Source organism: Nocardioides sp. GCM10030259 (assembly GCF_042666375.1).
In the GTDB taxonomy this organism is placed as follows: domain Bacteria; phylum Actinomycetota; class Actinomycetes; order Propionibacteriales; family Nocardioidaceae; genus Nocardioides.
Map to the genome: position 1 here is coordinate 112,122 of NZ_JBHTDF010000006.1, position 57,129 is coordinate 169,250.

The following is a 57,129-nucleotide window of genomic DNA, read 5'->3' on the forward strand; positions in this document are numbered from 1 at the left end:
GGGTCAGGTGCTCCCCGGCGACCACGCCGCCGACCAGGACGAGCACCGGGATCACGACGGCGAGCAGGAGCTGCTCGCCGTTGCGGAGCAGCAGCTTGGCCTCCATCCGCGCCTGCGCGAGCACCTGGCGGTGCAGTGGCGCGGCCCCGGGCATCGGGGTGAACGCGCCGCTCACGAGGGCATCTCCCGTCCGGTGAGCTCGAGGAACACGTCCTCGAGCGTGCGGGAGCCGAAGCTGATCGACCGGACGCCGACCTCGTGGGCGGCGCCCCAGTCGGCGACCGACCGGCGCAGCGCCGCCTCGGCAGCCGCACCGAGCTCCTTGTCGACGACCAGCCGCACCGTGGCCGACGACCCCCGGGTGAGCTCCTCGGGCGTGCCGGACGCGATCAGCCGGCCGCGGTCGATGATGTGGACCCGGTCGGCCAGCTCCTCGGCCTCCTCGAGGTAGTGCGTGGTCAGCACGATGGTCACGCCGTCCGCACGCAGCTCGCGCAGCAGCTCCCACGTCGTCCGGCGCGCCTGCGGGTCCATGCCGGCCGTGGGCTCGTCGACGAACACGATCTCGGGGCGACCGACCAGCGCCATCGCCAGCCCGAGGCGCTGCTGCTGGCCGCCGGACAGCCGCCGGTACGGCGTACGTCCGCAGTCGCCCAGGCCGAGGCGCTCGGCGAGCATCGAGGTGTCGAGCGGGTGGGCGTGCAGGCGCGCGACGTGGTCGAGCATCTCCATCGCCCGCACCCCGCTCCACGCGCCACCGCCCTGGAGCATCACGCCGATGCGGGGGAGCAGGTCGCGCCGGTCGCGCACCGGGTCGAGGCCCAGCACCCGCACCGAGCCGCGCTGCGGCCGCCGGTAGCCCTCGCAGGTCTCGAGCGTGGTCGTCTTGCCGGCACCGTTCGGACCGAGGACCGCGGTGATCGTCGCGCGGTCCACGGTGAGCGAGAGCCCGTCGACGGCGACCTTGTCGCCGTACCGCATCACCAGGCCGTCGACCTCGACAGCAGGAGAGGCGTCATCGGGCACCCGAGAAGTGTAGGAACCCGGGGGCGCTCACACCTCGGCGCCCTCCGTCACCGACGATCCCGCCGAGTCCGACGGAATCCCGTCGAACGCCGCAGGCGGCTCGCGCCACAGGTCCGGCAGCGTGCCCGCCCGCGCCTGCTCGACGGCCTGCCAGACCCGCTGCGGGGTGCACGGCAGGTCGAGGTGACGTACGCCGAGGTGGCTCAGCGCGTCGACGACGGCGTTCTGGACCGCGGGCGTCGCGCCGATGGTCGCGGACTCGCCGATGCCCTTGGCGCCCAGCGGGTTCAGCGGCGTCGGGGTCTCGGTGTTGGACACCTCCCAGGCGATCGCGTCGGCCGCCGTCGGGATCGCGTAGTCGACGAACGTCGAGGTGAGGGGCGTGCCCTCCTCGTCGTACTCGAAGTGCTCCCACAGCGCCTGCGAGACGCCCTGCAGCACGCCGCCGTGCTGCTGTCCCTGGACCAGCAGCGGGTTCAGCACCCGCCCGCAGTCGTCGACCGCGACGTGCCGGACCGGCCGCACGTGCCCGGTCTCGGTGTCGACCTCGACGATCGAGACGTGCGCGCCGAAGGGGTAGGTCGCCTCGTCGGCCTTGAAGTCGTCGACGTCGGCGAGCCCGCCGTGGTTGCGGTGGGCGTCGGCGGCGACGTCCGCCCAGGACACCTGCACGCCGGTGCCGCGGACCGCGAACCCGCCGTCGACGAGCTCGACGTCCGTCGGGTCGGCCTCGAGGAGCCCGGCGGCGATGCGGCGTGCCTTCTCGGCGACCTTCTCCGCTGCCCGGTCGACGGCGGAGCCGCCGAGCTGCAGCGACCGGGACCCACCGGTGCCGCCACCCGAGCGCACGAGCGCGGTGTCGGACTGCACGAAGCTGATCCGGTCGATGGGGATGCCGAGCCGGTCGGCGACGAGCATCGCGTACGCCGTCGCGTGCCCCTGGCCGTGCGCGGACGTGCCGGCCATCACGGTGGCGGAGCCGTCCTCGTGCACGTCGACCGAGCCGAACTCGCTGCCGGCGAACCCGGTGATCTCGACGTACGTCGAGATGCCGATGCCCAGCAGCCGGGTGTCGCCCGCGTCGCGGCGCCGGCGCTGCTCGGCGCGGGCGCCGTCGACGTCGGCGATCCGCAGGGCCTCGCGCAGGGGCAGGTCGAAGTCGCCGACGTCGTAGCGGGCGCCGGTCGGCGTCCGGTAGGGGAACTCGTCGGGCTGGATCAGGTTGCGGCGGCGGAGCTCCTCGGGCGCGAGGCCGACCTCGGCGGCCGCCACGTCCATCAGGCGCTCCACGAGCGCAGCCGCCTCCGGGCGCCCGGCCCCGCGGAACGCGCCCATCGGCGCGGTGTTGGTGAGCGCCGCGATCGCGGCGTAGACGAAACGGGGGACCCGGTAGACCCCGGTGGACATCAGCCGGGTGCCGCCGAGCACGAACGACCCGCCGAACCCGGCGTACGCCCCGCAGTCGCCGACCAGCCGGAGCCGCATGCCCAGGATGTGCCCGTCGGCGTCGAGCCCGAGCTCGGCGTACTGCACCTGGCCGCGGCTGTGCATCGAGAGCATCGTCTCCGAGCGGGTCTCGGCCCACTTGACGGGCCGGTCGAGCAGGCGGGCCGCCGCGACGACCGCGAGGTGCTCGGCGATGACGCCGGCCTTGCCGCCGAAGGCGCCGCCGACGTGCGGGGTCGCGACGCGCACGCGGTCGGTGTCGAGCCCGGTGAACTTCGCGATCTGGTCGCGAGCGCCGTGGGGCTGCTGGGTCCCGACGTGCACGGTGACCTCGTCGGACCCGGGCCGGACGAGGATGGCGTGCCCTTCGATCGGGGCGGTCGCGACCCGCTGGTTCTCCATGCGCACGCGGACGACGTGCGCGGCGTCCTGCCACGGCTCGCCCTGGTCGTCGTCCTTGCGGGAGGCGGCGATGTTGCTGCCCAGCTCCTCGAACTGCAGCGGGGCGTCCGGCTCGAGCGCGCGCTCCATGTCCACGACCGCGGGCAGGTCGTCGTAGTCGACCTCGACGAGCTCGACGGCGTCGACGGCCTGGGCGCGGGTCTCGGCGACGACGAGGGCGACCGGGTCGCCGACGTAGCGGACCTTGTCGGCGGCGAGCGCGCGCCGCGGGGCGGCGGGGTTCACCATGGCGAACAGCGGTACGGCGCCGTCTGGCAGGTCGGCGGCCGTGAGCACGGCGACGACGCCGGGCGCGGCGGCCGCCTCGGTGGTGTCGATGCCGGCGATGCGGGCGTGCGCGAGTGGGCTGCGGACGAACACGGCGTGCAAAACGCCCGGCGACTGGTCGTTGTCGACGAAGGTCGACGCCCCGACGATGAGGTCGGGGTCCTCGACCCGGCGCACCATGGTTCCCAGCACAGATCCCGGCATGGGGCAGACGGTAGCGGTGCAGGTGGAACCTGCCTCCGGTTGTGCCGGGGTTAGGTGGGCCTTACTTGAAGCGGCCAAATCATTAACGGCACACTGGTGTTGTGGAATTCGACGAGGCACCCCTCAGCCCTGGTGGGCCGGGGCACGACCAGCCGACGCGCCAGCGCGTCGCGCGGTCGATCCTCGTCAACGGACCGTCGACCGCCGCGGCGCTCGCCGAGCGTCTCGACCTCACCCCTGCGGCGGTCCGGCGGCACCTCGACCAGCTGCTCGAGGAGGGCTCCGTCGAGGTGCGCGAGCCGCGCCACGTCGTGCACCGCGGCCGGGGCCGCCCGGCCAAGGTCTTCGGGCTGACCGAGACCGGTCGCGACGGCTTCGACCAGCAGTACGACGACCTCGCCGTCCAGGCCCTCCGGTTCGTCGCCGAGACCGGCGGCGAGCAGGCGGTCCGGGAATTCGCGGCCCGCCGCGTGGCGTTCATCGAGGAGCGGTTCGAGGGGGCGCGTGCGGAGCACCCGGAGCTGGGATCGGCCGAGATCCTGGCGATGGTCCTCACCGAGGAGGGGTACGCCGCGGCCGTCCGCGACGTACCGATCGGGGAGCAGCTGTGCCAGCAGCACTGCCCGGTGTCGCACGTCGCCCACGAGTTCCCGCAGCTGTGCGAGGCCGAGACCGAGGCGATCAGCAAGGTCCTCGGGCGGCACGTACAGCGCCTGGCCACCATCGCCCACGGCGACGGGGTCTGCACCACCTGCATTCCGGACATCCCGCCGGCAACCACGGCAACCACGGCAACCACGAAGGAGAAGGTCAGCTCATGACCTCGATCGAAGAGCTCAACCCGGAGCTGAAGGGCATCGGTCGCTACGAGTTCGGCTGGTCCGACAAGGACGACGCCGGCGCCGCAGCGCAACGCGGGCTCAACGAGGACGTCGTCCGCGACATCTCCGGCAAGAAGAGCGAGCCGCAGTGGATGCTCGACCTGCGCCTGAAGGGCCTCAAGCTCTTCGACCGCAAGCCGATGCCGACCTGGGGCTCCGACCTCTCGTCGATCGACTTCGACAACATCAAGTACTTCGTCCGCTCCACCGAGAAGCAGGCGACCTCGTGGGAGGACCTCCCCGAGGACATCAAGAACACCTACGACAAGCTCGGCATCCCGGAGGCGGAGAAGCAGCGCCTCGTCGCGGGCGTCGCCGCGCAGTACGAGTCGGAGGTCGTCTACCACCAGATCCGCGAGGACCTGGAGGAGCAGGGCGTCATCTTCCTCGACACCGACACCGCGCTGAAGGAGCACGAGGACCTCTTCAAGGAGTACTTCGGCACCGTCATCCCGGTCGGCGACAACAAGTTCGCCGCGCTCAACACCTCGGTGTGGTCGGGTGGCTCGTTCATCTACGTGCCGAAGGGCGTGCACGTCGACATCCCGCTGCAGGCCTACTTCCGGATCAACACCGAGAACATGGGCCAGTTCGAGCGGACGCTGATCATCGTCGACGAGGACGCCTACGTGCACTACGTCGAGGGCTGCACGGCGCCGATCTACAGCTCCGACTCGCTGCACTCCGCGGTCGTCGAGATCATCGTGAAGAAGGGCGGCCGCTGCCGCTACACGACCATCCAGAACTGGTCGAACAACGTCTACAACCTCGTCACCAAGCGCGCGACCTGCGAGGCCGGCGCGACCATGGAGTGGGTCGACGGCAACATCGGCTCCAAGGTGACGATGAAGTACCCCGCCGTCTACCTGATGGGCGAGCACGCCAAGGGCGAGACGCTGTCGATCGCGTTCGCGGGCGAGGGCCAGCACCAGGACGCCGGCGCCAAGATGGTGCACGCCGCGCCGAACACCTCCTCGTCGATCCTGTCGAAGTCGGTGGCGCGTGGCGGTGGGCGTACGTCGTACCGCGGCCTGATCCAGGTCAACGAGGGCGCCCACGGCTCGAAGTCCAATGTGCTGTGCGACGCGCTGCTGGTCGACCAGATCAGCCGGTCGGACACCTACCCCTACGTCGACATCCGCGAGGACGACGTGTCCATGGGCCACGAGGCGAGCGTCTCGAAGGTCTCCGACGACCAGCTCTTCTACCTCATGTCGCGCGGCATGCAGGAGGACGAGGCGATGGCGATGATCGTCCGCGGCTTCGTCGAGCCGATCGCCAAGGAGCTGCCGATGGAGTACGCGCTCGAGCTCAACCGCCTGATCGAGCTGCAGATGGAGGGCGCCGTCGGCTGACGCCGGCCGCCCCGTCCGACCACACGTAGGAAGCAGAAGAAGTGACCCTGACTGACGCTGCACGCGAGAGCGTGGAGTCGAGCCTCGAGGTGGAGCGCGTCGAGAGCCACCTCAACCCGCCCGCGTCGTACGACCTCGCGGACCACCCGGTGCCGACCGGCCGCGAGGAGATCTGGCGCTTCACGCCGCTCAAGCGGCTGCGCAGGATCCTCGACGGCGAGGCGTCCGACGCCCACCTGACGTGGACGACGACGCTGCCGGAGGGCGTGACGCTGACCGAGATCAGCGCCGAGCAGGCGCTGGAGATCGGCGAGCTCGCGCCCAACGACCGGCCGTCCGCGCTGGCCGCGGCCCGGGCGGGCGGTGCGCTGCTCCTCGACGTCCCGGCCGAGGCCGAGGTGGCCGAGCCGATCGTGCTGCGCCTGCACGGCGAGTCGGTCGACGACCTGGTCTGGGGCCGCCTGCTGATCCGCGTCGGCCGGCACGCGCAGGCGACGGTCGCGATCGTGCACACCGGCTCCGCGCGCTACTCCGCCATCACGACCGTGCTGGTCGGCGACGGTGCGGCGGCGAACGTGCTGTCCCTGCAGGACTGGGACGACGACGCCGTCCACCTCGGGCGCGACGCGATCCGGGTCGGCCGCGACGCCTCCGTCAAGCACACCTCGATCTCCTTCGGCGGCGACGTCGTGCGGATGCACGCCAACGTCGAGTACGCCGGCCCCGGCGGCGACGCCGAGCTGCTCGGCCTCTACTTCGCCGACGAGGGACAGCACCTCGAGCACCGCCTGTTCGCCGACCACAACGCCCCGAAGACCAAGAGCCACGTGCTCTACAAGGGCGCGCTGCAGGGCGAGGGCGCCCACACGGTCTGGATCGGCAACGTGCTGATCCGCAAGGTCGCCGAGGGCATCGAGACCTACGAGGAGAACCGCAACCTGGTGCTGTCCGACGGCTGCCAGGCCGACTCGGTGCCGAACCTCGAGATCGAGACCGGCGAGATCGAGGGCGCGGGCCACGCGTCCGCCACGGCGCGCTTCGACGACGAGCAGCTGTTCTACCTGCGCTCGCGCGGCGTCTCGGAGAAGGAGGCGCACCGCCTGGTCGTGCACGGCTTCTTCAACGACCTGATCCGCAAGGTCGGCATCCCGTCGGTCGAGGAGCAGCTGCTCGAGACCGTCGAGGCGGAGCTCGCGAAGAACCTCCTCCAGGAGGCACCTGCATGAGCTTCGAGCGTGCCTGCGCGACCGGCGACGTACCCACCGACGAGGCGCTCGGCGTCACGATCGGGGAGTACGACGTCGCGATCGCCGGCCACGACGGCGAGTACTTCGCCCTCCAGGACCTCTGCTCCCACGCCGCCGTCGCGCTGAGCGAGGGCGAGGTCGAGGACTGCACGGTCGAGTGCTGGCTGCACGGCTCGCGCTTCGACCTGCGCACCGGCAAGCCCACCGGCCTCCCGGCCACCGAACCCGTCGCTACGTTCCCGATCGAGGTCCGGGGCGACGACATCTACGTAGACACCACCACCACGCTGAACGGAGTCACCCCCTCATGAGCACCCTCGAGATCAAGGACCTGCAGGTCTCCGTCGAGACCGAGGACGGTCCCAAGGAGATCCTCAAGGGCGTCACGCTGACCATCAAGGACGGCGAGACGCACGCGATCATGGGCCCCAACGGCTCCGGCAAGTCGACCCTGGCGTACTCCATCGCGGGCCACCCGAAGTACACCGTCACCGGTGGCTCGGTCACCCTCGACGGCGAGGACGTCCTGGCGATGACCGTCGACGAGCGGGCGCGGGCGGGCCTCTTCCTCGCGATGCAGTACCCCGTCGAGGTGCCGGGCGTCTCCGTCGCGAACTTCCTGCGGACCGCCAAGACCGCCATCGACGGCGAGGCCCCGAAGCTGCGCACCTGGGTCAAGGACGTCAACTCCGCCCTCGGCCACCTCAACCTCGACCCGACGTTCTCGCAGCGGTCGGTCAACGAGGGCTTCTCCGGCGGTGAGAAGAAGCGCCACGAGATCGCGCAGCTGGAGCTGCTGAACCCCAAGGTCGCGGTGCTCGACGAGACCGACTCCGGCCTCGACATCGACGCGCTCAAGATCGTCGCCGACGGCGTCAACCGGTTCCGTGCCCAGGAGGGCAAGGGCGTCCTGCTGATCACGCACTACACGCGGATCCTGCGCTACATCGAGCCCGACCACGTGCACGTCTTCGTCGACGGCAAGGTCGCCGAGTCCGGCGGTCCCGAGCTCGCCGAGGCGCTCGAGGCCAACGGCTACGAGAAGTACGCCACGGCGGCGGTCTGACATGACCACGACGCAGCTGGCCGGCCTCCTCCCCGAGCTGGAGGTGATCCGCGCCGACTTCCCGATCCTCAGCCGGTCCGTCGCGGACGGGCGGCCGCTGGTCTACCTCGACAGCGCGAACACCTCGCAGAAGCCGCAGGTGGTCATCGACACGATGGTCGACCACCTCGAGCGCCACAACGCCAACGTCGCGCGGGCCATGCACACGCTGGGCGCGGAGTCGACCGAGGCGTTCGAGGCCGCGCGCGACAAGGTGGCGGCGTTCATCAACGCGCCGTCGCGCAACGAGGTGGTGTTCACCAAGAACGCCACCGAGGGGCTGAACCTGCTGGCGCGCACCCTCGATCTCGGCCCCGGCGACAACGTCGTGATCACCGAGATGGAGCACCACTCCAACATCGTGTCGTGGCAGCTCGCGTGCGAGCGGTCGGGCGCCGAGCTGCGCTGGTTCGGGCTCACCGACGACGGCGAGCTCGACCTGTCGAACGCCGACGCGCTGATCGACGAGCGCACCAAGGTGGTGGCCTTCACCTGGGTCTCCAACATGCTCGGCACGATCAACCCCGTCACCGACCTCGTGGCCCGGGCGAAGGCCGTCGGCGCCTACTCCGTCGTCGACGCCTCCCAGGCGGCTCCGCAGCTGCCGGTCGACGTCGCCGCGACCGGCTGCGACTTCCTGGTGTTCACCGGGCACAAGGTGGTCGGCCCGACCGGCATCGGCGTCCTGTGGGGCAGGGAGGAGCTCCTCAACGAGCTCCCGCCGTTCCACGGTGGCGGCGAGATGATCGAGACGGTGACGATGGCGCGCTCGACGTACGCGCCGGCGCCGCACCGCTTCGAGGCCGGCACGCCGCCGATCGTCGAGGCCGTCGGCCTGGGTGCCGCTGTCGACTACCTGTCGCACATCGGCATGGACGCGATCCACCGCCACGAGCAGGCGATCACCGCGTACGCGCTGGAGGGGCTGCAGACCGTCCCCGGCCTGACCGTCCTCGGCCCGCTCGACGCGACCGGGCGCGGGGGAGCGGTCTCCTTCGAGCTCGACGGCGTCCACCCGCACGACGTGGCGCAGGTCCTCGACTCGCGCGGCGTCGCGATCCGAGCGGGGCACCACTGCGCGAAGCCCGCGCACGCCCGCTTCGGCGTGCAGAGCTCGACGCGGATGTCGTCGTACCTCTACACGACGCCGGCCGAGATCGACGCGCTCGTCGAGGGCCTGGAATACACCCGCTCGTACTTCAAGTTGAGTTGAGAGATGAGCCAGGAACTCGATGCGCTGTACCAGGAGATCATCCTGGACCACTACAAGAACCCCCACCACAAGGGCCTGCGGGAGCCCTTCGAGGCGGAGGTCCACCACGTCAACCCGACCTGCGGTGACGAGGTGACCCTCCGTGTCCACGTCAACGAGGGCGTGGTGCGCGACGTGTCGTACGACGCCGTCGGCTGCTCGATCTCGCAGGCGTCCGCCTCCGTGCTGACCGACCTCGTGATCGGGAAGCCCGTCGACGAGGCGATGTCGATCCACGAGACGTTCCTGACCCTGATGCAGGGCAAGGGCGCCGTGGAGCCCGACGAGGACGTGCTGGAGGACGGCATCGCCTTCGCCGGTGTCGCGAAGTTCCCTGCACGCGTGAAGTGCGCGCTGCTCTCGTGGATGGCCTGGAAGGACGCCACCGCCCGATCCCTGGAGGAATCTCATGGCTGACCACTCCGATCTCCCCGAGGTCCCGGAGGCTGCATCGGGTGCCGGCGGTGTCGGCACCTCGACCGTCAGCGTCGAGGACGTCACCGAGGCGATGAAGGACGTCGTCGACCCCGAGCTCGGCATCAACGTCGTCGACCTCGGCCTGGTCTACGGCGTGCACCTCGACGAGGACACCAACGTCGTCCTCGACATGACCCTGACCTCCGCGGCCTGCCCGCTCACCGACGTGATCCAGGACCAGACCAACAGCGCCCTCGAGGGCATGGTCAACGACGTCCTCATCAACTGGGTCTGGATGCCCCCGTGGGGCCCGGACAAGATCACCGAGGACGGCCGCGAGCAGCTGCGCGCCCTCGGCTTCAACGTCTGAGGTCGGTTGGCGAGCCTGCTCGCCGACCGAACCCGAAGAGGTCGAGGGAGCCCCGCGGGTGAGCATGCGAACCCGCGACGGGCGGCTCGAGACCTGACCGGCGTGGCCCGACCGGCGTCGGATTCCCCGGCCCACCGGGGAAACCTGACCTTCTGGGGCGAAGCTTCGCCCCGAAAGGTCAGGGATTGCCCCGACAGTCGGCGCCGAGACCCGCACGACACACCCGGATGCAGCGGGGCGTCGTGCGGGTCCTGGCCGCCGGGTCAGCGGTCGTCGTTGAGGATCGTGCCGATCCCCGGCTTGCCGGCGACCCCGTTGCTGGCGCCGGAGAGGACCACCCGGAAGGTCTCGGCCTTCTCCTTCGCCTTGTCGCCCTTGACCTCGACCTTGAAGGTGAGGGCCTTCTGGCCCGGGGCGAAGGTGAGCGTGCGCGTCGCCGCGACGTAGTCCCTGCCCGCCTTCGCGGTCTGGTCGCCGGTGGCGACCTTGACGCTGACCGGGACCGTCGACGCCCGGGACAGCATGACCGTGAAGGTCAGGGTGCGCGTGCCCTTCTTGCCCTCCTTGACCGACTCCGAGCTGACGGAGATCGTCGGCTTGACCGGCGCCGGCACGGGCGCAGGCGGGGTCGGCGCCGGCGGGGTCGGGGTGGGCACCGGGGTGGGCGCAGGACCCGGCGGCGGTACGACGACCGGCTCGTCGTCGTCGACGATGGTGAGCGTGGCCGTGGCCGCGTTCGTCGGACCGGTCGCCGTGACCTGGGCGGTCTCGTCGGCCTCGTCGGCGGCGTCCCCGAGGACGGTGACGTCGAACGTCGCGCTGAGCGCGCCCGCCGGCACCTCGACGGTCCCGGTCGTGCTCGCGTAGTCGCTGCCCGCCGTCGCGGTCCCGCCCGAGACGGTCCACGGCACGGTCACCGGCGTGGCCGAGGCGGCGTTGAGGGTCACCGTGAACCGCGCCGTCGTCGACGCGCCCGCCGCGCCCTCGACCACCGAGACCGGCGCGATGGACACCGTCGGGCCGGCCTCGGCGCCGCCCTCGAGGACCGACTCGACGTCGCCCCGCACGTTGTCGCCCTCACCGGCCGCGCCGTCGTCGGCGACGCCGTCGCGGGTGACGGTCACGGAGTCCAGCGGACGCTTCGAGTAGTCGGCCACGTCGGCGCCGCCACCCCCGGTCATGTCGTCCGCCCCGTCGGGTGCCGCGCCCTGGTCGAAGGTGTCGGCCCCGGCGCCGCCCTTGAGGGTGTCGGTGCCCGGGCCACCGACGAACGTCGTGGGCACCGAGGTCGTCGACCTGACCTCCAGGGTGTCGTTGCCGGCGCCGCCCTCGAGGAACGCGACGACGGTCCGGTCCCGGTCGGCCAGCCACAGGTTGTCGTCCGCGGCACCGCCGATGATGCGCTCGACGGTGTCGTTCACGTGGTCGCGGTACGTCGACACGGCGCTCTGGTCCTCGGCGCCACCGTCGTTGTAGTTCCCGTCCTCGCTGACGACCACGGGGGTGGTGCGGGAGGCGTAGGTGACCGTGTCGACGCCGGCGCCGCCGTCGAACATGTCCGAGTTGTCGCCGCCGTCCATGACGTCGTCGCCCTCGTAGCCGGCCACGCCGTCGTTGCCGGCGCCGCCGCGCAGCACGTCGTTGCCGGCGTCGCCGTACAGGTTGTCGTCGCCACCACCCGCGTCCACGGTGTCGTCGCCGACGCCGGCGTGGATCTGGTCCTTGCCGTCGCCGCCGAGGATGCTGTCGTTGCCGTTGCTGGCGTACGACGTGTTCGCACCGTCGCCGAGGTCGATCTCGTCGTCCCCGTCCGACGGGTAGACGAGGTCGTCGCCGTCGCCGAGCAGGAAGACGTCCTTGCCGAGTGCCCCGGTGTAGGAGTTGTGGTAGCCCGGCGCGCTGGAGTAGCCGTGCACGATGTTGGTGCTCGTGTCCGTCTCCGTCCCGCCGCCGGTGCCGGTCACGACCGACCCGCCATTGAGGCCGTTCCAGATCTCGTCGGCGCCCAGGCCGCCCCAGATCGTGGTGTTGCCCTTGACGGAGGTGCCGGCGCGCAGCTGGTCGTCGCCACCCTCGCCGCGGAGGGTGTCGTCGCCGGCCTCGCCCTCGACGAGGTCCTCGCCGTCGCCGGCGTAGACGTCGTCGTTGCCGTCGCCGAGCCAGAACGTGTCGTCGTCCCGGCCGCCGCGGGCGTCGTCGTCCCCGGCGCCGAGCTCGAAGAGGTCCTCGCCGCCGTTGCCGATGGCCTCGTCGTTGCCGTCGCCGCCGACGAAGTGGTCGACCGCCGTCCCGTCACCGTCCGGCAGGCCCCAGCGGTTGAACTCGAGGTCGAAGAGCCGGTCGTTGCCGGTGCCGCCCTCGAAGGTGTCGGAGCCACCCATGCCGGCGAGGTAGTCGTGGCCGTCGTTGCCGATGAACACCTCGTCGTTGGTCGAGCCGTGCACCTCGTCCTGGCCGTGGCCGCCGACGTACTTCTCGATGTCGGTGTGCACGTTGTCCTGCTCGGAACCGAAGCCGGCGCCGTCGTACGCGACGTCGTCGAACCGGACCCGGAGGTCGTCGGTGCGGTCGGAGTAGTCCACCCAGTCGAAGTCGGCGCCACCGTGGAGGTCGTCGCCGGCCTCGCCACCGCGGAGCCGGTCGTCGCCCGCGCCGGCATCGAGGGAGTCGCCGCCCTGCTCGCCGTCGAGGTCGTCGTTGCCGGCACCGCCGAGGATGGTGTCGGATCCGTCGCCGCCGCGCAGCACCTCGGCGCCGTCGCCGCCGTCGAGGTGGTCGCCGCCCGTGTTGCCGAACAGCCGGTCGTCGCCGACGCCGCCGTCGAGCCGGTCCGCGCCGGGGCCGCCCTCGATCACGTCGACGCCGTGGCCACCGCGGAGCTCCTCGGCGGCAGACCCACCGGTCAGCTCGTCGTCGTGGGCACTGCCGATGACGACGTCGGTGTCGATGACGTTGTCGGTGCGCTGGCCCTCCGGACCGTCGCCGGGCTCGCCGTCGATGATCACGCGGACCTTGCCGGGAGCGCCGGAGTAGTCAACCGTGTCGCGGCCCTCCATGCCGAGGAAGGTCTGCGAGCCCGGGCCGTCGACGAGGACGTCGTCGCCGCCGCTGCCGATGACCTGGACGCTGCCGGTGCCGCCGAGGAACGTGTCGTTGCCGTCGTTCCCCATGACGATGCCGGTGCTGCCGGCGCCGACGACGGTGTCGTTGCCGGTGCCGCCGTCGACCACCAGCGACCCGGTGGCCGGGAGGTTGATGGTGTCCTCGGCGCTGCCGCCGCGGACGTTCTCGACGGCCAGGGCGGTGTCCGACTCGCCGGCCGAGCCGCTCGGCCCGGGCAGCTGGATGGTCACCGGGGTGGTGTGGTCGCCGTAGTCGGTGGTGTCGTCACCGGCACCGCCCTCGATGTCGTCGTTGCCCAGGCCGCCACGCAGTACGTCGTTGTCGGCCTCGCCCTCGAGTCGGTCCGCACCGGCGCCGCCGTCGAGGCTGTCGTTGCCGGGGCCGCCGTTGAGCGTGTCGGTGCCGGAGCCGCTGATGACGGTGTCGTCGCCGGCCTGGCTGGACGGCACCGGGTTGCACCCGGCCGCCGCGTCACCGGCCAGCGTCGCGACGCCGCCGGACACCGTGATCCGGTCGTTGCCGCCGCCGCCGCACGCCTTGACGGGCAGCTGCGGCAGGTTCGGGTCGCCCGGGGGCTGGACGTCGAAGACGTCGTCACCGCCGAGCAGGTCCGCCTGGACGCGGGCCACGGGGGAGTACTCCTCCACGACCTGCTGCCCCTCGGCCTGTCCGGAGAGCGACACCGTGTTGGCGTCGACCTGCGTCATCACGACCGACTGCGGGCTCGCGTCGGCCTTCAGCACGAGCGTGCCGTCGTCGCCGAGCTCGGCCAGCAGGTTCTCGCGCTCCTCCTGCGGGGTGTTGCAGAAGTCGAACAGGTTGGGCTGGTCGTAGACCACCGCCGACGCGATCGGGTAGTCGGCCTTCCCGAAGGGGGTGTCCACGAACGCCTTGATGAAGGCCTCCACGCGCGCCGAGGCGTCGAAGAAGCACAGGGGGTTCTTGTTCACCTTCAGCTGCGCGGCGATGTGGGTGTAGCGCACCCGGCCGGTCTGGTCGGCCTTGAGGTTGAACTCAGCGGTGCCACGCACGCCGCCCTCGGCGCCGGCCTCGAGACCCGGTACGCCGACGGACGCGCCGGCGACCAGCTTCGCCTCGAACCGGATCTCCGGCACGTCCTTGCCGGACTGGTCGAAGTCGTCGAGGTAGAAGCCCTGGAGCAGGCCCTTGGTGACGTTCCAGGCGCCGTTGTTCGACGGGTCGTCGTCCGCCAGCACCTCGAACGCCTTGCGGATGCCGTAGGTGTCGAAGCCGGCGGCGAGGTGGCCGTAGACGCCGGCACTGCCGCCGATGTACAGGCGCGCGGGGCCGATCGGGTAGGAGAACTGGAAGCCGCGCTGGATGCCGAGGTCACCGGCGTCGTAGTAGACGAGCGGGACGTCCTTGCCGAGCAGCATGCCGAAGAGCGACTTCGGGTCCTCGAACGCCGGGAACGTCAGGCCGCCCTTGCTCCGGGCCGCGGCGAACTCGCCGTCCTCGGTCTTGAACCCGAGCGCGTTGATCACGTTCGGGGTCGAGACCTGGGAGCCGGTGACGAGCTTGTCGGCCTCGTTGAGCGGGACCGGCTGCTCGGCGGCCTTCGAGAGGACCGAGAACGACCCGATCCTGATCTGGCCGCCGGGGGCGGAGCCCTCGTCGATCGCCTTGACCAGGTTCACCAGCATGATGACGCGGTCGATCATCTGGAGCGCCGTGGAGTTCTCGCCGTTCGAGACCCGGTCGGCCTCCTTGAACGCGTCGTACCAGGACGGCGCCCTCTTGCCGACCATCTTCGCGGCCTCGGCGACACCGGGGATCGGCTTCTGGATCGCCTCGATCGGCTTCTCCAGCGGGCCGGTGTACTGCCGGAGCGTCTTGACGGTCGGCTTGATCACGTCGGAGACGAGGCTGCCGGCGTCCACCGTGACGTTGTTGAAGTTGATGGTGGCGCTGGTCTGGGGGCTGCCGGTGCCGTTCCAGGAGATGCCCGAGTCCAGGACGAAGTCGGTGCCGATCGTCGGCAGCATCCCGGCCGGGCCCTCCATCCGCTCGGTCTTGATGCCGAGCCTGAGCTTGGTGTTCGCACTGAGTGACGGGGTGAGCTGCGCGCGCGCCAGGTCGGCCAGCGGCAGGCGCCTGTCGGTGCGCGAGGTCTTCAGGTCCAGGCCAGCGGTGACGGCCACGTCGGCGACCTGCGGGTCACCGTTGTCCTCGATCTGGATCGGGAAGAACGCCAGGTCACCGGTGAGGTCCGCGCCGCTGGACTTCGGCAGGTTGGCCTTCGCGGTGAGCGCCAGCTCGGTGCCGTCGGTCGGGATGTAGAACCCGAGGTCGCGGTCGACGCCGAAGCCGAGGTCGAGGACGACGCCGGCCTCGCCGGTGAACTCGCCCTCGCTCGCCAGGCGCAGGCCGGGGAAGCCGATGTCGAACGTGCCGGTGCCGCCGCCATCGGTGTAGCCGAGCTTGAGGTTGACCTCGAAGCTCTGGATGCGCGAGATGGTCTCCGTGCCCGTGCAGGTGGTCGCCGGGCCCGTGCCGGACTCCGGCCGGCAGGTGAGCGTGACGGTCGGGGTGGTGCCGTTCGACAGGCCGGGAATGTCCGCCAGGACCTCCTCGGACTTGGTCTTCACGGCACCGGCGGTGCCCGCCGACGCGACGGCGTCGGAGAGGGCGTCGACCTTGCCGAGGATCGCCGCGTCGAACTCCCGGAGCACCTGCGCGCCGGCGGTGACGTCGGTGCCGATGAGCGGGATCTTCGTCCCGGTCGGCAGGCTCTCGAGCCCGTCGGCGATCTGGGTGGTGAGGGTCCGGACGCCGTCCACGAGCAGGGCGAACTGGATCGCCTCGTTCTGGAGCTGGCCCTCGACCTGGCTGCTGTCGATGCTCCACCCGCTGGGGGTGAGCAGGTCGGGGGCGGAGAAGAGCACGTTGCCGAGGTCGGTCTCGCCGGAGTAGACGGGGAGCACGGCGCAGGCGTCGACCGGACCGGTCACGCCGTCGCAGGAGGCGGCGAGCTCCTCGTCGGTCTCGTGGACCGTCACCTCGCCGGCCTTGGGCAGGAGGCCGGCGAGGAAGGTGTTGAACTCCGGCGTGCCGACGATGAGCCGCGCGCCTGTCGGGGCCTTGGCCTGGAGACGGTAGCGGGCGGCGATGGCGGCCTTGGCGTGCTCGTCGCCGTGGCCGAGGCTGACCTGCACCGGGCCGAGGCCGGCGCTGAGGGTGCCGTCGAGGCGGGCCCCGAGGCCGAGGTCGAGGAAGGCGTCGTCCTCCATGAAGAGCTTCGGCGAGCCAGTGACCTTGGGCAGGTCGCCGACCTTCGCCGGCATCGCGACGTCGGGCAGCTGGACGCCCAGGGTGAGGTCGAGGCGCGCGTCGTACGAGACGGAGAGCTCGCCCGAGGTGCCGAGCCCGGCCACGCCGCCGGCCTTGGAGCCGGTGCCGAGGTCGAGGTTGAAGGGGGCCTTGACCGGGTCGGTGGTCACCGAGCAGCCGTCGCGGCCCGCGGTGCGGTCGCTCGTGCAGGCGCCGAGGTGGAGGTCGACGACCACGGAGGCCGGCTTGTCGCCGGACTTCTTCTCGTACTCGAACTCGACGAAGTCGTCGACGGCGAGCGCGGACGTGCGGGCGGCCGCGGAGCTGCCGCCGCCGAGCGCCTCCCGGATGACCTTGGTGAGCTCGGCCTTGAGCTCGCCGAGCGTCAGCTTCTCGTTGGTCTGGATCAGCCAGTCGAGCTTGCCCTGGATCTTCACGAGCACGGGGTCGAGCTCGGCGACGCTCTTGCCGACCAGCGGCAGCGGCTTGGTCGTCGTCACGTCACCGCTGGCGATGCGGCCCCGGAGGTCGGTCACGGCCTTGTGGGTGACCTCGAGGACCTTGGAGACCAGGGCGCGCGGGTTGCTGGTGTCGAACGCGAAGGGCAGCGCGGTTGCGGTGAACTCGCCGTCGGCCTCGACGTCGAGCGTCGTGAGGTCGGCGACGTTCGGCCACGACAGCGTCACGTGGCCGGCGGCCAGCGGGAAGCCGACGGCGTCGGCGGTGGCGTCGAGCCGGGTCTCGGGCACCGTCGCGTTGACGGTCGCCTTGACCGGAAGGGCGGCGGCGGCAGACAGCTCGGTGAGCGTGACCCGGCCGTTCTTGTCCGGGTCCGTCAGGGCGACCGAGAGCATCGGCTTGGTCTCGTCCTTGCGCTGGAGCAGCGGGACGGTGCCGTCGGCGTCGGTGTCGTCGAGCTTGAGGCGCAGCGCCGAGGCGATCGCCTCGACGTGCAGGTCGGCGGTCACCGGGGCGTCGAGCGCGGCGGCGTACCCGTTCGGTCCGTTGGTCAGGAAGAAGCGGTCGGCCAGGGCGAGGCCCGGCGCGAGGTCGACGCCGACGCCGAGGTCGACCTTGTAGCTCGGGTCGATGGTGGCGGTGCCGGTGCCCGTGACCTCGGTGACGCCGAGTCCGGCCAGCGTCTCGCCGAAGTCGAGCGTCGTGCTCGCAGCGGGCTCGTCCTCGTCGGGGGTGGCGGTCACGTCGAGCAGCAGGCGGCCGTTCTCGAAGTGCAGGCCGAGCGCGTCGAGGTCGACGCCGAGCGCCTCGGCCAGCCGGGGCGCGACGTCCTGGACGGTCTTGAGCGGGGCGTCCTCGGCCGTGTCGACCGTGATCGTGGACATCGGGTCGTCCGCGTCGGTGAAGCCGTTGTCGACGAAGAAGGCGACGAGCTTCTCGTTCGCCTGGATGAGGTCGCGGAGGGGCTCCTTGATGAAGGGAATGTCGAGGTCGCCGGCGTCCTGGGCGGTCTGGAGGGCCTGGGTGACCTGGGCGAGGCCGTTGATGAAGTCACCGAGCGTGACGTGGCGGAACTGGCCGAGCTCGGCGAGCTCGACGTCGGGGGCGGCGAGGCCGTTGCAGAGGTCGGAGTCATCGAGCTTGACCGTGCCGACCTTGCCGGTGAGCCCGGCGAGGTCGGTGGTGACGGCGAAGTCGACCTTCGCGCCCTCGGAGACGCAGGCGGGCTGGAGGAGCGAGGTGGGTCCGGTGAGCTCGTCGAGGTCGAGGACGCCGTCACCGTTCGGGTCGCGGAGGCGTACGGCGACGCCTGCCTCGGCCGACACGGTGCCGGTTGCCTTGACGCCGAGGATGCCGGCGGTGAACGACAGGGCGTCGTCGCCCTCGTACTTCCCCTCGACGCCGATGCGGAGGGAGCCCAAGCCGTCGGGCGTCACCGGGATGGTGACCTTCTTCGGGCCGGTCGCGGTCGGGTTGACCCGCAGCGTGTTGGCGATGTCGAGGTGGATCAGGTCCTCGGCGTCCTTGCCGCCGATCCGCAGGCCGTCGAGCCGCATCGCCAGCGGGCTGTCGTCGGTCAGCTTCGCGTCGAGCGCGACCGTCACGTCGTACGTGCCGGCGCCGTTGGGGCTGCCGAAGTCGGCGTCGAGGTCGACGACGAGGCCCGGGACGTCGTGGAAGTCGCTGGCCGGGTCGCCGTCGCCGTCGATGTCGTCGAGCTTCGCGTCGAGTCCGGCGAGGGTGGTCGCCGGGTCCGCGGCGAGGGCCCTGATGCGCTCGACGGCGTCGTCGAGCGACGGGAAGAGGTCGGCGTACTTCTCGTCGAAGAAGGCCTTGGCGCCGAAGACCAGCTCGCCGGAGGCGGCGTCGTCCTGCTCCATCCGGCCCGCGAGCTCCAGCCAGGTCTCCAGCGCGTCGGCGGTCGCCTGCACCTGCGCCGTCTCCTCGGCACTGGCGGCGGCGGGCGCAGCGGCGTCCGCCTTGTCCTCGTCGGACCAGAGGGCGGTGGTGGCGCTGGCGGACCAGGCGACCCCGCCCAGCACGGCGACCAGGCCGAGGACGAGCAACAGGCGGCGTCGCCACACCCGGGAGGGGCGGTCGGCTCGGTGATCGGGGGTCTGGTGAGACATGGCGCAGGCTCCTTCGCCCGGGTGTCGGTGTGGCGGACGGCATCCCATCCCGCGCCACTTGAAGCCGACTGGGGAACCACTGGGAGCGTCGCTGGGACGCGCCGGCGATCCTGCTGCGCCCGGTGTCCCAGGCGCAGTGGACCTGCGTCCCGACCTGTCGGGACGGTGATGTCATACGGTCGTGCTCATGGAGGTGCTCGTCCCGGCGGCGCGCGTCACGCGGTGGGTCGAGAACTTCGCCGGACGCCACGGCGCCGCGGCTCTCGCTGTGGCGGAGGGCGCGCTGACCGGCCGGGCCGCCGACGGGTCGACGTTCTCGGCCCGGCTGCCCTTCGGGACGGCGTACGCCGGGCCGCCCGAGGCCGACGCCTTCGCGGCTGCGGTCGGCGCGCCCGAGGACTGGGGCGTCCTGCTGGTGCGCAAGGGCGGGTTCGCGATCGCCCGGCTGCGCGGCGACGAGATCGGGGAGAGCAAGGTCGGACAGCGCCACGTGCAGGGGCGGACGAAGGCCGGCGGCCAGAGCCAGCAGCGGTTCGCGCGGCGCCGCGACAACCAGGCCCGGCAGGCCTACGAGGCCGCCGCCGAGCACGCTGCCCGCATCCTGGCCGGCCTCGCCGGCCCCGTGGTCACCGGCGGTGACCGGGCGGCCGTCGAGGAGGTACTGACCGACCCTCGGCTGCGGTCCCTGTCCGTCGACGGGCCGTGGCTCGCCGTACCGGACCCGCGGCGCGGGGTGCTCGAGCAGGCCGTCGTCGACGCGTGCGCGGTGCGCTTCGAGGTCCACAACGCCTAGAGCAGGCGGGAGTACGGTCGATCCGTGACCGACGAACGCGTCATCGACATCCGCGGGCTGGTCAAGAAGTTCGGCAGCTTCCGCGCCCTCGACGGCCTGGATCTCGCCGTGGTGCCGGGGGAGGTGCACGGGTTCCTCGGGCCCAACGGCGCCGGCAAGTCCACGACCATCCGCGTGCTGCTCGGCCTCCTGCGCAAGGACGGCGGCGAGGTGCGCCTCTTCGGCGGCGACCCGTGGAGCGAGGCCGCCGAGCTCCACCGGCGGCTCGCCTACGTGCCCGGAGACGTGAACCTGTGGCCGAACCTGACCGGGGGAGAGGTCATCGACCTGCTCGGCCGGCTGCGCGGCGGGCTGGACCCGCGCCGTCGCCAGGAGCTGGTCGAGGCCTTCGAGCTCGACCCCACGAAGAAGGGGCGGACCTACTCGAAGGGCAACCGGCAGAAGGTCGCGCTGGTCGCCGCCCTCGCCTCCGACGTCGAGCTCCTCGTCATGGACGAGCCGACGTCGGGCCTGGACCCGCTGATGGAGACGGTGTTCCGCGACCAGGTCGACGCGTTCCGCAGCGAGGGGCACTCCGTGCTGCTGTCCAGCCACATCCTCGCGGAGGTCGAACGGCTCTGCGACCGGGTGACGATCATCCGCTCCGGCCGGGCCGTGGAGTCCGGGACCCTCGCCGAGCTGCGTCATCTCACCCGGACCTCGATCACCGCGGACCTCGCCTCGACGCCGGTCGGGCTCGACGCGCTGCCGGGCGTCCACGGTGTCGAGATCGACAACCACCGGGTGCACCTCGAGGTCGACACCACGGCGCTCGACCCGGTGCTCGACACGCTCCAGGCCGCCGGGGTGCGCGCCCTGACGAGCCAGCCGCCCACGCTGGAGGACCTGTTCCTGCGCCACTACGGCGACCGGATCGAGGAGACGGCCGAGGAGGAGGTGTGACCGGCACCCTCACGTTCCTGTGGGTCTTCCTCAAGCGCGACCGCTGGCTCTACGTGTGGTTCGGTCTCGGCACGGCGCTCCTCTACGTGAGCCAGGCATGGAGCGTCGACGGCCTCTACGCGACGCAGGAGGAGTTCGACCGTGCCGCCGCCGGCATGGAGAACAACGCCGCGCTGATCGCGATGACCGGCCCGGCCCGCGCGCTCAACACCACCGGCGGCCAGGTCACCTGGCAGTCCACCGCGTTCGGCGCGATCGTCGTCGGCCTGATGGCGATGTTCATCATCGGCCGCCACACCCGCGCCGAGGAGGAGTCGGGGCGCGACGAGCTGCTCCGGGCCGCCCCGGTCGGCCGCTACGCGACGACCACCGCCGCGGTGCTCGACGCCCTGCTCGCCAGCGTCGTGGCCGGCGCGCTCGTCTCGGCCAGCCTGATCGCCTATGGCCTGGCGACCCCGGACTCGCTCGGGCTCGGCGTGGGCCTGGCCCTGTGCGGGTGGTTCTTCGCCGGCACGGCACTGCTCGCCGCCCAGCTGACCAGCACCACACGCGCGGCGTACGGCCTGGCCGGCGCGGGGATCGGGCTGTCGTACGCGCTCCGGGCGATCGGCGACGTGAGCGCGCCCGTCCTCAGCTGGCTCTCGCCGATCGGCTGGTACCAGGGGATGCATGCGTTCTCGGGCCTGCGCTGGTGGCCGTGCCTGGGCCTGCTCGTGGCCGCCGCGGTCGCCGTGACGGGCGGGTACGCCGTCTACGACCGCCGCGACTACGGCTCCGGCGTGGTGGCGACGCGGCCCGGCCCGGCGTACGCGCGACCCGCGCTCGGCAGCGGTCTCGGGCTCGCCTGGCGGCTGCAGCGGCCGGCGTTCCTCGGCTGGCTGGGCGGCCTGGTGCTGATGGGCCTGGGCTTCGGGACCCTGGGCAGCGACGTCGGCGACATCGTCGGTGACTCAGAGCTGAGCCAGGACGTGATCCTGCAGGGCAGGGACAACGTCGTGGACGCCTTCTACGCCACGCTGATCGTGATGCTGGCGCTGCTCGCGTGCGGCTTCGCGATCGCGTCGGCGCTGCGGCCGCGCGGCGAGGAGGAAGGTGGCCGCGTCGAGGTGCTGCTCGCGACGGCGCTGCCGCGGTCGCGATGGCTGCTGGGGCACGTCGTCGTGACGGTCCTCGGCAGCGTCGTCGTGCTGGCCGGCGCGGGCCTCGGCCTCGGGACGGCGTACGCGCTCGTCACCGGTGAGGGTGATGCCGTCCTCCGGATGACGGCAGCCAGCGCGGCGTACCTGCCCGCCGTGCTGGTGCTGAGCGGGTTCGCTCGGCTGCTGTACGGCGTGCTGCCGCGGGCCGCCCCGGCCGCGTGGCTGCTCCTCCTGGTGGCCACGGTCGTGCTGCTCTTCGGCGAGGCGCTGAGCCTGCCGCAGTGGTTCCGCGACCTGTCGCCGTTCGAGCACCTGGCGTTCGTGCCGGCGGACAGCTTCGAGGTGGTGCCGTTCCTCGGCCTCGCCGCGCTCGCCACGCTCCTGAGTGTCGCGGGCCAGCTGGCCTTCCTGCGCCGCGACGTCCACTAGCCTGCGATCCATGTGGCAGCCCCAGCCCGGGTGGGTCGCCCTGCCGGGCGGTACCGGCGGGTCGACGGTCGGCGTGTGGCGCACCGTGCTCGGCGACCAGCCCGTCGTCGTGAAGCGGATCGCCGCGCCTCTCGACGGTGACCCGCCCGAGCTCTCGAACCCGCGACACTTCGCCTACTGGCGGCGCCCCGCCGACGTGATCACCGCCGGCACGGTCGTCGAGACCCCCGGCCTGCGCGCCACCGGGAGCGCGGCGGTCGAGGAGGACGACAACGGCATCACGATCACCGAGGAGTGGGTCGAGGACGCCGCGATCACCGGGCTGTTCGCCGCCCACGCGCTCGGCCGCTTCGCGGGCTCCCACCTCGCGGCCGCACCCTGGCTGGCGCGCAACCAGCTCCACGACCGGCTCGCGCGGGTGGAGCGCAACGGCGGCTGGCAGACGCTCGCGCGCACCACGGTCGCCGACGTCGCCGACCACCTGTGGTCGCGTCGGGCCGAGCTGCTGGCGGCCGCCGATGCGTTGGTACAGGTGCCGCAGCACGGCGACGCCGTACCCGCCAACCTGCTCGGGCGCGACGGCGACGACGTCGTCGCCATCGACTGGGCCACGCTCGGCACCGGCCCGGTCGGCGCCGACCTCGGCTACTTCGCCCTGGCCGCCCGCGAGGAGCTCGACCCGCTGATCGACGCCTACCTGATGGGCCTGCCCGACGGCCTGGCGACCCGGGAGGAGGTCACCCTGGGCGCGCGCGTGACCGCCGTCTACACGGTGCTCAACCGCGCCGAGTGGGCCCTGGCCCAGGCCGCTCGAGGTGAGGGCGCGCTCGCCGGGAAGTTCCGCCACCCCGCCGTCGCCCCGCACCTGCGCGCACTGCAGCGGCAGTTCCCGCACATCGAGGCGCTCGTCCAGGGCCCGTCGCCGGGATAGTCCGTCACCTTCTGGTTGTCCGCCGCGGCGTGTCGGCGACCATTTCGTGACGGACTATCCCGAGGGCGGCGCTCAAAGGGCGCCAGGCGCGAAGGTGTCACAGGCATCGAGCGAGCCCCGCTCGTAGCCGCGGACGAACCAGTCGACCCGCTGCTCGGCCGACCCGTGGGTCCAGGAGTCGGGGTCGACGTTCCCTCCGGAGGCGGACTGGATCCGGTCGTCGCCGACGGCTGTGGCGGCGGCGATCGCCTGGTCGACGTCCTCGCGGGTCAGGTCGGAGATGAGCACGGCGCCGCCGGCGTCCTCGGTGCCGGTCGCGGCGCCGGCCCACATGCCGGCGTAGCAGTCCGCCTGAAGCTCGAGTCGTACGGCGTCGCTGCGCGGCCCCTGCTGCGTCCGGACTCGGCCCATGGTCCCGAGCAGGTTCTGGATGTGGTGGCCGTATTCGTGGGCGAGCACGTACGGCTCGACGAACGCGCCCGACGGACCGCCGAGCTGCTGCTCCAGCACGTCGTCGAAGAACGTCGTGTCGAGGTAGATCGATCGGTCCGTGGGGCAGTAGAACGGCCCCACCGACGCCGACGCCGATCCGCAGCCGGTGGAGACCGCGCCGGAGAAGGTCCGCAGCGACTCCTCGGGCGTGAACGCCGTCGCCGACTGGCCCGGCAGCGCCTGGGACCAGAAGTCGTAGAGAGAGTTCTCGACCGCCACCCGTGCGCAGTCGGCGGACTCGTTGGCGTCCGCGCCGGTCTGGCACGACGCGTAGCGGTCGGTGTCGGCCATCCGCCCCGTGTCGTACGCCGGGGCCGCGCCGCCGTCGCCCCCGCCGAGGTACATCGTCGCCACGACGATGATCACGACCACGATCAGGCCGCCGACACCGCCGCCCGCGACGCCGGCGGGGATCGGCAGGCCGCCGGAGCGGCCACCGCCGCCGCGGCCGGCGTCGGAGGTACGGCGGGTGTCGAGCCGTGCCTTCGGGTTGAACCGCATGACCGTGCCCTCCCCAGACGTGCCGCCGATTGTCAGCAACGACCGTACCCACATCTAAACTCGAGTCCTCATGATCACCACCCACCAGCTCGAGGTCCGGGCGGGGGCGCGCCTGCTCATGGAGAACGTCAGCTTCCGGGTCGCCGCCGGCGACAAGGTCGGCCTGGTCGGCCGCAACGGTGCCGGCAAAACGACGCTCACCAAGATCCTCGCGGGCGAGGCGCTGCCCGCCTCCGGCAACGTGCAGACGACCGGGGAGGTCGGCTACCTCCCGCAGGACCCGCGGATCGGCAACCCCGAGGTGCTGGCCCGCGACCGGATCCTCTCCGCGCGCGGCCTCGACGACGCCGTACGCCGCCTCCGCCTCGCCGAGGAGCAGATGGCCAGCGACGACCCCAAGGTCCGCGAGAAGGCCATGCGCCGCTACGAGCGGGCCGACGCCGAGCTGCACGCCGGCGGTGGGTACGCCGCCGAGTCGGAGGCCGCCCAGATCGCGCACAGCCTCGGCATCGAGGACCGGCTGCTCGGCCAGCCGCTGAAGACCCTGTCGGGTGGTCAGCGCCGCCGCGTCGAGCTGGCTCGGATCCTCTTCTCCGGTGCCGAGACCCTGCTCCTCGACGAGCCGACCAACCACCTCGACGCCGACTCGATCCTGTGGCTGCGGGACTTCCTCAAGGCCCACAAGGGCGGGCTGATCGTGATCAGCCACGACACCGGACTGCTGGAGGAGACCGTCAACAAGGTCCTCCACCTCGACGCCAACCGGGCCGAGATCGACGTCTACAACATGGGCTGGAAGGCCTACCTCCAGCAGCGCGAGACCGACGAGAAGCGCCGCAAGCGCGAGCGGATGAACGCCGAGAACAAGGCGAAGACGCTCACCGACCAGGCCAACAAGATGCGCGCGAAGGCCACCAAGGCGACGGCGGCCCAGAGCATGCTCAAGCGCGCCGAGAAGCTGCTGGCCGGCGTCGAGGCGGAGCGGCAGGCCGACAAGGTCGCGCGGATCGCGTTCCCCAAGCCGGCGCCGTGCGGCAAGACGCCGCTCACCGCGGCCGAGCTGTCGAAGTCCTATGGCTCCCTGGAGGTCTTCACCGACGTCGACCTCGCGATCGACAAGGGCTCCCGCGTCGTGATCCTCGGTCTCAACGGCGCCGGCAAGACCACGCTGCTGCGGATCCTCGCCGGCATCGACCGGCCCGACACCGGTCAGGTCGTCCCCGGCCACGGCCTCAAGATCGGCTACTACGCCCAGGAGCACGAGACCCTCGACGTCGAGCGCACCGTGCTCGAGAACATGCAGGGCGCCGCGCCCCAGCTCACCGACACCGAGGCCCGCTCCGTGCTCGGGTCCTTCCTGTTCTCCGGCGAGGACGCCCACAAGCCGGCGAAGGTGCTCTCCGGCGGGGAGAAGACCCGGCTGGCCCTCGCGAGCCTCGTCGTCTCGAGCGCCAACGTGCTGCTGCTCGACGAGCCCACCAACAACCTCGACCCCGCCTCCCGCGAGGAGGTGCTGGCCGCGATCCGCAGCTACGAGGGCGCGATCGTGCTGGTCACCCACGACGAGGGCGCGGTCTTCGCGCTCGAGCCCGACCGGGTGCTGATCCTGCCCGACGGTGTCGAAGATCTCTGGAACGCCGAGTACGCCGACCTGGTCTCGCTGGCCTGACGGTGCCCCGGTCTATGGTGCGCACCATGGACGCAGAGACCCTGGAGCAGGCCGGCCTGAAGTACGACGTCGAGGGACCGGTCGCCACGATCACGCTGCACCGGCCCGACGTGCGCAACGCCCAGACGCCGACCATGTGGCGTGCGCTCGCCGACATCGGCGCCGACCTGGCCGACGACGTGCGCGTCGTCGTCCTGAAGGGGGAGGGGCACTCCTTCTCGGCCGGCCTCGACCGCGCGATGCTCGACCCGACGAACTCCTCTGGACAGGAGTCGGTCGCCGGGCTCCTCGGGCTCTCCGACGACGAGGTGTCGGCGACCATCGACGCCTACCAGCAGGGCTTCACGTTCCTGCGCGACCCGCGCTTCGTGACGATCGCCGCCGTGCAGGGCTACGCCATCGGCGCCGGCTTCCAGCTGGCCCTGTCCTGCGACCTGCGGGTGCTCGCCGACGACGCCCAGCTGTGCATGAAGGAGTCCGCGCTGGGACTGGTGCCCGACCTCACGGGAACAAAGCCCCTCGTCGAGTGCGTTGGGTACGCCAGGGCGTTGGAGATCTGCGCCACGGCGCGGATGGTGGGCGCACGGGAGGCCGTCGACATCGGGCTCGCGCTCACCGCCGTACCCGCCGCGGAGCTGGACGCCACGGTCGCAGACCTCGTCGCCGCCCTGACCGCTCCGATGGCCGGCGCGGTGCGTGAGACCAAGGCGTTGCTCCAGGGCGCTGCCGAGCGCAGCCTGGACGAGCAGCGCCGCCTCGAGCGGGAGGCCCAGATCCGGAGGTTCCGGGAGCTGGCCGGCCTCCTGGGAGGCTGACGAAGGAGGGATCGTGTCGGGAGGCATGGGAATGGGACCGGCGTTCCGGTCCCTGCGGACCGACCGCAGCGCCGTCGACCGGCCGCTGGCCCGCGGCACGCTGCGCCGCGTCCTGCAGTACGCCGCGCCGCACCGCCGCCTGATCGCCTACTTCCTGGTGCTGACCGTCGTCGACGCCGGTCTCGTCGTGGTCTCGCCGCTGCTGGTGCAGCGGATCGTCGACGACGGCATCCTGGCCGGCGACGGCGGGCTGGTCACGACGCTGGCGCTCGCGATGGCCGCGGTGGCGATCTTCGACGCGTTGCTCACCATCCTCGTCGGCTGGCTCTCCTCCCGCATCGGCGAGGGCCTGATCTACGACCTGCGCACCGAGGTCTTCGGCCACGTCCAGCGGCAGTCGCTGGCGTTCTTCACCCGCACCCAGACCGGCGCGCTGGTGTCGCGGCTCAACAACGACGTGATCGGCGCGCAGCGCGCCTTCACCTCGACCCTGTCGGGCGCGGTCTCCAACGTCATCTCGGTCGTGGTCGTCGGCATCGCGATGATCGCGCTCAGCTGGCAGATCACGCTGCTCTGCCTCGTGCTCTTCCCGCTCCTCTACCTGTGCTCGCGCTGGGTCGGCAACCGCCTGGCCGGCCTCACCCGCACGCAGATGGACGGCAACGCCGACCTGGGCAACGCCATGACCGAGCGGTTCAACGTCGGCGGCGCCATGCTGCTCAAGCTCTTCGGGCGCCGTGACGAGGAGGACGTCGTCTTCGCCGACAAGGCGGCGGTGGTGCGCGACCTGGGCGTCCGCATCGCCCTCATCCAGCGCGTGTTCATGGCCGCGATGCTGGCGGTGCCGGCGCTCGCCACCGCGCTCGTGTACGGCGTGGGTGGGCACCTCGCCCTCGACGGCACGCTGACCGTCGGCACCCTGCTCGCGCTCGCGACCCTGCTGGTCCGGCTCCTCGGCCCGCTCCAGGGCCTCTCGAACGTGCGCATCGACGTGATGACCGCGCTGGTCAGCTTCGAGCGGGTCTTCGAGGTGCTCGACCTGCCCTCGCTGATCGAGGAGAAGCCGGACGCCGTCGTGCTGCCCCGCTCGACCGGGCGCCTGGAGTTCGACCACGTGGCGTTCAGCTACCCCCGCGCCGACGACATCTCGCTCGCCTCGCTCGAGGCGATCGCCCGCACCGACAGCCGCGACAGCGGCCAGGTGCTCACCGACATCACGTTCACGGCGGAGCCCGGCGAGATGATCGCGCTGGTCGGGCCGTCGGGCGCGGGCAAGACCACGATCACCCACCTCGTCGCGCGCCTCTACGACGCGGGCGAGGGCGCGGTGCGCGTGGGCGGCACCGACGTACGCGACGCCACCCTCGACTCCCTCGAGGACGTCGTCGGCTACGTCACCCAGGACGCCCACATGTTCCACGAGACGATCCGCGCGAACCTCCTCTATGCGCGCCCCGACGCGACCGACGAGCAGGTCTGGGACGCCCTCGAGGCCGCCCAGGTCGCGACGCTCGTCCGCGGGCTGCCCGACGGTCTCGACACCGTGGTCGGCGACCGCGGCTACCGGCTCTCCGGCGGCGAGCGGCAGCGACTGGCGATCGCGCGGCTGCTGCTCAAGGCCCCCGCGATCGTGGTGCTCGACGAGGCGACCGCCCACCTCGACAGCGAGTCCGAGGCCGCGGTCCAGCGCGCGCTCGACGCCGCGCTCGAAGGCCGCACGTCGCTGGTGATCGCGCACCGGCTCTCCACCGTGCGCAACGCCGACCAGATCCTCGTCGTCGACGACGGCCGCGTCGTTCAGCGCGGCACCCACGCCCGGCTGCTGGCCGAGGGCGGGTTGTACGCCGACCTCTACCGGACCCAGTTCATCGCCGACCCGCCGGTGCCCGTGTAACGGATTCCACCCTCCGTGCGCTTAGGTGATCGTCGCACTGACACAACCAGCACGGGGGACCCATGAAGCACAGCCGGAAGAGATCGATCACCGTCGTCACCGCGGCCCTGGCGGCGGCGCTCGTCGGAGCAGCCGCTCCGACGGGCGCCGGTGCGGCACCGCCGGACCCGAAGGGCCCGCCGTTGACATGGTCCGCCCCGTCGCGGCTCAGCACCGCGGCCCAGGGGTTCACCGGCGTCCACGCCTCGCCCGACGGCTACGCGACCGCCACGTTCCTGGAGGCCGGCCCCGGGGCCATGCCGACGGGGGCGACGTACGAGCGCCAGCCGGGCGCGGCCTGGACCCGGATCGGCGACGCCGTCGTCGCCGACGAGACCGAGTTCGACGCCTACGGCGTCGGGTGGCGACGCTGGACGGTCACCGAGGAAGGCAAGCCCGGCTCGCGGATCCAGCGCCGCGCCTCCCACGCATCCTTCGGGCCGGACTCGACGTTCCTGGCCGCACCGGTGGCCGAGGGCGACACGTTGGTGCGCCAGGACCTCGTCATCGTCGGCAGCGGGCACACGCCGACCATCCTGACCGTCAGCGCGATGCCGACCGGCGGATACCGGGTGGGGTACACCCAGCTCGGGGACGACGGTGCGTGGTCCGTCACTCCAGCATCCCGCACGACCGAGAGTGACCCGGCGTTCCACGTCGACCGCCGGGGGCTCCTGCACGCGGCGTGGGTCCGCACGAGCGCCAGGGGCCAGGAGCTCGTCACCTCGACCACCAGCGGCGGCGGGTGGAGCACGGACGCCGTGAAGCCCCTCGTGACGCCGGCGCCGGTGGCGACGCCCGCGGGCGTCGAGTGGGCGGGTGACTTCACCCTGCTGCTCTGGATGGACGGGGCCCACACCCGGGTCGCATCGGTCACCGCCGACACCAAGGGCACGTGGCCCACGCAGGCGACGGACCTCGGTTCCGTGCTGGCCGGCACCGGCGGGGTCCACGTCGCGACCGCCGACCGGGTGCAGGAGGACAACCTCGCCTGGGTGACCCCGGACCGGCGACTCGTGCGGGCCGCCATCCAGCCGGGTCAGGCGCCGAAGCTGACCTCGCTGGCCACGGGCGTGAGCCACGCCGACATCGCCGCCGACAACCGCAGCAACATCGTTGTCGCGTGGTCGTCGGCGTCCGACGGCCAAGTGCGCTTCGTCGTCGACCGCCTCGGTGCCAAGCCGTCGCCCGTGGCGACCGTGCCGGGCGTGGACGCCGGCGGCAGCGACCTCGACCTCGGGGTGCTCGGCACCAGGACGCTCGCGTTGGTCACCGCCAACGGCTACGCCGCCGACCTCGAGATCCCGGTGGCGCTGACGCGCGTCCGGGCGGTGTCCGGCGCACGGTGGCTGCCCGGCAACACGATCAGGTACCGCGCGAGCACGAGCTGGCTGACGCCGGGGTCGTACGACGTGCGTGCCCAGAAGTCGCACCCGAACATGAGCGTGCGCGAGCTCGCCCTGGTCGGCTGGAACCTCCCCGCGTCCGGGACCTTCACCGTCGAGGCCGGGTCGACGTACTGCCTGCAGGCGCGTACCCACGGCACCAGCAAGGACTTCTCGGCGACCGGCCCGTGGGGTCCGCGCGCCTCCTGCGTGACGACGCCGTACCCGGCCCGCAAGATCCTCGACCGGCGGGGCCGCTGGCATCTGCACCACGGCGTCCTCAGCACTCGGCAGCAGGGCGCCCGGCTGGAGTGGGGGGCGATGCTGATGGCGCGCCAGGTCGCGCTGCGCGTCAGGCCGACGTCGGGGCGGGTGACGGTGACGCTCGGCGGGCGCGTGGTCGGGACCAAGCGCCTCGACCGCGGGACGGGCGCGGACCGTCACGTCGTGCGCATCGGCGCCCTGAAGAAGGTCGTCCACCACGGGAAGCTCGTCATCGAGGTCACGTCCCACGGCAAGCCCGTGCACATCGAAGGGGTCTACGTGACCCGCTGACGGGGGACAGCGGGGTCGAGGTCCTAGCCTCGGGGGCATGGACCTCGACCTCGCCGACCGTGTCTACGTCGTCACCGGGGGAGCGCGCGGGCTCGGCCGAGCGACCGCCGACGTGCTCGTGGCGGAGGGCGCCAGGGTGGTGCTCTCCGGGCGGACCGGTGCGTCGCTCGAGGCCGCCCGGGAGCTCCTCGGCGAGGCCGTCGAACCCGTGGCCGCCGACAACGCCGACCCGGGTACGCCGGGCCTGCTGATCGAGGCCGCGCAGCGGCGGTGGGGCCGCCTCGACGGAGCCCTGGTCAGCGTCGGCGGGCCGCCGCGGGGACCGGTCACCGCGATCACGGACGAGGAGTGGACGGCGGCCTTCGGGTCGGTCTTCCTGGGTGCCGTGCGGATCGCCCGCGCGATCGGCACGGTGCTTCCGTCAGGAGGCTCGCTGGCGCTCGTGCTCTCGTCGAGCGTCCGCTCGCCGCTCGCCGACATGGCGATCTCGAACGGCCTGCGCCCCGGTCTCGCCATGGTCGCGAAGACCCTCGCCGACGAGCTCGGCCCGACGGGCGTCCGGGTCAACGGCCTCCTGCCCGGGCGGGTCGAGACCGACCGCGTCGCGGAGCTGGACGACGCCAGTCCCGATCCCGAGGCCTCCCGGGCGGCCTCGATCGCGTCGATCCCGCTGCGCCGCTACGGCGAGCCGGAGGAGTTCGGCCGCGTGGCGGCCTTCTTGCTCTCCCCGGCGTCGTCCTTTGTGTCCGGCGCGATGGTGCCCGTCGACGGGGGCATGCTCCGGGCCCTGTGAGCCTCGCGCGCGGCGCGCTCCTCGGCGTACGCCCGCTGGTAGGCCGCCTTGACCTTCTGCTTCTGGGCGTTGCGCGCGGCCCGCTTCTGCTTGCGCTCGGGCACGGCCGCTTGCCCCTGCTCGCCCGCGCCGGCGGCCCGCTGCGTGCGGCGCTCGTCCCACGCGAGGTAGCCGAACCCGACGATGGCCAGCACTCCGAAGAACCACCACTGGAGCCCGTAGAAGAAGTGCGGGCCGTTGTCGAGCTCGGGCAGCTCGACCGGCTCCAGGCCCGCGGCCGGCTCGCCGTCCTCGGACTCGAGCACCACGAAGCCGCCGTACACCTCGTGCCCGATCGCCGGGCCGATCTCGGCGCTGGAGATCGCGCGCGTGGAGTGGTCGCTGACGGCGGTGCTCTCACCCGTGCCGTCCGCGCGGACCCAGCCCTCGACGGTCACCTCTCCGCTCGGTGGTGCGGGGAGGTCGCTCGGCTGCGCGCTGCCCTGGTTCTCCACCGCCATCCAGCCGCGGTCGACGAGAAGGGTCGCGCCGCCGCTGGTCACGAGCGGTACGACGAGGTCGATGCCGGACTGCCCGCTACGCGTCCGGTAGCGCACGATCACGGTGTTCTCGGTGTCGTAGCTGCCGGTCGCGGTGACCTGGCGCCATTCGTCGTCCTCCGCGACCGGTCGGCCGGGGGCGAGCACGTCGCCCACGGCGGTCGGCGGGCGGTCCTCGTTGGCGCGGACGACCGCGTTGCTCTCCTTGCGGTCCTCGAGGCGGTGGAACTGCCACTGCCCGAGCCACCACGCGGCGTAGCACAGCAGCACGACGATGGCGCCGAAGGCCAGCCACCGTCGGCTGAGCAGGAACCGCCACGACCGCACGCGACGAGGCTAACCCGCGACCCCCATGGTCTTAGACTCGAGGTGTGGACAGACGACTCGAGGACCGCTACGGCCGCGTCGCGACCGACCTGCGCGTGTCCCTGACCGACCGTTGCAACCTGCGCTGCTCCTACTGCATGCCCGCAGAGGGGCTCGACTGGCTGCCCGACGACAGCGTGCTCACCGACGACGAGGTCGTCCGGCTGGTGCGGATCGGCGTCGACATGCTCGGCATCCGCGAGGTGCGCTTCACCGGCGGTGAGCCGCTGGTACGCCGTGGCCTCGTCGACATCGTGCGGCGTACCCACGAGCTCGGCGTCGAGACCTCCCTGACCACCAACGCGCTCGGCCTGGCGCGCACCGCGACCACGCTCGCCGCCGCGGGGCTCGACCGGGTCAACGTCAGCCTCGACAGCATCCGCCCCGAGAGCTTCCTGGCCATCACCCGGCGCGACCGCCTGCACGACGTGATCGCCGGCCTCGAGGCCGCCCGGGACGCCGGGCTCGGCCCGGTCAAGGTCAACGCGGTGCTGATGCGCGGCATCAACGACCGCGAGGCGCCGGAGCTGCTGCGCTGGGCGCTCGCCGAGGGTTACCAGCTGCGGTTCATCGAGCAGATGCCGCTCGACGCCCAGCACGGGTGGTCGCGCGAGGGCATGATCACGGCCGACGAGATCTTCGCGGCCCTGGACGCCGAGTTCGAGCTCACCCCGGTCGACGAGCCGCGGGGGAGCGCCCCGGCCGAGCTCTTCCACGTCGACGGCGGCCCCGGCACGGTCGGCGTGATCGCCTCGGTCACCCGCCCGTTCTGCGGCGACTGCGACCGGGTCAGGCTCACGGCCGACGGGCAGGTGCGCAACTGCCTGTTCGCGCGCGAGGAGTCCGACCTCCGCACCGCCATGCGCGAGGGCGCGAGCGACGAGGAGATCGCCGACCGCTGGATCGTCGCGATGCGCGGCAAGCGGCCCGGCCACGGGATCGACGACCCGTCGTTCCTGCAGCCCGACCGGCCGATGTCCGCCATCGGCGGCTGAGGCGAGGGGCGGCTGACCCCGCTCAGGCGTGGGGCACGACGTCCTTGAGGAACTGACGGGCGGTCAGGAAGTCCGACAGCGACTCCCGGTGCGCGTCGCAGGCGAGCCAGATCTTGCGCCGGTCGGGGGTGTGGAGCTTCGGGTTGTTCCACTGGAGCTCCCACGCGGCAGCCGCCTGGCAGCCCTTCGCCGAGCAGGTGTCGGGCGCCTCGGCCTCGGTCACGATCTCCTCCTGAAATGAAGTGGTGCCAGACAGCCACGGGGGAAGCCGTCCGGCACCACAGCGAGTCAGGACGGGGGAGACCCGACTCGCGCATCGGATTCTGTCACCCGGTTGGGCGAAGTCAAGACAGTGGGCGGCACTCAGTTCGGAGTGTCGCGCTCGGAGCGCTCCTCGAGCTCGCGGACGTACTGCTGATTGGGTAAGGAGAATCCGTCGTCCTTGGTCGTGACGGCGTTCGCCATGACCACGGCGACGTAGGGCAGGAGCAGGGCGGCCGCGACGAGCACCCACCGCAGCACACCCGGCCCGACGGCGACGGCACCGATGAAGCAGGCGGTCCGGATCGCCATCGACACGACGTAGCGGCGCTGGCGGCCGGCGATGTCGGCCTCCCGGCTGGTGGCGGCCGTGGTGATGCGGACCGGCTCGTCGCCGTGTCGGGTGCCGTGTCGGTGCACCTCTCTGGCCATTCGTCCATCGTACGTCGCGGGGTTCGGCACTACTGTCGGGGCATGACGAACCGCACCTACCGAGTCACCGAGATCGTCGGCACCTCCCCGGACGGCATCGACGCCGCCGTCCGCAACGGCATCGAGCGCGCCGGGCGCACCCTCCGTCACCTCGACTGGTTCGAGGTGACCCAGGTGCGCGGACAGATCAAGGACGGCGAGGTCGAGCACTTCCAGGTCGGCATGAAGGTCGGCTTCCGCCTCGAGGACGACTGACCGGACAGCACGCCGGGTCCTTTCGGCGTACTGATCGGTAGTCGCTAGCGTCACGTCACGTGAGTGAATCTCCAGAGCCCAGGTCCGTGCTCGTGACCGGCGGCAACCGTGGCATCGGCCGCGCGATCGCCGAGGCGTACGTCGCGAACGGCGACCGCGTCGCGGTGACGACCCGCAGCGGCGGTGCGCCTGAGGGCGCCCTCGACGTCCGCTGCGACATCACCGACGCGGAGCAGGTCGAGGCGGCGTTCGCGCAGATCGAGGAGGCGCACGGACCCGTCGAGGTGCTCGTCGCCAACGCGGGCATCACCGCCGACACGCTCCTGCTGCGGATGTCGGACGACGACTGGTCGACCGTGCTCGACACCAACCTCACCGGCGCGTTCCGGCTCGCGAAGCGCGCGTCCAAGGGGATGCTGCGGCTGCGCCGGGGCCGGATCGTCTTCATCTCCTCGGTCGTCGGCCTGCTCGGCTCGGCCGGCCAGGTCAACTACGCCGCGTCGAAGGCGGGCCTGGTGGGCATGGCCCGCTCCATCGCCCGCGAGCTCGGCTCCCGGTCGATCACCGCGAACGTCGTGGCGCCCGGCTTCATCGAGACCGACATGACCGCGGTGCTCACGGACGACCAGAAGGACGCGATCAAGGCGCAGGTCCCGCTCGGCCGCTACGGCTCGACCGACGAGATCGCGCAGACGGTGCTGTGGCTGACCGGCCCCGGCGCGGCGTACGTCACCGGGGCCGTGATCCCGGTCGACGGTGGACTGGGAATGGGGCACTGACCGATGGCAGGCATCCTGGAGGGCAAGCGCATCCTCGTCGCGGGCGTGACGATGGACAGCTCGATCGGCTTCGCGACGGCGAAGGTCGCGCAGGAGCAGGGCGCGACCGTGCTGATCTCGAACTTCGGCCGTGCGCTCGGCATCACGCGTCGCATCGCGAAGCGGCTCCCCACCGAGCCCCCGGTGCTCGAGCTCGACGTCACCGACGAGGACCACCTGGCCGGCCTGGAGGCGCAGGTCCGCGAGCACGTGGACGGCCTGGACGGAATCGTGCACTCGATCGCGTACGGCAACCCGGAGACGCTGCTGGGCGGCAAGTTCCTCAGCGGTCCGTGGGCGGACGTCGCCCAGGCCGTGCAGGTGTCGGCGTACTCGCTGATGTCGCTGACCCAGGCGTGCCGGCCGCTGATGCCGAACGGCGGCTCCGTCGTGGGCCTGACCTTCGACGCGACCGTCGCGTGGCCGGCGTACGACTGGATGGGCGTCGCGAAGGCCGGCCTGGAGTCGTGCTCGCGCTACCTCGCCCGCGACCTGGGCCCGGAGGGCATCCGGGTCAACCTGGTGTCCGCCGGCCCGCTCAAGACGCTCGCGGCCAAGGCGATCCCGGGCTTCGAGGAGCTCGAGTCGATGTGGAGCGACCGGTCGCCCCTCGGCTGGGACAACACCGACCAGACGCCGACGGCGAAGGCGGTGTGTGCACTGCTCTCGGACTTCTTCCCGGCCACCACCGGCGAGATCGTGCACGTCGACGGCGGGTTCCACGCGATGGGAGCGTGACCACGCCCACTAGAGTGCCCCCATGGCACGTCTGGTGGTGATCCGGCACGCGAAGGCCGAGCAGGACGGTCCGACCGACTTCGAGCGCCCGCTCGCCGACCGCGGGCGCCGCGACGCCGCCGAGGCGGGCGCGTGGCTGGCGTCGTACGGCGTGGTCCCCGACCACGCGCTCGTGTCCGCGGCCCTGCGCACGGAGCAGACCTGGGAGGCCATGGCGTCGGGTGCCGGATGGACGCTCGCGCCCGACCTCGACCGGGGGCTCTACAGCGCCGGCCCGGAGGCGGCGCTCGACATCATCCGGCTGGTGCCGGCCGAGACGACCTCGCTGGTCGTGATCGGGCACAACCCGACCATGGCCTACCTGGCGCAGCTGCTCGACGACGGCACCGGGGCTCCGGACGCGGTCGCCGCCATGATGGGCGACTTCCCGACCTCCGCGATCGCGGTCTTCGCGTACGACGGCGCGTGGGCGGATCTCGGCGAGGGCACGACCCGGCTCGAGGCGTTCCACGTGGGCCGCGGCTGAGAGCCCCAACCGCGAGGGTCAGCCGAACTCGCGGCGGGTCGCTCCCGAGGCGGGGATCGACTTGTCGAGGACGTCGAGGGCCTGCCGCATCGACTGCACCCGCTTCGCGAGGGTGTCGAGGGCCGGCGTACCGGGCCCGTCGTCGGTCAGTGCCGCGACCGACTCCTCGACGAGCGAGAGCCGGTCGTCGAGCTCCCCGATGACGTCGAGTCCGCCGGTGAGGTCGCGACGCAGGAGCTCGGACTGGGTGGCGAGCCGCCGGCCGGCCAGCCACAGGTCGACGAACACCTGCACCTTCGCGCGCAGCACCCAGGGGTCGAACGGCTTCGAGATGTAGTCCGCGCCGCCGGCGGCGTAGCCGCGGTAGGCGTGCTGCTGCCCGGTGTCGGCCGCAGTGAGGAAGATGATCGGCACGTCCTTCGTGCGGGTGCGCGCCTTGATCCGCGAGGCGGTCTCGAACCCGTCCATGACCGGCATCTGCGCGTCGAGCAGGATCAGCGCGTACTCGTCCTTCAGCAGCGCGCGGAGCGCCTCCTCCCCGGAGGATGCCTTGACCAGGACCTGGTCGAGCGAGGCGAGCACCGCCTCCAGCGCGAGCAGGTTCTGCTCGCGGTCGTCGACCAGCAGGATCCGCGCCCGGTGCGTCACGAGAACCACGTCCTGAGGCGGGAGAGCAGGTGGTCGATGTCGACCGGCTTGGTCACGTAGTCGGACGCCCCGGCCGCCAGGCTGTTCTCCCGGTCGCCCGGCATGGCCTTGGCCGTCAGCGCGATCACCGGGAGGTCGCGGTACTCCGGCACCCGTCGGATCTCCCGCATCGCGGTGTAGCCGTCCATGCCCGGCATCATCACGTCCATCAGGACCAGGTCGATCTCGGGGTCCCGCTCGAGCGCCAGCAGGCCGTCCTCGCCGTTCTCGGCGTAGACCACCTCGATCCCGAACTGCTCCAGCGCGCTGGTCAGCGCGAACACGTTCCGCACGTCGTCGTCGACGATGAGGATCCGCTTGCCGACGAACATCGGCTCGCCTCCGGAGCGCTGCCCGTCGGGCACGGGGGTGGCGGCCAGCTCGACACCGGCGCGGTTCAGGAAGAGGGCGACGTCGTCGACGAGCCGCTCGTCGGTCGGTGGATGCTTCACGACCATCGTCCGGGCGTACTGGCGCAGCCGGCTCTCGTCCTTGGCGCTGATCTTCCCCTCGCTGCTGACGACGACCGGTACGCCGCGGAGGGCCTTGCGCGAGCGCATCCGCTTGATCACGTCGAACCCGCTGCCTCCGGGGAGCTTGAGCTCGACGACGACGCAGTCGTAGCCGCGCGCGTCGAGGGCGTCCATGGCCTCGGTGACGCTGGTCGCCACGTGCAGCTCGACGTCGGGGACCGCGCCGAACAGGGCGATGACCACCGGCGGGTTGTCGGCGCCCGCGCCGCTGACCACCAGCAGCGACCGAGTCTTGCGGGCGACGTACGCCTTCAGGTCCTCGATGCCCGCGCCCAGGCGCTCCGGGGACGCCGGCTGCACGACGCCCCAGGCGCCCGCGTGCCGGCCGACGAGCACGTCGTCCTCCGCGTCGTCGGAGTGCACCACGACGGTCGGGACGTGCCGGGTCTCGGGATCGGCCTTCAGCACCCGCAGCAACGGGTCGCCGTCGACCGTCAGGAGGTCCATGCCGACCACCAGCGCGGCCGGCTGGAGCGTCCGGGTCGCCGTCGCCGCACGGGCAGCGTTGCTCGTGGCGACCACCTTGAACCCTGCCGCCCGGCCGTGCTCGACCGCGGCCGTCCGGAGCGTGCTGCTGCCGAGGGCGACCAGCAGCACCGCGTCGTTCCGCTCGATGTGGCCCTCGTCGTCCTCGACCCGGCCGACATCCTCCGCCGGTGGGGTCGCCTCGTCGGCGACGCGGCCGGTGACCTGGGGGACCGGCGGCGCGACCTCCGGCTCGACCCACCGGACCGGCACGTAGAACGTGAACGTGCTGCCGCGCCCCGGCTGGCTGTCGACCTGGATCTCGCCGCCCAGCAGGCGCGCGATCTCGCGGCTGATGGAGAGCCCCAGGCCGGTGCCGCCGAACTTGCGGCTGATCGTGCCGTCGGCCTGCTGGAACGCCTCGAAGATGACCTTGAGCTGCTCCGGGGGGATGCCGATGCCGGTGTCGGTCACCGCGAACGCCACGACCTGGTCGGTGTGGTCGAGGTGCGGGCTGCCGCTGAACCGGTGGCCCGGGGCCGTGTGGATCTCCAGCTCGACCTCGCCGGCCGAGGTGAACTTGACCGCGTTGGACAGCAGGTTGCGCAGCACCTGCTGGAGCCGGTGCTGGTCGGAGCGCAGCGTGCGGGGCACGTCCGGCGCCACCGACACCGAGAACTGGAGGTCCTTCTCCGCCGTGAGCGGCCGGAACGTCGCCTCGACGTACTCGACGATGCCGGCGACCGCCACGTCGGCCGGGTGCACGTCCATCTTGCCGGCCTCGACCTTGGAGAGGTCGAGGATGTCGTTGATGAGCTGGAGCAGGTCGGTGCCGGCGCCGTGGATGGTGCGGGAGTACTCCACCTGGCGTGGGCTCAGGTTGCCCTCGACGTTGTCGCTGAGCAGCTGCGCGAGGATGAGCAGCGAGTTCAACGGGGTGCGAAGCTCGTGCGACATGTTCGCGAGGAACTCCGACTTGTACCGCGACGAGAGGGCGAGCTGCTCCGCCCGGTCCTCCAGCCCGCGCCGGGCGTCCTCGATCTCGAGGTTCTTGATCTCGATCGCGCGGTTCTGGGCCGCGAGCAGCCGCGCCTTCTCCTCGAGCTCGGCGTTGGTCTGCTGCAGCTCCACCTGCTGGGTCTGGAGCTCCTCGGACTTGTCCTGGAGCTCGGCCGCGAGCCGCTGGGACTCCACCAGGAGCTCCTCGGTGCGCGAGCTGGCGATGATCGCGTTGAGCGAGACGCCGATGATCTCCATCAGCTGTCCGAGGAACTGCATGTGGACCTCGCTGAACGGCGCGAACGACGCCAGCTCGACCACGCCGAGCACCTGGTCCTCGAAGAGCACCGGGAGCACGACGATGCTCAGCGGTGTCGCCTGGCCGAGCCCGGAGGAGATCCGCACGTAGGTGGGCGGCACGTTGGCGAGCACGATCGGGGACCGCTGCGCGGCGGCCTGCCCGACGATGCCCTCGCCGGCGGCGAACCGGTCCGGCACCGACCGACGGGCGCGGTAGCCGTACGACGCGATCCGCCGCAGCGTGCCGTCGCCGTCCATGCCGTTGTCGGAGAGGAAGAACGAGCCCTGCCGGGCTCCGACCAGGGGCGTCAGCTCGTTGACGATCAGCTGGACGACGTCGAAGAGGTCCCGACCACCCTGCATGTGCCCGGTGAACCGGGCCAGGTTGGTCTTCAGCCAGTCCTGCTCCTCGTTGGTCCGGGTGGTCTCGCGGAGGTTGTCGATCATCTCGTTCAGGTTGTCCTTGAGCTCGGCAACCTCGCCCTGCGCCTCGACCGTGATCTGCTGGCTGAGGTCGCCCTGGGTCACGGCGGTGGACACCTCGGCGATCGCGCGCAGCTGCGTGGTGAGCGTGCTCGCGAGCTGGTTGACGTTCTCGGTGAGGCGCCGCCAGGTGCCGGAGACGTCCGCCACCTGCGCCTGGCCGCCGAGCTTGCCCTCGGTGCCCACCTCGCGCGCCACGCGCGTGACCTCGTCGGCGAACGACGAGAGCTGGTCGACCATCCGGTTGACCGTGGTCTTGAGCTCGAGGATCTCGCCGCGCGCCTCGACGGTGATGGTGCGGGTCAGGTCGCCGCTGGCGACGGCCGTGGTCACCTCGGCGATGTTGCGCACCTGGCTGGTGAGGTTGTTCGCCATCGAGTTCACCGAGTCGGTGAGGTCCTTCCAGGTGCCGGCGACGCCACGCACGTGCGCCTGGCCGCCGAGGATGCCCTCGGTGCCCACCTCTCGGGCGACTCGGGTGACCTCGTCCGCGAACGCGCGGAGGGTGTCCACCATGGCGTTGATCGTCGAGGCGAGCGCCGCCACCTCGCCACGCGCGTCGATGGAGATCTTCTGGCTCAGGTCGCCGCGGGCGACGCCGGTCGACACGGCGGCGATGCTGCGCACCTGGTTGGTCAGGTTGCTCGCCATCGAGTTCACCGAGTCGGTGAGGTCGCGCCAGGTGCCGGCCACCCCGGGCACGCGGGCCTGGCCGCCGAGCTGGCCGTCGCTGCCGACCTCGCGGGCGACTCGGGTGACCTCGTCGGCGAACGACGACAGCTGGTCGACCATGGTGTTGACGGTGCTCTTCAGCTCGAGGATCTCGCCGCGTGCGTCGACCGTGATCTTGCGCGTCAGGTCGCCGCTCGCGACCGCGGTGGTCACCTCGGCGATGTTGCGGACCTGGGAGGTCAGGTTCGCGGCCATCATGTTGACGTTCTCGGTGAGGTCCTTCCAGGTGCCCGAGACGTCGTGGACGTCGGCCTGGCCGCCGAGCCGGCCCTCGGTGCCCACCTCGCGCGCCACGCGCGTGACCTCGTCGGCGAACGACGAGAGCTGGTCGACCATGGTGTTGACGGTCGTCTTCAGGGCGAGGATCTCGCCGCGCGCCTCGACGGTGATGGTGCGGGTCAGGTCGCCGCGGGCGACGGCCGTCGTCACCTCGGCGATGTTGCGCACCTGGGCGGTCAGCGTGCCGGCCATGAAGTTCACCGAGTCGGTGAGGTCGCGCCACGTGCCGGAGACGCCCGGCACCGCGGCCTGGCCGCCGAGCTGGCCGTCGCTGCCGACCTCGCGGGCGACTCGGGTGACCTCGTCGGCGAACGACGAGAGCTGGTCGACCATGGTGTTGACGGTGGTCTTGAGCTCGGCGAGCTCGCCGCGCACGTCGACGGTGATCTTCTGGCTGAGGTCGCCGCGGGCCACGGCCGTGGTCACCTGGGCGATGTTGCGCACCTGGTTGGTCAGGTTGTTCGCCATCGAGTTCACCGAGTCGGTGAGGTCCTTCCAGGTGCCGCCCACGCCGGGGACGTCGGCCTGGCCGCCGAGGATGCCCTCGGAGCCCACCTCGCGCGCCACCCGGGTCACCTGGGCGGCGAAGGCAGAGAGCTGGTCGACCATGGTGTTGACGGTGGTCTTGAGCTCGGCGAGCTCGCCGCGCACGTCGACGGTGATCTTCTGGCTGAGGTCGCCGCGGGCCACGGCCGTGGTCACCTGGGCGATGTCGCGCACCTGGTTGGTCAGGTTGTCGGCCATGAAGTTCACCGAGTCGGTGAGGTCGCGCCACGTGCCGGACACGCCCGGCACCGCGGCCTGGCCGCCGAGGACGCCCTCGGTGCCCACCTCGCGGGCCACGCGGGTGACCTCGTCGGCGAACGTCTGCAGCGTTGCCGTCATCGAGTTGAGCGTCTCGGCGAGCTCGGCCACCTCGCCGCTCGCCGTCACCGTGATCTGCTGCGTCAGGTCACCCCGGGCGACGGCCTGCGCGACCGAGGAGATCCCACGCACCTGGCTGGTGAGGTTGGAGGCCATGATGTTCACCGAGTCGGTGAGGTCGCGCCAGGTGCCGGCCACCCGCGGCACGACCGCCTGGCCGCCCAGGCGGCCCTCCGTGCCCACCTCGCGCGCCACGCGGGTCACCTCGACCGCGAACGACGAGAGCTGGTCGACCATCCGGTCGACGATGACCTTCAGCTGCTCCATCTCGCCGGACACCTCGACGGTGACCGTGCGGGACAGGTCCCCGTCGGCCACGGCGGTCGTGACGAGTGCGATGTCGCGCACCTGGGCCGACAGCCGCGACGACATCGTGTTCACCGCGTCGATGAGGTCGCGCCAGGAGCCGTCGGCGCTGCGGACCTTCGCCTGGCCGCCGAGCTTGCCCTCCGTGCCGACCTCGCGGGTCACCCGGGTGATCTCGTCGGCGATCGAGGAGAGCCGGTCCACGAGCACGTTGACGCTGCGGGCCAGCCGCAGCGGCTCACCGCGCAGGTTCTGCCCGTTCGCGGTGATGTCCATCCGGTGCCCGAGGTCGCCGGCGGCCACGGCCGCGACGACCCGGGCGAGCTCTCCCGTCGGTCGTACGAGGTCGGCGATCAGCCCGTTGGCGGCGTCGACGGACGCAGCCCAGGCACCCTCGCCCGCGCCGGCCTGGAGCCGTTCCTCGTGCTTGCCCTGCTTGCCTGCGGCCCGGCGCACCCGGGTCAGCTCCCGCGCGAGGTGGTCCTGCCGTTCGGCGATGTCGTTGTAGAGGCCGGCCAGCTCGCCGACGAGACCGTCGGAGGCGGGCAGCCGACGGCGGAAGTTGCCGTCGCGCATCTCGGCCATGGCGTCGAGCAGACGCCGGAGCTGGACCTCGTCGGTGTCGGGCGGTGCCGCGCTCGTCGTACCGCGACCGGCCCGGCGAGCCGCGGTTGCTGTACCGGCCATGTCGGCCTCCTGGAGCGCAGTAGCGGTGACGACTGGACCGTAGTCTGTCACCATCACCCCGGGTTGACACGAGGATCGAGAACGCCATGCCGGTGACCGCGCGGGAGAGCAATCGCTCGTTCCCGCCCGACGAGAAGTCGGTCGACCGCGCGCGCTGGTTCGTGCGGGGTGAGCTCGAGTCCTGGGGCGCTCCGGACCTCGTCGAGAATGCCGTCCTCGCGACGAGTGAGCTGGTCACCAACGCCGTCCTCCACGCCGGCACGACCGTCGACGTCCGGCTCGTCCTCGGCGCGGACCGGCTCCGGCTCGAGGTGCAGGACCGGCACCCCGGGCGCACCCTGCCGCTGGGCGTCCCGACCCAGCCCGACGACGCGGAGCACGGCCGGGGCCTGCTGATCACCGCCGCCCTCGCCAGCACCTGGGGGGTCGAGTACACCGAGACGGCCAAGCGGCTCTGGCTGGAGATCGACCGCGGCCCGGAGTTCTCGCTCGAGGCCTCGGAGCCGGTCACCGAGACGGCGGCGGAGGCGGAGCGCGATCGGCACGAGGCGGCGCCCGCGGTGCTGGTCGGCGCTGCGCAGGGTGGCACCGGTGACGTCACCGGGCTGCGGGACGACGCGCTCGCCCGGCTGGGCCTCGACGACTACCTGAGCCTGGCCGTGGAGAGGTGCCGCGCCCGGGTCGGCGCGGACGCGACGTACCTCCTCCTCGCCCGCGACTTCGGCGACGACCTCGAGGTCGCGGCCGTGAGCGGGCTGGACAACCGGCTCCACGGCCGACGGCTCGATCGTGACGCTCCCGGTGCACTGAACGGGTCGAACCAACGACTGCCCGTGGTCGAGGACGACCTGCCGGACGGCGCGGTCCCGCTCCTCGCCGGCACACGACTGCGGTCGCTGCTCGTCGTACCGGTGCTGATCGAGGGGCAGGCGGTGGGAGCCCTCGGTGCCGCTGTAGAGGCCAGGGGCGGGCTCGACCAGACCCAGGCCTCGGTCCTGCACCGCTTCGCCGCGTCGCTCGCACTCGCCACCGACCGCGCCCGCCTGCGGGCGGCCGAGCAGGAGCGCCGGCACTGGCGGGGCCTCGTCGACGAGGCCGGCGCCCTCCTCGCCGACTCCCTCGACGAGACGATGACGATCGCGCTGGCCGCGCAGGTCGTCGTCCCGCACCTCGCGTCCTGGTGCGCGATCCACCTGCGTGACACGCGTGGGCGGCTGGTCCTGCGCCACGTCTGGCACGAGGACGAGGGCGAGCTCGACGTGCTCCGCGCTGCCCTCGAGGACGGGGGAGTCGACGGCCTCGAGGGGCCGCTCCACGCGCTCGCCCTGACCGCCCGCGGCCGCGACATCGGCACGCTGACCCTTGGCCGGCCCGGCGCGCCGCCGCTGCGGGGAGAGGTCTACCGGATCGCCGACTCCCTGGCCCGGCGTGCCGCCATGGCCATCGACAACGCGCGGGCGCACGGTGAGCTGAAGGCTGCAGGCGAGGCGCTGCAGCGCAGCCTCCTGCCACCGTCGATCGCCGCGCCGCCGGGCCTCGAGGTGGGCGTGGTCTACGAGCCGGCGGACGAGAGCACCACCGCGGGCGGGGACTTCTACGACCTCTTCCCCCTCGGGGACGGGCGCTGGTGCTGGGTGGTCGGGGACGTCTGCGGGACCGGCGCGGAGGCCGCGGCCGTCACCGGCCTGGCGCGGCACACGATCCGGGCCCTCGCGATGATCGGGGTCCCGATCGCGGTCACCCTGGAGCGGTTGAACTCGGCGATCCTCGACGAGGGCGAGCGCGCCCGGTTCCTCACGCTGGCCTGCGGCGTCATCGAGCCCGTGCGTGGCGGGCGCGCCCGGCTCGGCCTGGTCGTCGCCGGGCACCCGCCGCCGTTCCTCGTCCGGGGTGAGGAGGTCCGGCAGGTCGGGCGGCCGCAGATGCTGCTCGGCGTGCAGGAGCAGGTGACCTACACCGAGGAGTACCTCGACCTCGAGCGGGGCGACCTTCTCGTCGCCGTGACCGACGGCGTGCTGGAGAGCCGCGATGGCGCCCGGCTGCTGGGGGAGCAGGGCTTCGAGTCCGAGCTGGCCAAGGCCGCGGACCTGCCGGCGCAACGCGTGGCCGAGCGGATCCGGGAGGTGGTGCTGGACTTCGTCAGCGGCCCGCACCGCGACGACATGGCCGTGGTCGCGCTGCGGCTGCCGCCGTCGCTCGCAGCCGAGGGGGAGTCCGTCAGATCGGCGGCGCCGGCGTGACGATCCCGGCCTCCGCGTCGGCCGCCACGATCTCCTCCCGGGAGATGCCGAGCAGGTACATGATCGCGTCGAGGTAGGGCACGTTCACCGAGGTGTCGACCGCGTTGCGCACCATCGGCTTGGCGTTGTAGGCGATGCCGAGTCCCGCGGCGTTGAGCATGTCCAGGTCGTTGGCGCCGTCGCCGATGGCGATGGTCGCGGCCTCCGGTACGCCGATCTCCGCGGCGAACTCCCGCAGCGCCGCGGCCTTGCCGGCGCGGTCCACGACCGGCCCGACGATGCGGCCGGTGAGCCGGCCGTCCACGATCTCGAGCTCGTTGGCGCGCGCGAAGTGGATGCCGAGGTCCTCGGCGAGCCGATCGGTGATCTGGCTGAAGCCGCCCGACACGATCGCGAAGCGGTAGCCGAGCCGGCGCAGGGTGCGGACCATGGTGCGCGCACCCGGGGCGAGCTCGATCGCGTCGTACACGTCGTCGAGCGCGCTCGCGGCCACGCCCTCGAGGAGCGCGACCCGCGCGCGCAGGGACTCCTCGAAGTCGATCTCGCCGCGCATCGCCGACTCGGTCACCCGGGCCACCTCGGCCTCACAGCCGGCGTGGGCCGCGAGCATCTCGATGACCTCGCCCTGCACGAGCGTCGAGTCGACGTCCATCACGATCAGGCGGGTGCCGCGGCGCAGGAGGTTGGCGGGTTGGACGGCGACGTCGATGCCGTGCCTCGCGGCCTCGGGGGCGAGCACGCTGCGCAGCGCGTCGGTCGCGACCCCCGACACGTGCAGATCGATCGCGGTGACGGGGTAGCGCGCCATCCGCTCGATGCGGTCGATGTTGGCGCCGGCGTCCGCGATCCGTCCGGCGATGGCGGCCATCGCGGCCGCGCGCAGCGGCAGGCCGATGACCGTGACGTGCGAGCGACCGGCGCCCCTCGCCCTGTTGTCGCCGACCCCGGTCTCGACGTCGACGTCCATGCCCAACGCGGTCGCGGTCTCCTCGACCGCGGCGCGCACGCGCGCGAGGTTGCGGGGCGCGCTGACCAGCACGCCGAGCACGAGCCGGCCGCGGAGCACGATCTGCTCGATGTCGACCACCTCGAGCCCGGAGCTCGCGAGTGCCGTGAACACGGCGGACGTCACGCCGGGGCGGTCCTTGCCGGTCAGCGTGATCAGGAGGGTCTCGGGCTTGGCGACGGTCATCTCAAGTCGCGAGGCTATCGCTGGCGGGTGCACTGTCGGTGGCCGCGTCCATGCTGGGGTCATGGCCAACATCCATCACGCGATCGACTACGTCGAGCTCGGCGCGCCCGAGCTCGAGGCCACCCGGGCGTTCTACGAGTCCGCCTTCGGCTGGCGGTTCAACGACTACGGCCCCGACTATGCCGGCATCGTCGCGCCGGACGGTGACGGCGAGGTGGGCGGCCTCAACCGGGCGGGGTCGGCGGGGCGTGGGGGCGTCCTCGTGCTGCTCTTCTCCGACGATCTCGACGCGACGGTCGACGCCGTCCGGTCCGCCGGAGGGGAGGTGGTCGAGGGTCCCTACGAGTTCCCAGGCGGTCGGCGGTTCCACTTCACCGACCCGAGCGGCAACGAGCTGGGCGTCTGGGCCCGCGCCTGACAACTCACAGGAGGCTGCTCACGCCGGCGGCCACACCTCGGGCGAGCACGCCGCGACCAGTGCGTGCCGGCCAGCGCGCTCCAGCGGCAGGAGCGCGTCGCGGCGGGCGCTCATGTCGTACGCCGAGATCGATCCGCCCTCGTCCTCCAGCGCGAGGTCGACGATGCCGACGGCCTGCAGGCCGCGCGCGGCGAGCTCGACACAGCGCCCCGGGACCCCCGGCGGCGCGGCCGGGATGTCCAGGTGGCGCAGGTTCAGGAGCCGGTCGGCGACCTCGGGCCGCCAACGCGCGACGTCGAGCTCGGCCAGCGCCTCGGCGGCGCCCAGCAGGGCCGTGCGGAGCTGGCGGGCCGCCTCGCCGACGTCGACGAGCTGGCGGCGGGAGGCGGTGTGGGCCACCCAGGCGACCGCGGCGCCGGTGCGGTGCGGCACGAGCCCAACGTGGGCGTCGACGACCACGACGGCCTCGCCGGCCTCGAGGGCGTCGACGTTGAACCCGCGGGGGCCGCCGAGGCCGGCCGGATCGCCCTCGACGGGGAAGGCCGCGCCCAGTGCCGACGCGCCCATCGACCGCAGCCGGGCGAGCCCCGCGACGAGGGTTTCGGTCCCGTCGGCACCGGGCAGGTCGGCAAGCGTGTGGGTGGCATCCGCGCCGATGACGGCATCGACGACCAGGTCGGCGACGACGTGGCCGCGGAGCCACGACGTCCCCCACCACGCGAGCCTGGCGGCGGCCGGAAGCGGTGTCGTCACGGCCGGTGACGATACGCTGCGGACGCTTCTCGTCCACTGGATAGGGTGTGCGCGATGAACACCCCAAGGAATCGCGCGCTTCCCCCGCTGCGCTCCTCCAGCGCACGATTCCCCGGGGACCCCGAATGAGCGCCGTCCTGGACTTCGCCGAGGTCACGATCAGGCGAGGACAGGCGACCTTGCTCGACCGCGTGAGCTGGCGTGTCGAGGAGGACGAGCGCTGGGTGATCCTCGGGCCCAACGGCGCCGGCAAGACGACGCTGCTGCAGGTCGCGAGCGCCCAGGTGCACCCGACGACCGGTGTCGCGGGCATCCTCGACGAGGTGCTCGGGACGGTCGACGTCTTCGAGCTCCGGCCGCGGATCGGCATCACGAGCGCGGCTCTCGCCGAGCGGATCCCGCGCGCCGAGCGGGTGCACGACGTGGTGGTCTCGGCGTCGTACGGCGTCGTCGGTCGCTGGCGTGAGCAGTACGACGCCCTCGACCACGACCGAGCCACCGACCTGCTCACCGAGGTCGGCGTGCTCCACCTGGTCGACCGCACCTTCGGCACCCTCAGCGAGGGGGAGCGCAAGCGGGTGCAGATCGCGCGCGCCCTGATGGCCGACCCCGAGCTGCTGCTCCTCGACGAGCCCGCGGCCGGGCTCGACCTCGGTGGGCGCGAGGACCTGGTGTCGACGCTCTCGGTGCTGGCCGCCGATCCCGCGTCGCCCGCGACGGTGCTGGTGTCCCACCACGTCGAGGAGATCCCGCCCGGCTTCACCCACGCGATGCTGCTGCGCCGCGGCGAGGTGGTCTCGGCCGGTCCGATCGAGGAGGTCGTCACCGCCGCGAACCTCTCGTCGACCTTCGGCATGCCGCTGGTGCTCACCCACGAGGACGGCCGCTGGGCGGCCCGGCGACGCACCCGTCACCGCTAGAGCACGCCTCCCAGCTCAGCGGCCTGCTGCGCGCCGTCCGTCACGCACCCTCGCAGCGTTGCCGTCGCTCGGAAGACGGCGCGGTATACCTTCGCTCCGGCGCCTTGCGAGAGCACGCGCTGGACGACCCTCGCGACGGCCGGACCCGGGAGCCATGCCCTAGGATTTCCCCATGGAGTGGCTGGGGGAGCACGCGTGGGCCGCGTGGGTCGGAGCGGCGGCATTCCTCGCGACGGCCGAGCTGTTCAGCCTGGACCTGGTGCTCGGGATGCTGGCCGTCGGTGCCCTGGGCGGCGCCGTCACGGCGGCTGCCGGTGGAGCGGTCGCGCTCCAGCTGGCGGTGGCCGCGATCGTCGCGATCGGCATGCTGGCCGTGGTGCGTCCGTCCCTCGTCGCGCGGCTGCACAAGGGTCCGGACCTCGTGCTCGGCACCAGCAAGCTGGTCGGCCGGCGGGCGACGGTGACCGAGCGCATCACCGGGCTGTCGGCCGGTCGGATCTCGCTGGCCGGGGAGACCTGGAGCGCCGCGCCGTACGACGAGCACCTCACGATCGAGGCCGGGGAGACCGTGGAGGTCTTCGAGATCCGCGGCGCCACGGCGTACGTCCACCCGGTCCCCGAGCTCGAGCCGTAGGCTCACGCCGTATCTCACACGAAGGAGCCCCATGGAACTCGCCTTCCTGATCCTGCTGGCGTTGCTGCTGCTGTTCGTCGTGGTCCTGCTCGCCAAGACGGTCCGGATCATCCCGCAGGCGCGGGCCGGGGTCGTCGAGCGGTTCGGGAAGTACCTGAAGACGCTGCCGGCGGGCCTCAACATCGTCGTGCCGTTCGTCGACAAGGTGCGCTACCTCATCGACCTGCGTGAGCAGGTCGTCAGCTTCCCGCCACAGCCGGTCATCACCGAGGACAACCTGGTGGTGTCGATCGACACCGTCATCTACTTCCAGGTGACCGACCCGATCGCGGCGACGTACGAGATCGCCAACTACATCCAGGCGGTCGAGCAGCTGACGATGACGACGCTGCGCAACATCGTCGGCGGCATGGACCTCGAGCAGACCCTGACCAGCCGCGAGGAGATCAACAACGGTCTCCGCGGGGTGCTCGACGAGGCGACCGGCAAGTGGGGCATCCGCGTCAACCGCGTCGAGATCAAGGGCATCGACCCGCCGCCGTCGATCAAGGACGCGATGGAGAAGCAGATGCGCGCCGACCGCGACAAGCGGGCGCTCATCCTGACCGCGGAGGGCCAGCGCCAGTCGGCGATCCTCACCGCGGAGGGCAACAAGCAGTCCTCGATCCTCAACGCCGAGGGTGACCGGGAGTCCCAGATCCTGCGCGCCCAGGCGGACCGGGAGGCCGCGATCCTGCGCGCCCAGGGTGAGGGGCAGGCGATCCAGACGGTGTTCCAGGCGATCCACGACGGGCAGCCGGACCAGTCGCTGCTGGCCTACCAGTACCTCCAGATGATGCCGAAGATCGCCGAGGGCGACGCCAACAAGGTGTGGATCGTTCCCAGCGAGATCGGCAGGGCACTCGAGGGTCTGGGCTCGACGATGAACAACCTCCAGGGGATCCCGCAGCAGGTCGAGGGCCCGATCAAGCGGGTCGACATGGGACCGTCGGCGCAGGAGCCCGCGACGGACGCGGAGCTGAAGCAGACCAACGCGGCGGTGGAGGCGGCGATCGCCGAGGCCGCCAGCGCGGCGATCCCGGGCCGCAGCACGCCCCCGACACAGACGGACCCGGCCGTCGACCCCGGTGAGGTGCCGCCCACCCAGTGACGTTCTTCGAGGTGGCCGCGATCCTGCTCGCAGGGGTCGCGGCCGGGACGATCAACACGGTCGTCGGCTCCGGGACGCTCATTACGTTCCCCACGTTGCTGGCCTTCGGGATTCCTCCCGTGACGGCGAACGTGTCCAACTCGATCGGACTCGTGCCGGGGTCGATCTCGGGCGTGATCGGCTATCGCCGGGAGCTCCGGGGCCAGCGGTCGCGAGTGCTCAGGCTGAGCCTGGCCTCGTGCATCGGCGGGGCCGCCGGCGCGGTGCTGCTGCTCGTGCTGCCGGCCGACGCCTTCGAGACGGTCGTGCCGGTGCTGATCCTGCTCGGCCTGGTGCTGGTGGTCTTCCAGCCGCGGATCTCGGCCTGGGTCGCCCGCCGTCACGATGCCAAGGGCGGCCTGCCGGAGTCCGGCACGTGGTGGGTGTGGCCGGGCGTGCTGCTCGCCGGCGTGTACGGCGGCTACTTCGGCGCGGCCCAGGGCGTGCTGCTCATGGCGATCCTCGGGATCGGCGTCGGCGAGACCCTGCAGCGCCTCAACGCCGTCAAGAACGTGCTCGCCACGGTGGTCGGCACGGTCGCCGGCATCATCTTCGTCTTCGTGGCCGACGTCGACTGGTGGGTCGTGCTGCTGATCGGCATCGGCTCGGTCATCGGCGGTCAGCTGGGCGCCGGCGTCGGTCGCCGGCTGCCCCCGCTCGGGCTGCGCATCGCGATCGTCGTCGTCGGCACGGTCGCTCTGGCGGTCTTCCTGCTGGACTGATCAGGTCCGCACGAAGCCGACGACCCCGGACGCGACCGCCCCGAGCGCCGGTGCGATGACCCCCATGGCGGCCTTGCGCGTCACCACGCCCTCCTGCATGCCGAGGTAGCCCGTGGCCGCGTCGGCGGCGTCGACGAGGATGCCGACGCCGATCAGGCCACGCTGCGCCTTCCGGCCGCGCACGAGCAGGGTCACCACACCCAGGGCGACCTCGCGCGAGCCGAAGAGCCGGGTCATGTAGGCCACCTGCGGGTTGCTCGCCGTGTCGAGCTGGAACGTCCGCGCGGCGAACTCCGGGTTGGCGAGCGCCGTGGCGCCGACGGCGATCCGCCCGATGGACAGTCCGATCACAGGGTTCATGCGCTGCACCGTAGCGTTCGCCCGCCGACCGCGCCCGTGACAGGCTCGCTCCATGGACCTGTACGACGTGATGCGGTCGACCGCGGCCGTCCGGGAGTTCACCGGTGACCCGTTACCTGACGACACCCTGCACCGGATCCTCGACCACGCCCGCTTCGCGCCGAGCGGAGGCAACCGCCAGGGCACCCGCGTCATCGCCGTTCGCGACCGGCAGACGCGCGAGCGGCTGGCCGAGCTGAACAAGACCGCCGCGCGCCGCTACGCCGCCCAGATCCGGGCCGGGCAGAGCCCGTGGAACCCGCTCGAGCCGCCGGTCCCGACCGCCGAGGAGATCGCCGCCACCGACCCTCCGCCGCACCTGACCGAGTCGCTGCTGCGAGCGGACGTCGCGCTCGTCGTCTGTGTGGACCTCGGCCTGGTCGCCGCGATGGACCAGGACCTCGACCGCATCGGGCTCGTCAGCGGCGCCTCGGTCTACCCCCTGGTCTGGAACATCCTGCTGGCCGCGCGCAGCGAGGGCTTCGGCGGCACCATCACGACGATGGCCGTCGCCGAGGAGCCTGCCGTCCGCGACCTCCTCGGCATCCCGGAGCAGTTCGCCGTCGCGGCCGTCGTCCCGCTGGGCAAGCCGGCCAAGCAGCTGACGAAGCTGAAGCGCCGGCCGGTCGAGGAGTTCGTGACCCGCGAGCGCTTCGACGGCGAGCCGCTCTAGCGAACGCGGCCGTCCCGCGGACGGATGCGCGGGCTGAACCCCGGAGCCCGCGACGCCTGGTCGGACATCGTGATGAAGCTGCGGTCGTCGAGCCGTTGCCATCGGTAGCTCGAGACAGCCGCGCGAACCCAGCGCGGCGACCCCAGGCACCGTCGGGGCAGCTCCACCGTGATCCGGTCCGCCCACGTGTCCACCGAGGCGGACACCGGGCAACGTACATCCTCCTGCATGACCCAGTATCCGCCGCACTCGTCGAGGTCCTCCGCGTTCGGGGGCTCCGGCTGGTGCGCCAGGAACGTGCGGACACCCCAGGTGCCGCGCACCCGGCGGTTCTGGACGTCGAGGCTGTAGTCGCCGTCCGGCGTTCGGAGTGCGATCCAGAAGGCTGCCTTGCGTCCGCGACGAGCGTCTGCGATGCCCAGCACGACGCGCACGACCTGCTCGTCGTGCCGGACCTCGACCCCGGTGAGGTCGATCTCGGGGCGGTCGTAGGAGCCAAGGTCGCCCGCCGTCCCGCACGGCTCGGGGTCGATCGAGTACTCGAAGCCCGTGACGTCACCGGAAGGGTCGTCGGCGTGCCACACCTCGGCCGACGCGGCCGCCGGCAGAAGTGCGATGAGGGAGCAGGCGAGCGCGAGCGCCGCGATCAGTCGAGACACGAACGAATTCTCACCCACACGATCGGGCGGCGCAGACGATTGTCGGCGAAGTCGTGGATCGGCGCCCCGCGGCCGGCGGTCTCAGCCGACGTACGTCGACATCCAGAGGTCGAGCTCGGCGTACGCCTTCTCGCGTGGCTCGGGGAGCGACAGGATCACGTCGTGCCGGGCGCCGTCGATGGCGACGTACGTGACGTGGCTGCCGAGGGCGGTGGCCCACTGCCGGATCTGGGGCACCTCGAGGACGATGTCGAAGTTGTGGGCGTCGGGCCCCATCTCCTTGGGCCACCGCGTGCCCGACGACGACAGCACGAGCACCGGGCAGCCGACCTCGAGGCCGGTGTGCAGCTCGTCGTGGCCGAGCCGGATCGCTCGCAGCCAGCCGAAGGAGACGGGGAAGGAGTCGAGGGGCTTCCAGTCGGTGTTGAACGCCCACTCGCCGGCGTGGTCGGCGTGCAGGCTGCGGCCGTAGTGGCCGTCGATGGTGCGGGGGATCAGTCGCTTCGGTGCGCGCGCACCCACCTGCTTGACGATCGAGGTGCCGAGGCCGCGCACGAAGGCACCGCCCTGCATGTCCAGCCACGGCGAGTTCAGGACCATGCCGACCAGGCCGGGAGCGCGATCCTGGCGTCGCCGCTCGTTGGCCCACAGCGACACCACGAGGCCACCCGTGGAGTGCGCGCTGATGACGACGTGGTCGTGCTCGTCGCGGGCCGTGACGCGGAGGTACGCCGCGTCGAGCTCCGGGAAGTGCTCGCGCAGGTCGGTGACGAAGTTGGGCGTCTGGTGCGGCCGCAGCGAGCGGCCGTACTTGCGCAGGTCCAGCGCGTAGAAGTCGTAGCCGCGCGCGTTCCACCACTCGGCGTACGCCGTCTGGAAGAAGTAGTCGCAGAAGCCGTGGACGTGCAGCACCGCACGGCCGGTCGGCTTCGCGGCGCGGCGTACGACGAGCGTCGCGACGACCGGGCCCTCGTCGTCGGGCGGCAGGGTGATCGTCTCGGCGAGGTAGGGCTCGCCCAGCACGTCGGGGACCAGCTCGTCGAAGACGCTGCGGCTCATGGCGAGAGTCTCTCAGGACGGCGCAGCCGCAGGGCGAGGTCGGGGTGGTTCGTGGTCACCAGCCACGCGCGCCCGGTGCGCGTCCAGTGCCGCAGCGACGGGGCGGTGTCGACGGTCCAGACGAGCAGCGGCAGGCGGTGCCGGCGGGCGAACCGGGCGACGGTCAGCCGGGCGAGCCAGTGGTGGGCGACGACCAGGTTGGCGCGCGACTGCCCGTAGCGCCGACCCGGCCAGAGCTCCGAGATGCGGACGCGGATCTGCCGCAGCAGCGGCGACCCGGTGACCCCGCGGCCCAGCGACAGGCCCACCAGCAGGGCCGGAGCGTGCTGGTCGGACCAGTCGCGGACGGCCGCGACCGACCGGTCGTCGAGGGTGGTGACGACCAACCGGTCGGTGCCGAGTCGCGCGACGGCGTGCGCGACCGCGTCGACGACCCCGTCGTCGGTGAATTTCACGTCGAGGTGCGCGCGGCTGCGGCCGGCCAGCAGGCTGAGCGCGTCGTCGTAGGCCATCGCGTCCGGAGGCGGTACGTCGACCGGGTCGTGGTGGACCACGAGGGTGCCGTCGGCGCAGCGCTGGAGGTCGAACTCGACGTAGTCGACGCCGAGACGCACCGCGTCCTCGATGGCGTCGCGGGTCAGGCACCGGTGGGCGCTGACCAGAGTGGGGTCGTGACGGCGGTACTGCCTCATCGATCCTCAGCGTAGGCGGCCGCTGCCCGGACGAGTCCGGCGAGGAGGCCGACGTCGGCGGCCGTCTCGGGGTGCCACTGCACGCCGACGCAGAAGCGGTCGTCCTGCCCTTGTTGAATGAGCTCCATGGCCTCCAGCGTCCCGTCGGCGGCATGCGCGACGGCCGCGAACCCCGGGTGGGTGCGCACCGACTGGTGGTGGTGGCAGTTGACCGCGAGCCGGTCGCCGACCAGGCCGGCCACCCGGCTGCCGCCCGTCGTCGTCACGTCGATCGCCCCGAACTCGGCGCCGCCGGGGGAGTGCCGCTCGTGGTCGACGAGGTCGGGCACGTGCTGGTCGAGCGCGCCCCCTGCCCGCACCGCCATCACCTGCATGCCGCGGCACACGCCGAGCACGGGCAGTCCGACGGCGTCGGCCGCGTCGAGCAGCGCGATCTCCCACTGGTCCCGGTCGGGGCGCCAGCTCGCCGTGCGCGCGTGCGGCTCCTCGTCGTACCGGCCCGGGTCGACGTCCGCGCCGCCGCTGATCACGAGGCCGTCGAGCCGTGCGACGACGGCGTCGGCGGCCCCGACACCGGCCGTCGGCGGCAGCAGGAGGGGTACGCCGCCGGTCGCCTCGACGGCCTCGGCGTACTGCGTCGGGAGCAGGTCGGCGCGCTGCTCCCACACACCCCACGCCGCGACCTCGCGGTAGGTCGTGAGCCCGATGAGCGGTGCGGACATCAGAGTGGCGTGACGTACGCCCCGGAGATGCCGCCGTCGACCAGGAACGTGTTGGCGGTCATGAAGGACGAGTCGTCGGAGGCCAGGAACAGCACAGCCGCGGCCATCTCCTCGGGCTCGCCGAAGCGGCCCATCGGCACGTGCACGAGCCGGCGGGCGGCGCGCTCGGCGTCCTTGGCGAACAGCTCCTGGAGCAGCGGGGTGTTCACGGGCCCGGGGCACAGGGCGTTGACGCGCACGCCCTGACGGGCGAACTGCACGCCGAGCTCGCGGCTCATCGACAGCACACCGCCCTTGGACGCCGAGTAGGAGATCTGCGACGTCGCGGCGCCCATGACCGCGACGAACGACGCCGTGTTGATGATCGAGCCCTTGCCCTGCTCGAGCATGTAGGGGATCGCGGCCTTGCAGCACAGGTAGACCGACGTCAGGTTGACCTCCTGCACCTTGCGCCACGCGTCGAGGTCGGTGTCCAGGATCGAGTCGTCCTCGGGCGGGCTGATGCCGGCGTTGTTGAACGCGATGTCGACGGAGCCGTAGGCGTCCTTCGCGGTCCTGAAGAGCGCGTCGACCTCCTCCTTGGACGTGACGTCGACGTGTACGTACGTCGCGACACCCGGGCCGCCGAGCTCGTCGACGAGCTGCTTGCCGCGCTCGTCGTCGATGTCCCCGATGACGACCTTCGCGCCCTCGTCGACGAACCGCCGGACGGTGGCCAGGCCGATGCCCGAGCAGCCCCCGGTGACGACCGCGACCCGGTCCTGGATGCGTCCTGCCACTGTTGTGCTCCTCCGTAGGTCAATGAGCGATGAAGACGTTCTTCTCCTCGGTGAACGCCATGGGGGCGTCGGGGCCGAGTTCCCGGCCGAGGCCGGACTGCTTGTAGCCGCCGAACGGCGTCCAGTAGCGCACCGACGCGTGCGAGTTGACGCTGAGGTTGCCGGCCTCCACGGCGCGCGCCACGCGCAGGCCGCGGCCGAGGTCGGTGGTGTAGATCGACCCGGACAGGCCGTACTCGGTGTCGTTGGCCTTCGCCACCGCATCGGCCTCGTCGTCGAACGGCATGACCGCCACCACCGGGCCGAAGACCTCCTCCCGCCAGATCCGGGTGCCGGGGTCGTCGACGGTCACGACCGACGGCGGCACCCAGAAGCCGTCGCCACCGGGGGTCGATCCGGCGAACGCCACCGAGACCTCGTCGAGGTAGCCCGTCACCGTCGTCTTCTGGTGCGCCGAGATCAGCGGACCCATCTCCGACGCCTCGTCGCTCGGGTCCAGCACCCGGAGCGCGGTGACGGCCGGCTCCAGGTGCGAGAGGAACTCGTCGTACGCCGAGCGCTCGACGAGGATCCGAGAGCGCGCACAGCAGTCCTGGCCGGCGTTGTCGAAGACGGCGTACGGCGCGCTGGCCGCAGCCGCCGCGATGTCGGCGTCGGCGAAGACGATGTTGGAGCTCTTGCCGCCGAGCTCGAGCGTCACCCGCTTCACCTGCTCGGCGCAGCCCGCCATGATGCGCTTGCCGACCTCGGTCGACCCGGTGAAGCAGACCTTGCGGACCAGCGGGTGCGTCACGAACCGCTCGCCGACCACCGAGCCCTTGCCCGGGATGACCGTCAGCACGTGCTCGGGGAGCCCCGCCTCGAGGGCGAGCTCGCCGAGCCGGACCGCGGTGAGCGGCGTCAGCTCGGCCGGCTTCAGCACGACGGTGTTGCCGGCCGCGAGCGCGGGCGCGAGACCCCAGCCGGCGATGGGCATCGGGAAGTTCCAGGGCACGATGATGCCGACGACGCCGAGCGGCTCGTGGAAGGTCATGTCCACGCCGCCGGCCACCGGGATCTGCCGGCCGAAGAGCCGCTCGGGTGCGCCGGCGTAGTAGTTGAGGCAGTCGCGGACGTTGCCGGCCTCCCAGCGGGCGTTGCCCCAGGTGTGGCCCGCGTTACGGACCTCGAGCTCGGCGAGCTCGTCGACGTGCGCGTCGACGACGGCGGCGAAGCGGCGCAGCAGCCCGGCGCGCTCGCCGGGAGCCATGGCCCGCCACGCCGGGAACGCGGCGTGCGCGGCCTCGATCGCGGCGTCGGCGTCTGTCACCGACGCCAGGTGCACGTCGGTGACCGGCGTCGC

The 57,129-nt window shown here is 72.0% G+C and carries 48 protein-coding genes (2 of these 48 running past the window's edge); 29 read left to right on the top strand and 19 right to left on the bottom strand.

Translation table 11 applies throughout. The features are described 5' to 3' along the window. The 3 genes from ACFQQI_RS07410 to ACFQQI_RS07420 form a co-directional block, all read right to left on the bottom strand. Window positions 1–154, bottom strand: the beginning of a protein-coding gene (locus tag ACFQQI_RS07410) for an ABC transporter permease (RefSeq protein ID WP_378560789.1). 596 nt of this gene lie to the left of the window's left edge; the window shows 154 of its 750 coding nt (coding positions 1–154); the start codon lies at window positions 152–154; the stop codon falls past the left edge of the window. 17 nt (window positions 155–171) lie between these two features. Then, on the bottom strand, window positions 172–981 hold the full coding sequence (locus ACFQQI_RS07415) for an ABC transporter ATP-binding protein (RefSeq protein WP_378560792.1): 810 nt from the start codon (window positions 979–981) through the stop codon (window positions 172–174). 72 nt (window positions 982–1,053) lie between these two features. After that, window positions 1,054–3,405, bottom strand: a complete 2,352-nt coding sequence (locus ACFQQI_RS07420; RefSeq protein WP_378560220.1) for a xanthine dehydrogenase family protein molybdopterin-binding subunit — start codon at window positions 3,403–3,405, stop codon at window positions 1,054–1,056. A gap of 101 nt (window positions 3,406–3,506) precedes the next feature. Between ACFQQI_RS07420 and ACFQQI_RS07425 the strand changes: the two genes are divergently transcribed. Genes ACFQQI_RS07425 through ACFQQI_RS07460 form a run of 8 tightly spaced genes read left to right on the top strand, consistent with a single transcriptional unit; the run spans window position 3,507 to window position 10,032 of the window. Then, the gene (locus ACFQQI_RS07425) at window positions 3,507–4,226 is read left to right on the top strand and encodes a helix-turn-helix transcriptional regulator (protein ID WP_378560223.1); all 720 of its coding nucleotides are present in this window, start codon (window positions 3,507–3,509) and stop codon (window positions 4,224–4,226) included. Beyond that, on the top strand, window positions 4,223–5,641 hold the full coding sequence (gene sufB / locus ACFQQI_RS07430) for a Fe-S cluster assembly protein SufB (RefSeq protein WP_378560226.1): 1,419 nt from the start codon (window positions 4,223–4,225) through the stop codon (window positions 5,639–5,641). The genes ACFQQI_RS07425 and sufB overlap by 4 nt, the downstream gene beginning before the upstream one ends. Before the next feature lie 41 nt (window positions 5,642–5,682). Next, window positions 5,683–6,867 carry a Fe-S cluster assembly protein SufD gene (gene sufD / locus ACFQQI_RS07435; protein ID WP_378560229.1) on the top strand — a complete coding sequence of 395 codons (1,185 nt, stop codon included), beginning with the start codon at window positions 5,683–5,685 and terminating at the stop codon, window positions 6,865–6,867. Further along, on the top strand, window positions 6,864–7,199 hold the full coding sequence (locus tag ACFQQI_RS07440) for a non-heme iron oxygenase ferredoxin subunit (protein WP_378560232.1): 336 nt from the start codon (window positions 6,864–6,866) through the stop codon (window positions 7,197–7,199). Before sufD ends, ACFQQI_RS07440 begins: the two co-directional genes overlap by 4 nt. Next, complete coding sequence (gene sufC, locus ACFQQI_RS07445; RefSeq protein WP_378560236.1) at window positions 7,196–7,954, top strand: Fe-S cluster assembly ATPase SufC; 759 nt, start codon at window positions 7,196–7,198, stop codon at window positions 7,952–7,954. Before ACFQQI_RS07440 ends, sufC begins: the two co-directional genes overlap by 4 nt. Window position 7,955: 1 nt before the next feature. Next, complete coding sequence (locus ACFQQI_RS07450; protein ID WP_378560239.1) at window positions 7,956–9,206, top strand: cysteine desulfurase; 1,251 nt, start codon at window positions 7,956–7,958, stop codon at window positions 9,204–9,206. A gap of 3 nt (window positions 9,207–9,209) precedes the next feature. Further along, window positions 9,210–9,662 carry a Fe-S cluster assembly sulfur transfer protein SufU gene (gene sufU / locus ACFQQI_RS07455; RefSeq protein WP_378560242.1) on the top strand — a complete coding sequence of 151 codons (453 nt, stop codon included), beginning with the start codon at window positions 9,210–9,212 and terminating at the stop codon, window positions 9,660–9,662. Further along, window positions 9,655–10,032 carry a metal-sulfur cluster assembly factor gene (locus ACFQQI_RS07460; RefSeq protein WP_378560244.1) on the top strand — a complete coding sequence of 126 codons (378 nt, stop codon included), beginning with the start codon at window positions 9,655–9,657 and terminating at the stop codon, window positions 10,030–10,032. The genes sufU and ACFQQI_RS07460 overlap by 8 nt, the downstream gene beginning before the upstream one ends. Before the next feature lie 263 nt (window positions 10,033–10,295). Here the strand turns inward: ACFQQI_RS07460 and ACFQQI_RS07465 are convergent, their stop codons facing one another. After that, window positions 10,296–19,034 (bottom strand): Calx-beta domain-containing protein, encoded by an 8,739-nt coding sequence (locus ACFQQI_RS07465; protein WP_378560247.1) that lies wholly within the window; start codon window positions 19,032–19,034, stop codon window positions 10,296–10,298. Window positions 19,035–19,221: 187 nt separating this feature from the next. Here ACFQQI_RS07465 and ACFQQI_RS07470 point away from each other — a divergent pair, with 187 nt between their 5' ends. Genes ACFQQI_RS07470 through ACFQQI_RS07485 form a run of 4 tightly spaced genes read left to right on the top strand, consistent with a single transcriptional unit; the run spans window position 19,222 to window position 23,268 of the window. Next, entirely contained in the window at window positions 19,222–19,827 is a 606-nt protein-coding gene (locus ACFQQI_RS07470) for an acVLRF1 family peptidyl-tRNA hydrolase (RefSeq protein ID WP_378560250.1), read from the top strand. Window positions 19,828–19,851: 24 nt separating this feature from the next. After that, window positions 19,852–20,769: an ATP-binding cassette domain-containing protein gene (locus tag ACFQQI_RS07475; protein ID WP_378560253.1), complete on the top strand. Its 918-nt coding sequence runs from the start codon at window positions 19,852–19,854 to the stop codon at window positions 20,767–20,769. Further along, a complete protein-coding gene (locus tag ACFQQI_RS07480; protein WP_378560256.1) occupies window positions 20,766–22,337 on the top strand; it encodes an ABC transporter permease in 1,572 nt (523 codons plus the stop codon). The genes ACFQQI_RS07475 and ACFQQI_RS07480 overlap by 4 nt, the downstream gene beginning before the upstream one ends. Before the next feature lie 10 nt (window positions 22,338–22,347). Further along, complete coding sequence (locus tag ACFQQI_RS07485; RefSeq protein WP_378560259.1) at window positions 22,348–23,268, top strand: phosphotransferase family protein; 921 nt, start codon at window positions 22,348–22,350, stop codon at window positions 23,266–23,268. A 72-nt stretch (window positions 23,269–23,340) separates the two neighbouring features. On the opposite strand, the gene ACFQQI_RS07490 is transcribed toward ACFQQI_RS07485, so the two are convergent. After that, complete coding sequence (locus ACFQQI_RS07490; protein ID WP_378560262.1) at window positions 23,341–24,261, bottom strand: neutral zinc metallopeptidase; 921 nt, start codon at window positions 24,259–24,261, stop codon at window positions 23,341–23,343. Window positions 24,262–24,331: 70 nt separating this feature from the next. Here ACFQQI_RS07490 and abc-f point away from each other — a divergent pair, with 70 nt between their 5' ends. The 5 genes from abc-f (at window position 24,332) to ACFQQI_RS07515 (ending at window position 31,411) form a co-directional block, all read left to right on the top strand. Beyond that, complete coding sequence (abc-f, locus tag ACFQQI_RS07495) at window positions 24,332–25,930, top strand: ribosomal protection-like ABC-F family protein (protein WP_378560265.1); 1,599 nt, start codon at window positions 24,332–24,334, stop codon at window positions 25,928–25,930. A 26-nt stretch (window positions 25,931–25,956) separates the two neighbouring features. Then, the gene (locus tag ACFQQI_RS07500) at window positions 25,957–26,745 is read left to right on the top strand and encodes an enoyl-CoA hydratase/isomerase family protein (RefSeq protein ID WP_378560267.1); all 789 of its coding nucleotides are present in this window, start codon (window positions 25,957–25,959) and stop codon (window positions 26,743–26,745) included. Between the two features lie 25 nt (window positions 26,746–26,770). Continuing rightward, a complete protein-coding gene (locus ACFQQI_RS07505; RefSeq protein ID WP_378560795.1) occupies window positions 26,771–28,639 on the top strand; it encodes an ABC transporter ATP-binding protein in 1,869 nt (622 codons plus the stop codon). Window positions 28,640–28,701: 62 nt separating this feature from the next. Beyond that, complete coding sequence (locus ACFQQI_RS07510) at window positions 28,702–30,618, top strand: hypothetical protein (protein ID WP_378560269.1); 1,917 nt, start codon at window positions 28,702–28,704, stop codon at window positions 30,616–30,618. A 37-nt stretch (window positions 30,619–30,655) separates the two neighbouring features. After that, complete coding sequence (locus tag ACFQQI_RS07515; protein WP_378560271.1) at window positions 30,656–31,411, top strand: SDR family oxidoreductase; 756 nt, start codon at window positions 30,656–30,658, stop codon at window positions 31,409–31,411. On the opposite strand, the gene ACFQQI_RS07520 is transcribed toward ACFQQI_RS07515, so the two are convergent. Further along, entirely contained in the window at window positions 31,297–32,277 is a 981-nt protein-coding gene (locus ACFQQI_RS07520; RefSeq protein ID WP_378560273.1) for an SURF1 family protein, read from the bottom strand. The genes ACFQQI_RS07515 and ACFQQI_RS07520 overlap by 115 nt on opposite strands. Window positions 32,278–32,321: 44 nt before the next feature. Between ACFQQI_RS07520 and moaA the strand changes: the two genes are divergently transcribed. After that, on the top strand, window positions 32,322–33,311 hold the full coding sequence (gene moaA, locus ACFQQI_RS07525) for a GTP 3',8-cyclase MoaA (protein WP_378560276.1): 990 nt from the start codon (window positions 32,322–32,324) through the stop codon (window positions 33,309–33,311). Between the two features lie 22 nt (window positions 33,312–33,333). Here the strand turns inward: moaA and ACFQQI_RS07530 are convergent, their stop codons facing one another. Together ACFQQI_RS07530 and ACFQQI_RS07535 are read right to left on the bottom strand one after the other, a co-directional pair. Further along, window positions 33,334–33,534, bottom strand: coding sequence for an acetone carboxylase (locus ACFQQI_RS07530; RefSeq protein WP_378560279.1), 201 nt, complete (start codon window positions 33,532–33,534; stop codon window positions 33,334–33,336). Window positions 33,535–33,674: 140 nt separating this feature from the next. Further along, window positions 33,675–34,004: a DUF3099 domain-containing protein gene (locus ACFQQI_RS07535; protein WP_378560282.1), complete on the bottom strand. Its 330-nt coding sequence runs from the start codon at window positions 34,002–34,004 to the stop codon at window positions 33,675–33,677. A gap of 42 nt (window positions 34,005–34,046) precedes the next feature. Between ACFQQI_RS07535 and ACFQQI_RS07540 the strand changes: the two genes are divergently transcribed. From ACFQQI_RS07540 to ACFQQI_RS07555, 4 genes are read left to right on the top strand one after another with little or no spacing between them, the layout of a single operon-like run. Further along, complete coding sequence (locus ACFQQI_RS07540; RefSeq protein WP_378560285.1) at window positions 34,047–34,259, top strand: dodecin; 213 nt, start codon at window positions 34,047–34,049, stop codon at window positions 34,257–34,259. 59 nt (window positions 34,260–34,318) lie between these two features. After that, complete coding sequence (locus ACFQQI_RS07545; protein ID WP_378560288.1) at window positions 34,319–35,038, top strand: beta-ketoacyl-ACP reductase; 720 nt, start codon at window positions 34,319–34,321, stop codon at window positions 35,036–35,038. Window positions 35,039–35,041: 3 nt separating this feature from the next. Next, window positions 35,042–35,815: an enoyl-ACP reductase FabI gene (gene fabI, locus ACFQQI_RS07550; RefSeq protein ID WP_378560291.1), complete on the top strand. Its 774-nt coding sequence runs from the start codon at window positions 35,042–35,044 to the stop codon at window positions 35,813–35,815. A gap of 22 nt (window positions 35,816–35,837) precedes the next feature. Further along, window positions 35,838–36,341, top strand: a complete 504-nt coding sequence (locus ACFQQI_RS07555) for a SixA phosphatase family protein (protein WP_378560294.1) — start codon at window positions 35,838–35,840, stop codon at window positions 36,339–36,341. Window positions 36,342–36,359: 18 nt separating this feature from the next. On the opposite strand, the gene ACFQQI_RS07560 is transcribed toward ACFQQI_RS07555, so the two are convergent. Both ACFQQI_RS07560 and ACFQQI_RS07565 read right to left on the bottom strand, forming a co-directional pair. Further along, window positions 36,360–36,989 (bottom strand): two-component system response regulator, encoded by a 630-nt coding sequence (locus ACFQQI_RS07560; RefSeq protein WP_378560297.1) that lies wholly within the window; start codon window positions 36,987–36,989, stop codon window positions 36,360–36,362. After that, window positions 36,986–42,736 (bottom strand): HAMP domain-containing protein, encoded by a 5,751-nt coding sequence (locus tag ACFQQI_RS07565; RefSeq protein ID WP_378560300.1) that lies wholly within the window; start codon window positions 42,734–42,736, stop codon window positions 36,986–36,988. The genes ACFQQI_RS07560 and ACFQQI_RS07565 overlap by 4 nt, the downstream gene beginning before the upstream one ends. Window positions 42,737–42,822: 86 nt before the next feature. Between ACFQQI_RS07565 and ACFQQI_RS07570 the strand changes: the two genes are divergently transcribed. Beyond that, on the top strand, window positions 42,823–44,976 hold the full coding sequence (locus ACFQQI_RS07570; RefSeq protein ID WP_378560303.1) for a SpoIIE family protein phosphatase: 2,154 nt from the start codon (window positions 42,823–42,825) through the stop codon (window positions 44,974–44,976). Here ACFQQI_RS07570 and serB read toward each other — a convergent pair. Beyond that, window positions 44,954–46,168, bottom strand: a complete 1,215-nt coding sequence (serB, locus tag ACFQQI_RS07575) for a phosphoserine phosphatase SerB (RefSeq protein WP_378560306.1) — start codon at window positions 46,166–46,168, stop codon at window positions 44,954–44,956. The two genes, ACFQQI_RS07570 and serB, sit on opposite strands and share 23 nt — an antisense overlap. Window positions 46,169–46,229: 61 nt before the next feature. Between serB and ACFQQI_RS07580 the strand changes: the two genes are divergently transcribed. Next, window positions 46,230–46,586: a VOC family protein gene (locus ACFQQI_RS07580; RefSeq protein WP_378560309.1), complete on the top strand. Its 357-nt coding sequence runs from the start codon at window positions 46,230–46,232 to the stop codon at window positions 46,584–46,586. Between the two features lie 18 nt (window positions 46,587–46,604). Here the strand turns inward: ACFQQI_RS07580 and ACFQQI_RS07585 are convergent, their stop codons facing one another. Further along, a complete protein-coding gene (locus ACFQQI_RS07585) occupies window positions 46,605–47,339 on the bottom strand; it encodes a hypothetical protein (RefSeq protein ID WP_378560312.1) in 735 nt (244 codons plus the stop codon). Window positions 47,340–47,464: 125 nt separating this feature from the next. Here ACFQQI_RS07585 and ACFQQI_RS07590 point away from each other — a divergent pair, with 125 nt between their 5' ends. The 4 genes from ACFQQI_RS07590 to ACFQQI_RS07605 all read left to right on the top strand — a co-directional run bounded on the left by ACFQQI_RS07590 (window position 47,465) and on the right by ACFQQI_RS07605 (window position 50,804). After that, the gene (locus tag ACFQQI_RS07590) at window positions 47,465–48,259 is read left to right on the top strand and encodes an ABC transporter ATP-binding protein (protein ID WP_378560315.1); all 795 of its coding nucleotides are present in this window, start codon (window positions 47,465–47,467) and stop codon (window positions 48,257–48,259) included. Between the two features lie 172 nt (window positions 48,260–48,431). Continuing rightward, a complete protein-coding gene (locus ACFQQI_RS07595; RefSeq protein WP_378560319.1) occupies window positions 48,432–48,893 on the top strand; it encodes an NfeD family protein in 462 nt (153 codons plus the stop codon). Between the two features lie 31 nt (window positions 48,894–48,924). Beyond that, on the top strand, window positions 48,925–50,043 hold the full coding sequence (locus ACFQQI_RS07600; RefSeq protein ID WP_378560322.1) for an SPFH domain-containing protein: 1,119 nt from the start codon (window positions 48,925–48,927) through the stop codon (window positions 50,041–50,043). After that, window positions 50,040–50,804, top strand: a complete 765-nt coding sequence (locus ACFQQI_RS07605; protein WP_378560325.1) for a sulfite exporter TauE/SafE family protein — start codon at window positions 50,040–50,042, stop codon at window positions 50,802–50,804. The genes ACFQQI_RS07600 and ACFQQI_RS07605 overlap by 4 nt, the downstream gene beginning before the upstream one ends. Here ACFQQI_RS07605 and ACFQQI_RS07610 read toward each other — a convergent pair whose 3' ends face one another. Then, window positions 50,805–51,164, bottom strand: coding sequence for a DUF4267 domain-containing protein (locus tag ACFQQI_RS07610; RefSeq protein WP_378560328.1), 360 nt, complete (start codon window positions 51,162–51,164; stop codon window positions 50,805–50,807). Window positions 51,165–51,216: 52 nt separating this feature from the next. Between ACFQQI_RS07610 and ACFQQI_RS07615 the strand changes: the two genes are divergently transcribed. After that, window positions 51,217–51,876, top strand: coding sequence for a nitroreductase family protein (locus tag ACFQQI_RS07615; RefSeq protein ID WP_378560331.1), 660 nt, complete (start codon window positions 51,217–51,219; stop codon window positions 51,874–51,876). Here ACFQQI_RS07615 and ACFQQI_RS07620 read toward each other — a convergent pair. The 6 genes from ACFQQI_RS07620 to ACFQQI_RS07645 all read right to left on the bottom strand — a co-directional run. After that, entirely contained in the window at window positions 51,873–52,535 is a 663-nt protein-coding gene (locus ACFQQI_RS07620; protein ID WP_378560334.1) for a hypothetical protein, read from the bottom strand. The two genes, ACFQQI_RS07615 and ACFQQI_RS07620, sit on opposite strands and share 4 nt — an antisense overlap. 81 nt (window positions 52,536–52,616) lie before the next feature. Then, window positions 52,617–53,594: an alpha/beta hydrolase gene (locus ACFQQI_RS07625; protein WP_378560337.1), complete on the bottom strand. Its 978-nt coding sequence runs from the start codon at window positions 53,592–53,594 to the stop codon at window positions 52,617–52,619. Beyond that, a complete protein-coding gene (locus tag ACFQQI_RS07630) occupies window positions 53,591–54,286 on the bottom strand; it encodes a glycerophosphodiester phosphodiesterase (RefSeq protein WP_378560340.1) in 696 nt (231 codons plus the stop codon). Before ACFQQI_RS07630 ends, ACFQQI_RS07625 begins: the two co-directional genes overlap by 4 nt. Next, on the bottom strand, window positions 54,283–55,008 hold the full coding sequence (locus tag ACFQQI_RS07635) for a gamma-glutamyl-gamma-aminobutyrate hydrolase family protein (protein WP_378560343.1): 726 nt from the start codon (window positions 55,006–55,008) through the stop codon (window positions 54,283–54,285). The genes ACFQQI_RS07630 and ACFQQI_RS07635 overlap by 4 nt, the downstream gene beginning before the upstream one ends. After that, a complete protein-coding gene (locus ACFQQI_RS07640; protein WP_378560346.1) occupies window positions 55,008–55,787 on the bottom strand; it encodes a 3-oxoacyl-ACP reductase in 780 nt (259 codons plus the stop codon). The genes ACFQQI_RS07635 and ACFQQI_RS07640 overlap by 1 nt, the downstream gene beginning before the upstream one ends. A 19-nt stretch (window positions 55,788–55,806) precedes the next feature. Next, a protein-coding gene (locus tag ACFQQI_RS07645; protein WP_378560349.1) for an aldehyde dehydrogenase family protein crosses the window boundary here: on the bottom strand, window positions 55,807–57,129 show its 3' portion. It continues 42 nt past the right edge of the window; 1,323 of the gene's 1,365 nt are visible here — the last part of the coding sequence; the start codon falls outside the window, past its right edge — the gene reads right to left on this strand; its stop codon occupies window positions 55,807–55,809.

Bases quoted from the DNA above. Each gene is read 5' to 3' on its own strand.
- ACFQQI_RS07415 (WP_378560792.1), bottom strand. From the start codon at position 981: ATGCGGTACGGCGACAAGGTCGCCGTCGACGGGCTCTCGCTCACCGTG.
- ACFQQI_RS07420 (WP_378560220.1), bottom strand. From the start codon at position 3,405: ATGCCGGGATCTGTGCTGGGAACCATGGTGCGCCGGGTCGAGGACCCC.
- sufB (WP_378560226.1), top strand. From the start codon at position 4,223: ATGACCTCGATCGAAGAGCTCAACCCGGAGCTGAAGGGCATCGGTCGC.
- ACFQQI_RS07440 (WP_378560232.1), top strand. From the start codon at position 6,864: ATGAGCTTCGAGCGTGCCTGCGCGACCGGCGACGTACCCACCGACGAG.
- sufC (WP_378560236.1), top strand. From the start codon at position 7,196: ATGAGCACCCTCGAGATCAAGGACCTGCAGGTCTCCGTCGAGACCGAG.
- ACFQQI_RS07450 (WP_378560239.1), top strand. From the start codon at position 7,956: ATGACCACGACGCAGCTGGCCGGCCTCCTCCCCGAGCTGGAGGTGATC.
- sufU (WP_378560242.1), top strand. From the start codon at position 9,210: ATGAGCCAGGAACTCGATGCGCTGTACCAGGAGATCATCCTGGACCAC.
- ACFQQI_RS07460 (WP_378560244.1), top strand. From the start codon at position 9,655: ATGGCTGACCACTCCGATCTCCCCGAGGTCCCGGAGGCTGCATCGGGT.
- ACFQQI_RS07465 (WP_378560247.1), bottom strand. From the start codon at position 19,034: ATGTCTCACCAGACCCCCGATCACCGAGCCGACCGCCCCTCCCGGGTG.
- ACFQQI_RS07470 (WP_378560250.1), top strand. From the start codon at position 19,222: ATGGAGGTGCTCGTCCCGGCGGCGCGCGTCACGCGGTGGGTCGAGAAC.
- ACFQQI_RS07485 (WP_378560259.1), top strand. From the start codon at position 22,348: ATGTGGCAGCCCCAGCCCGGGTGGGTCGCCCTGCCGGGCGGTACCGGC.
- ACFQQI_RS07490 (WP_378560262.1), bottom strand. From the start codon at position 24,261: ATGCGGTTCAACCCGAAGGCACGGCTCGACACCCGCCGTACCTCCGAC.
- abc-f (WP_378560265.1), top strand. From the start codon at position 24,332: ATGATCACCACCCACCAGCTCGAGGTCCGGGCGGGGGCGCGCCTGCTC.
- ACFQQI_RS07500 (WP_378560267.1), top strand. From the start codon at position 25,957: ATGGACGCAGAGACCCTGGAGCAGGCCGGCCTGAAGTACGACGTCGAG.
- ACFQQI_RS07505 (WP_378560795.1), top strand. From the start codon at position 26,771: ATGGGAATGGGACCGGCGTTCCGGTCCCTGCGGACCGACCGCAGCGCC.
- ACFQQI_RS07510 (WP_378560269.1), top strand. From the start codon at position 28,702: ATGAAGCACAGCCGGAAGAGATCGATCACCGTCGTCACCGCGGCCCTG.
- ACFQQI_RS07515 (WP_378560271.1), top strand. From the start codon at position 30,656: ATGGACCTCGACCTCGCCGACCGTGTCTACGTCGTCACCGGGGGAGCG.
- ACFQQI_RS07535 (WP_378560282.1), bottom strand. From the start codon at position 34,004: ATGGCCAGAGAGGTGCACCGACACGGCACCCGACACGGCGACGAGCCG.
- ACFQQI_RS07540 (WP_378560285.1), top strand. From the start codon at position 34,047: ATGACGAACCGCACCTACCGAGTCACCGAGATCGTCGGCACCTCCCCG.
- fabI (WP_378560291.1), top strand. From the start codon at position 35,042: ATGGCAGGCATCCTGGAGGGCAAGCGCATCCTCGTCGCGGGCGTGACG.
- ACFQQI_RS07555 (WP_378560294.1), top strand. From the start codon at position 35,838: ATGGCACGTCTGGTGGTGATCCGGCACGCGAAGGCCGAGCAGGACGGT.
- ACFQQI_RS07565 (WP_378560300.1), bottom strand. From the start codon at position 42,736: ATGGCCGGTACAGCAACCGCGGCTCGCCGGGCCGGTCGCGGTACGACG.
- ACFQQI_RS07570 (WP_378560303.1), top strand. From the start codon at position 42,823: ATGCCGGTGACCGCGCGGGAGAGCAATCGCTCGTTCCCGCCCGACGAG.
- serB (WP_378560306.1), bottom strand. From the start codon at position 46,168: ATGACCGTCGCCAAGCCCGAGACCCTCCTGATCACGCTGACCGGCAAG.
- ACFQQI_RS07580 (WP_378560309.1), top strand. From the start codon at position 46,230: ATGGCCAACATCCATCACGCGATCGACTACGTCGAGCTCGGCGCGCCC.
- ACFQQI_RS07590 (WP_378560315.1), top strand. From the start codon at position 47,465: ATGAGCGCCGTCCTGGACTTCGCCGAGGTCACGATCAGGCGAGGACAG.
- ACFQQI_RS07595 (WP_378560319.1), top strand. From the start codon at position 48,432: ATGGAGTGGCTGGGGGAGCACGCGTGGGCCGCGTGGGTCGGAGCGGCG.
- ACFQQI_RS07600 (WP_378560322.1), top strand. From the start codon at position 48,925: ATGGAACTCGCCTTCCTGATCCTGCTGGCGTTGCTGCTGCTGTTCGTC.
- ACFQQI_RS07610 (WP_378560328.1), bottom strand. From the start codon at position 51,164: ATGAACCCTGTGATCGGACTGTCCATCGGGCGGATCGCCGTCGGCGCC.
- ACFQQI_RS07615 (WP_378560331.1), top strand. From the start codon at position 51,217: ATGGACCTGTACGACGTGATGCGGTCGACCGCGGCCGTCCGGGAGTTC.
- ACFQQI_RS07625 (WP_378560337.1), bottom strand. From the start codon at position 53,594: ATGAGCCGCAGCGTCTTCGACGAGCTGGTCCCCGACGTGCTGGGCGAG.
- ACFQQI_RS07630 (WP_378560340.1), bottom strand. From the start codon at position 54,286: ATGAGGCAGTACCGCCGTCACGACCCCACTCTGGTCAGCGCCCACCGG.
- ACFQQI_RS07635 (WP_378560343.1), bottom strand. From the start codon at position 55,008: ATGTCCGCACCGCTCATCGGGCTCACGACCTACCGCGAGGTCGCGGCG.